Genomic DNA, 54,623 nt, shown 5'->3' on the forward strand with positions numbered 1-54,623 from the left:
GCAGGGTGCCGTGCCAGTCGACGACGCGGCACATGTTGAAGGCCAGGTCGTCACGCAAACGCTCTGCATCGAACACCGGGCGTGCTGACGAGCCGCTCAGATAGCGAATCCGCGGGGCACGCAGCTCGACGGCAGCAAAGGCTTCGGCAAGCTGCCGCGCCGGCGCCGCCAGAAGCGCGCAATGCGAGGGCACGCTCATCGCCAGGCGCCGCGCGCAGGAAGCACCAAGAGCCTTGGCGCGCACGGCCAACGCGGCCATGGCCGCATCGCTGCCGGCAATCACGAGCTGGTTGTCGGCATTGATATTGGCCAGGTACGCAGGTTCCTCGGCCTCCGCCAGCAGGCCTTCAACCGCAGTCAGCGACAGGCCAAGGATGGCCGTCATGCCGTAGCCTTGCGGGTAGGCCTGCTGCATCAGCTCACCGCGCAGGGCGACCAGCCGCACGGCGTCCCGATAGTCCAGCGAGCCGGCCACCACGGCCGCGGCGTAGGCGCCGATCGACAGGCCTGCAACGTAGTCGGGCGCCTGGCCGCCCCGCATCAATAATCGAGCACTGGCAACACCGGCGATCAGCAGGCACAGCTGCACGGAACGGGTCGAAGCCAGAGCCGTTTCGCTGTCCAGCGTCAGCGCATCTTCGCCAAGCACATCGCTGGCCTGCTGCAGACAGTCCAGTACCTCCGGCTCCTGCGGTAGGCGATGCAACATGCCAGGCTTCTGCGCACCCTGGCCGGGAAAGGCGAACAGGCTGCTCATGCGGCCAGCTCCTCAGGGGCCCACGGATTGCTGACAAGCCGCGCGCCGGTAGCGCATTTGACCAACACTCGGGGCGAGTGGCCGGCCCATTCGCGCAAGGCAATCGCACCGGCGGGAGTTTCCAGTTGCATATCGACGCGGCAAGGCGCCTGGTCTAACAAGCGCTGGAGTTCCCGCGCCCTGGGGCGTGAGAGTGCCAGGGGCGTGCGCAACAAGAGATCGAGATCGCTGTCGGCATGGGCCGTCGGCAGCCCGGTCGCCAGTTGGTAGCCGACCGATCCCGTGACACCCCAGCACAGACCGAGCGCATCGAGCGCTGGCTTCAGCTCAGCCAGCGCACTCAGCGCCGGGAGTTCGGTAACGGGCAGCCGCTCGACAAGCTGTTCCGGACGCACGCGTTTTAGCACCTCGCTCGCCACCATCACCGAGGCGTAGCGCTCTTCACGGCGACTGCCGCGCAGGCCCACCGCGATCTGACCGCTAGCCACCACTGCCCGGCGGACCACGACCGGCTGGCCGGCATCGACCACCTGACGTGCCCAATCGGGCGCATCTGCGGGCAACTGCGCTGGGGCCATGCCCCAGAGCAGGTCATGGGGGCGTGTCATGTCATGCATCTACAGCCTCCTCGTGATTGTTGTTGTCGAGTGCTGAGTTCGTTTGGCGAGTGGCGCCCGCTACGCTTTGCCTACCACTGCTCACGCAGCAGGTCGCGCACACGCGACGAGGCCTCACGGTTCGGCGCGCCGAGACGACCGCGCAGGTCAGTGCCGGTGCCGATGTCGGCGACGGCCTGCTGTAGGCAGTCACGCACCTGCTGCAGATCACCGGCTGACGGCTGCTCGATGCTGTCCACCGAGAGGGTTTCCCAGAGCAAACCGAGGGTCGCGTAGTTGTCGATGTCATAGGCCATCGGCGGCACCGATTCGGCCAGCGCTTCCAGCTCTTCGACGCTGCGCAGGGTGATGCGGGCGGCGGCGGCCTTGCCCATGGCATGCACCATCACGCCCGGATCGCGCAGGGCGATGATCCGCTGGGCCTGGTAACCGTGGGCCAGAAAGGCACCGGACATCGCCTTGCCCACCAGCAGCGAGACCACCGGATGCCCGGCCAGTCGTGCGCGGGCATAACCGTCCACCGCACCGGCCAGCGCCTGATGGATGCCCAGCGCCTCCTCGCGACGGCCATAGGCCTGGCTCGGCACGTCGACTATCGCGACCACCACGCGCTTGTCCGCCTTGTCGCGGTCCGCCTCGATCACCTCATCCAGCGCCTGGCCCAGCGCCCAGCCTTCCAACAGGCCGACCTCGCCGTTGCGCGCGCGCGGGAAGGGATTCTCGGCATCCGGCACCACGGCGATATAGCGGGCGGTACGATCACCGAGGGTGCCATCGACCACCTTTACCGAGGCCGGGTAGCCCGCCAGTGCCTGACCGCCGGCCAAGGCTTGCAACCAGTTCAGTCCACGGCTCATTGGGCATCTCCTTCGTAAAGGGCACGCACGGCGGCAGCATCGAGCTGCGTGCGGGTATCAACGTCGGCCAGGCGCTGCAGAAACCAGGCATGGCGACGGCTACGTGGTTGAACGGGTATGCCCAGGGCAAATAGCTCATGCAGCTGCTCGCGGATGGCGTCGGTATCGTCAGCGACGTAGGCATCCACCAGGCCGCTGGCATAGCGCTGCTCGCCGCCGGTCAGGCTCCAGATGAAGGGGCGGTCGCGCGAGTCGTACTCGTCGAGACCGGCTTCCTGCTCGATCACCTGCGGGCCGTTGAGGCCGACGCGGGCCTCACGGGTGACGACCAGATAACTGCACAGCCCGGCGGCGATGGACATGCCGCCGAAGCAGCCGACGGAGCCAGCAACCACACCGATCACCGGCTGGTATTGGCGCAGCTCGACGATCGCCGCCTGGATCTCGGCGATGGCGGCCAGGCCCAGGTTGGCTTCCTGCAGGCGCACGCCGCCGGTTTCCAGCAAGAGCACGGCACGGGTCGGGATGCCGTTGCGGTTGTCCTCGGCGGCCAGCTCCAGCGCGCCGGCGATCTTTGCGCCCCCGACTTCACCCATGCTGCCGCCCTGGAAGGCGCCTTCGATGGCGGCGATCACTGCCGGCTGGCCGTCAATGGTGCCCTTGGCGACCACCACGCCGTCGTCGGCCTGGGTGACGATGCCCTGCTTCGGCAGCCAGGGCGAGGTGACGCGATCGAACGGATCGAGCAGTTCGCGGAAGCTGCCTTCGTCCAGCAGTGCGCGGGCACGCTGGCGGGCGCCGAGCTCGACGAAGCTGCGCGACTCAAGTAAACGGGCCACGGTGTTAGCGGACACATCAGTCATGGCCGACCTCCTCCAGTCCCTGCTCCAGGCGCAGACGCACTACACCGGGCGTGGCCCCAAAATCGTGAATATCGATGTTCAGCGCCGGCAGGTTCTGCTCGCGGAACATCCGCTCGAACAGTTGCTGCCAACGTTGTTCGGCCCCATTGACCGAGGTAACCACCTGGATCGCCAGCTTGCCGGCCTGGCCGGGTTCGAGCAGCACTTCCAGATCGCCCGAGCCGACCACGCCGACCAGGGCCTTGCCGCGGGCGGGCTGCCCGGCGGGGAATTCGAAAGACAGGGTTTCCATGTTCAGTTGCTCCCAGTCGGCGCCGGCGCAAATGGCGCCAGGCGGTCGAGGAATAAGGTGGCGGCAAGCAGGTCGGCGGCGCCGCCTGGCGAAGCGCGCAGCGACAACATCTCGCCTTCCAGTGCGCGCAGCTGACGGCGCCCGGCGAGGCTGGCGCAACCGCCGGCAGCCAGCACGGCGCGAGCGCCCTGCTGCATGCGGGTCAGGCCATCGAGGCCCGCGCGGTGCAGCACGCAGGTGTCGCTCAGCTCGGTCATGATCGCCAGCAGTGCATCGAGCCGGGCGTTCTGCTCACCTGCCCCGCCGCGGCGGCTCACCAGCAGTTGTGGCAGGCCCTGTTCGATGACGGCGGGAAAGCCGTGCTGGGCCTGTTCCCGTGCACCGAGCACGCCATAGGTCCGGCAGACCCGCGCACCATGGCTGTGTGGGTTGTGCGGCGCAGCCGGGTCGCTCAAGCGGGCCAGCGCGGCGGCCGTTGCCGCAACGCCTCGGGCGTCGGGCGCGTCGGCTTCGAGAGCCGCCGCCGCGCTGAGCAGCCCCAGCGCCCAGATCGCCCCGCGATGGGTGTTCACGCCATGGGTGACGCGGAGCATGTCGGCTTCGCCGTCCCGGCCCAGCTGGCCGAGGGTTTCGCGCAAGAGCTGGCCGACTTCGCCAAGCTGCTGCGCCGCTTCGGCCATCGCCTTGAACGTAGGCCACAGCGCGTGAGCCGAGGCGTGCATCAAGCCCAGGTGCAGGTCGTCATGCGCGCCGTTGCCGCGTCGATCGACCAGCCCCGGCTTCGGCGACAGGTCGGCCTCGTCGATTAGCGCCTGCACCGCCAAGTCTGCCAGGCGCTCAGCCAGCGTCGGCTGCGCCTGTCTTGCAATGAGTGCGCTCATCACCAGCTCCTGAACTTGGCAGGCGGGTTGTAGAGGCCGCCGGACCAATCGACCAGATCGGCGATGCTCTTGGCCGCGAGCAATTCACGAGACGCGTCATTGCGGCGGATGCCAAGGTCTTCCGGCAGCGCGATCAGGCCTTCGCGGCGCATGCGCTCGGTGTCCTTCGGGTTGTGCCGCAAGCCGATGCTGGTGACGCCGGCCACCGCGGCGATCATCGCCTGACGCTCTTCCAGCGAGCGGGCCTTGTAGAGGTAGGCGATGCCTTCTTCGGTCAGCAGGTGGGTGACGTCGTCGCCGTAGATCATGATCGGCGCCAACGGCATGCCGCTCTTCTTCGCCACCTCGACCGCGTCGAGCTGCTCGACGAAAGTGGGTTTGCCGCCTTCCTGGAAGGTCTCGACCATCTGCACCACAAGCTTCTTGCCGCGCTCGAGCATGGTCACCGGGGCTTCGCCACCGGGCATGGCCATATCGAGCCAGGCCGGGGTCGGATGGCGGCGACCGCGCGGGTCGTGGCCCATGTTCGGCGCACCGCCGAAGCCCGCCAGGCGGCCGCGTGTCACCGTGGAGGAATGCCCATCGCCATCGACCTGCAGGGTTGCACCGATGAACAAGTCCACCGCGTACTGCCCGGCCAGCTGGCACATCATGCGGTTGGAGCGCATCGAGCCGTCACGGCCGGTGAAGAACACGTCCGGCCGATGGGCGTTGTAGTTCTCCATGCCCAATTCGGTGCCGAAGCAATGCACGCTCTCGACCCAGCCGGTCTCGATGGCCGGGATCAGCGTCGGGTGCGGGTTGAGCGTCCAGTTGCGGCAGATCTTGCCTTTCAGGCCGAGGGATTCGCCGTAGGTCGGCAGGATCAGCTCGATGGCGGCGGTGTTGAAGCCGATGCCATGGTTGAGCGACTGCACCTTGTGTTTTTCGTAGATGCCGCGGATCGCCATCATCGCCATCAACACGTGTACCGGCTTGATGTGGCGCGGGTCGCGGGTGAACAGCGGCTCGATGTAGAACGGCTTGTCGGCGACTACGACGAAATCCACCCAGCTCGCCGGGATATCCACACGCGGCAGCTCGTCGACAATCTCGTTGACCTGGAAGATGACGATGCCGTCGGAGAACGCGGTGGGCTCGACAAGCGCCGGGGTGTCTTCGGTGCTGGGACCTGTATAGATGTTGCCGTGGCGGTCGGCCTGGAAGCCGGCCACCAGCGCGACATTGGGGATCAGGTCCACCAACAGACGCGAATAGAGTTCGATGTAGGTGTGGATGGCGCCGACTTCCAGCAGCCCGTCTTCAAGGAGCTGGCTGATGCGCAGGCTCTGCGGCCCGGCAAAGGAGAAGTCTAGCTTGCGCGCGATCTGGCGTTCGAACAGGTCCAGGTGCTCGGCGCGGCTGACGCTCGGCATGATCATGTGCAGATCATGCAGCTTGCCGGGGTCGGCCTGGGCCAGCGAGCGGGAGAGAAAGTCCGCCTGCTTCTGGTTATTGCCCTCGAGCACCACCCGGTCACCGGGGGCGATCAGCAGTTCCAGGGCCTCGACGATCCGCTCGCTGGGCAGCACCACGCCATCGGCAAGGCTGCGCACCTGATCGAGACGCCGGGCTTTTTCAGCGCGACGACGCGACCACTGCGGCGGTGGGGAGATTGTTGTTGTCATGGCGACTCCACAGTTTTTCCGCTTGTGGAGCGCACAGTAGGGAGATGACCGGAGGGTCATCAATCAAGCGCAGAGGCGTTTCGTTACGCTGAGGTTAACGATGGCTCTGAATGGGCTCACAGCCAACCGAGCGTCACGCTGGCGAGCAGCAAATAGCGGCCGCCCTTGGCCAGGGTTACCAACAAAAGGAAGCTCCACAGCGGTTCACGCAGCGTGCCAGCCACTACTGTCAGCGGGTCGCCGATGATTGGTACCCAGCTCAGCAGCAGCGACCAGCGGCCGAAGCGGTGATAACGGCGCTGGGCCCGTTCCAGCTGCTGCGCGCTGACGGGGAACCAGCGTTTGTTGCGCAGGCGTTCAATCGATCGGCCCAACAGCCAGTTGACCAATGAGCCCAGTACATTGCCCAGCGTGGCGACCGCCAGCAGACCTGTCACCGAATAGCCGCCATGCAGCAACAGCCCGACCAGCACGGCCTCGGATTGAGCGGGTACCAGCGTAGCGGCGGCGAAGGCCGCGCCGAACAGGCCGAGGTAGGCAGTCAGGTCGAACATTATGGAATGGTGGGCTCAGGCATCGCCGATGCGACATAACGAGAAGGCATGATGAAAATCTGGCAGGCTGCGGCCTTGGCGTCACGCATGGCAAGGTAACAGAGGATTTTGATGAAAGGCAGGTTGATCTACCTCATCGGCCCTTCCGGTTCGGGCAAGGACAGCGTGCTCGATGCGGCACGCGAAGCCCTGGCCGAGCGCGGCGTACGTATCGCACGGCGAGTCATCACGCGCTCGGCCGAAGCCGTGGGGGAATCTGCCGAAGCGGTCAGTCATGACGAGTTCGATCGTTTGGAGCGCGACGGTGCCTTTGCCATGAGCTGGCGCGCCAACGATCTTGCATACGGGATACCCATCCAGATCGACCAGTGGCTGGCCGCCGGTGAGGATGTGCTGGTCAACGGTTCGCGTGGCTATCTTGAGCAGGCGCGCCAGCGCTACCCCGACCTGCTGGCGGTGTTGCTCAGCGTGCGCCCCGAGGTGCTGCGCCAACGGTTGCTCAAACGCAACCGCGAAACGCCGGAGCAGATCGAGGCGCGACTGGCACGTAACGCGCGTTTCGAGGATTCGCTGGACGAACTCTTCCTGCTGGACAACTCAGGCGATCTTCACGAGTCAGTGAGCAAGCTGCTGCGACTCATCGATCGTTAACGCATCAGCGCCCTGGCTGTGGGTGGAAGCCCGGCACCGCGCTGGGCCGGTCGATGCGGCCGGCCGGCATGGTGCACTTGAGGTCGCGAAAAGGTTGGCCATTGAGCAGCTCCCAGCCATGCCCTGGCGAGGTCTGACGACAGATCACAGTGCCGTCGGCCTTGCTTTGCCACTGGTAATACGGCGCCGGGGCGGCGTACGCCAACAGCGGCAAGAACAGGCTGAACGCAATGAGAACGGCGCGCATGGGTCGGACTTCGATGGAGGGCTGGCGCCACTTTAGCCGGATCGATCCATAGCGCAAGCACAGCTGGTCGCAGCGGCGGCTAGGACCAGACCTTTTGCGCCTCGCGCATGAAAATCTCCACCGTTTTCGGCCCGATCCCTTCGAACTCGCCCAGCCTTTTTTCCAGCTCCTTTCGGTCCTTGCTCCTTTCGCGAATGTTGCCGAGCTTGCCGCCGTATTCGTTATTGAGTTTGTCGCAGAGCTTGAGCAGGCGTTCGGCAGTCGATTCGTCATAGCGCACGTAGTGACCCTCCCCCAGCATGTCCACCAGCTCTTGCCAGCTGCAATTGCAGATCTTTCTCGGCGTGTCGCGTTGGTGCTTTTCGACGATGACACGATAGGCGTCGGCAGCGATGTCCTGCTGGATGCGCTTGCCGAACAGGAAGCTGGCGATGAACCATTTGAACAGCTCGCCTTCTCCCTGACTGATATCGATCCCGAGTTCTTTCGCACTGATTTCGCTGGCCATTGCTGTGTCTCGCTCGCGGAGGATTCCTTTGTTGCGACGCCAACGGCAGGACAGGGTTCGCATCGGCTTTTGCGCGGCGATAGGCAGAATTCCGCCTATCGCCGCTTCACCGATGAGCGAAATCTTGCCAACGGCGTCTATGAGGCAGCCCTGACCCGCCGAAACAGAGCCTTCAGCGTTATGGCACAGCTCGTGCTACGTCTTAACCGCCCGATGCGACGACCAACGACAAGAAAAGCCGCACAGCGCTCCTGCTTCACTCTGTGAAAGCACGTCCGACGCCGTCTCTCCTTTTCTTGTCGTTGCATGCAGCCCTGGCGCTGTAGCTGATCGTCTATCGTCAGTTCTGCAAAACCAATAACAACGAAACGGAGATACACCATGAGATTGACCAAACGCTTCAGCCTGCTCGCTGCCGCAGCGGCCTTCACCGCCAGCACCGCCGCAGTGGCTGCCCCGACCTTCATCAATATCCTCACGGGCGGCACCAGCGGTGTGTACTACCCAATCGGGGTGGGCATCTCCCAGCTGTACAGCAAAGGCATCGACGGCGCGAAAACCTCCGTGCAGGCAACCAAGGCTTCGGTCGAAAACCTCAATCTGCTGCAATCCGGTCGTGGCGAGCTGGGCTTTGCCCTCGGTGACTCTGTGGCTGACGGCTGGAATGGCGTCGAGGAAGCCGGCTTCAAGGCACCCCTGAAGAAACTGCGCGCCATCGGCGGCAGCTACCCGAACTACATCCAGATCGTCGCCAGCAAAGAGTCCGGCATCAAGACGTTGGCCGACCTCAAGGGCAAGTCGATCTCCGTCGGCGCGCCGAAATCCGGCACCGAACTCAACGCTCGCGCCATCCTCAAGGCGGCCGGCCTGAGCTACGAAGACATGGGTAAGGTGGAATACCTTCCGTTTGCCGAATCCGTCGAGCTGATCAAGAACCGCCAGCTGGATGCCACCCTGCAGTCGGCCGGCCTGGGTATGGCCGCCATTCGCGACCTGGCTTCGACCATGCCGCTGAACTACGTGGAAATCCCGCAAGACGTGGTCGACAAGATCGGCAACGACGCCTACCAGGCAGCGAAGATCCCGGCGGGTACCTATGACGGCCAGGAAGCCGACGTGCCGACCGTTGCCATCACCAACATCCTCGTGACCCATTCGGACGTGCCGGATGACATTGCCTACCAGATGACCAAGCTGTTGTTCGAGAACCTCGACCAGCTGGGCAACGCGCATTCTGCCGCCAAGGACATCAAGCTGGAAAACGCCACCAAGGCGCTGCCGATCCCGCTGCACCCGGGTGCCGAGCGTTACTACAAGGAAGCCGGCGTACTCTGATTACGCCCCTGGGCAGCCCGGTGCTGCCCAGCCTGAACCGCGGGCGTCAGTCCTGACGTCTGCGGCTCGTCCAATCTGAATCTGAAGAGGCGCTAGTAAAACCAGCGTGAAATCACGGCAGGTTTTGTTAGCGGCTCTACGCGACCACGTTTTATCAGCTCGAGGCAATTCATGAGCGAACTACAACAAGAGGAAGGCCTGGCAGGTAGCGCAGCCGATTGGCCAAAAGCTTTGTTTTATGTGGCCCTGCTGTTCTCCATCTACCAGATCGTCATGGCGGCGTTTCACCCGGTATCGAGCCAGGTACTACGAGCCGGGCATGTCGGCTTTCTGCTGATGGTCGTTTACCTGTACTTTCCAGCCGCGGGCAATGGCCGCCCCTGGCAGCCGCTGGCCTGGGTATTGGGCCTGGCGGGCATGGGCACGGCGTTCTACCAGTGGTATTTCGAAGCTGACCTGATCCAGCGCTCCGGCGACCTCACGACCCTCGATTTCGCCGTCGGCGTGCTGCTGATCGCCCTGGTATTCGAAGCCGCTCGCCGGGTCATGGGCATCGCCTTGCCGATCATCTGCGCCACATTCCTGGCCTACGGCCTGCTCGGCCAGTACCTGCCCGGCGATCTCGCGCACCGTGGCTACGGCATCGATCAGATGGTCAACCAGCTCGCCTTTGGTACCGAGGGTCTGTATGGCACGCCGACCTACGTGTCGGCGACCTACATCTTCCTGTTCATCCTCTTCGGTGCCTTCCTCGAACAGGCCGGCATGATCAAGCTGTTCACCGACTTCGCCATGGGCCTGTTCGGCCACAAGCTGGGTGGGCCGGCCAAGGTGTCGGTGGTGTCCTCCGCGCTGATGGGCACCATCACCGGTTCCGGTGTCGCCAACGTGGTGACCACCGGCCAGTTCACCATTCCGCTGATGAAACGCTTCGGCTATAAGTCGGCGTTTGCCGGCGGTGTCGAAGCAACCTCTTCCATGGGCAGCCAGATGATGCCGCCGGTGATGGGTGCCGTGGCGTTCATCATGGCCGAAACCATCAACGTGCCCTTCATTGAAGTCGCCAAGGCCGCGCTGATCCCAGCCCTGCTGTACTTCGGCTCGGTGTTCTGGATGGTTCACCTGGAAGCCAAGCGCGCCAACCTCAAAGGCTTGCCGAAAGAGGAATGCCCGAGCGCCATGGCCGCGGTCAAGCAGCGCTGGTATCTGCTGATTCCACTGGGTGTGCTGGTTTACCTGCTGTTTTCCGGGCGTACGCCACTGTTCTCGGGCATGGTCGGCCTGGCACTGACGGCGATCGTGATCCTCGGCTCGGCGATCATCCTCAAGGTCTCGTCATTCGGCTTGCGCGTCGCATTCTGGATCGCCCTGGGCGTGCTCTGTGCCGGGTTCTTCCAGCTCGGCATCGGGGTGATCTTCGGGGTTATCGCGGTACTGGTAGCGATCTGCTGGTTCATCAAGGGCGGGCGCGACACCCTGGTGGTGTGCCTGCATGCGCTGGTGGAAGGCGCGCGCCATGCGGTTCCGGTGGGTATCGCCTGTGCGCTGGTGGGCGTGATCATCGGTGTGGTGTCGTTGACCGGTGTGGCCTCGACCTTTGCGGGCTACATCCTCGCGGTGGGTGAGGACAACCTCTTCCTGTCGCTGCTGCTGACCATGGCCACCTGCCTAGTGCTGGGCATGGGCATTCCGACCATCCCCAACTACATCATCACCAGCTCCATCGCCGCACCGGCCCTGCTGGACCTTGGCGTTCCGCTGCTGGTCTCGCACATGTTCGTGTTCTATTTCGGCATCCTGGCTGACCTGACACCACCTGTCGCGCTGGCCTGCTTCGCGGCGGCGCCGATCGCCAAGGAAACCGGGCTGAAGATCAGCATGTGGGCGGTGCGCATCGCCATTGCCGGCTTCGTGGTGCCGTTCATGGCGGTCTACAACCCGTCGCTGATGATGCAGGGCGACAGCCTGTGGATGACTGCGTACATGGTGCTGAAGGCAAGCTTTGCCATTGGTCTCTGGGGCATCGCCACGATCGGCTACCTGCAGCGACCGTTGGCCTGGTGGGAGCGGGTGCTGGGCTTCGCCGCCGGTGCGACGCTGATCATGGCCATGCCGATCACCGATGAAATCGGCTTTGGTATCGGCTTCCTGCTGCTGGCTCAGCACATCGTGCGTGCCCGCCGGGCCGGGCCGGTACTGGCGTGATCGGACTCTGTCTGGGCTTGGCCGGGGTGGTATGGGCGCAGGTGCCCACGGCCGACTTCACCTTGGCCTGGACCCACACGATCGAGAAGATCCGTTGGGAAGAGGATTACCGCGTGACGCCGGACGGGCTGCTGCTCGGCGAAGCGCGGGTCAAGGGTTCAGGTGCCGGGATGGAAATCCCGGATGACGCCGAACTGCGTGACGGGGCCTGGCACTACCAGCGCCAGATGCCGCCGTTGCAACCCTTGCGAGTGGGGCGAACCCCCGAAGCAGGGGATTATCAACTGTGTTTTAACCAGCGTTGTCACGCATTGAGCGAATGGCTCGGTCCGCCAAAAGCGGACCAGCCCGCGCTGGAACTCTGGAGCTGCGCCGCGCAGGCGGTCGGTTCCACCTAATTTGGTTTAAAGGCGTTGCCGCGTTAGGGGCGCATAGATTGCTTGGCGGATCGGTGAAGCGTGATCCGCCCTACGTTCGCTCGGCGGTAGTGTCGCCGATCAGGCCGTTTGCAACGTCTCTCTGCGCTTGCTTGCCGCTAGCTGCCTGGCGCGCAGTTTGCGCCACCAGATCACCACCCCGGTCACCGACAGCACGGCAATCGCCACGCCCAACACTGCGATCAGGATGCGTCCCGGCATACCGAGAATCCGCCCACCATGGATCGCCGGTTGCAGCATGTGGAACTGCTCGCCCAAGGTGCCCTGCCCCGGTATCTCCTGCCCGAGCAATTGCGTTCCGTCGCTGCCATGAAAGAACAGCCAGGCGTTGCCCTGGTTGCTGTCGTGGTCACCGAAGCCCGCGCCATAGAAGTTGTATTCGAAGCTGTAGTACAGCTCACCAATCGGCTCGCTCAGGCCCAGGGCCGCGGCGTGCTGCATGGCGTAATCGTAGGCTCGATGGAAGTCGTACTGGGTCGTACCCAGCTCGTCCTTGGACAGCCGACCGCGCGCCTCGTACACGCTCGGCTCGACCGGTGAAAACAACGACACCACCGGTTTGAACACCTGTTCGGGCAGGTTCATGGCAATGCTGCTGATGGCGACCGGCGTGAGCAGCAACCACAGCCACAGGCCGCCCGCACGATGCACGTCGTGGTTGAGCCGCTGCCGCTTGATCTTCCAGGCCGTCCACCACTTGCCGAAGAACGGCCGCCCGCGAGGGAAGGTCAGCAGCAGGGAGACGAAACAGTCGAGGGTCCAGAAAATCGCGACGACACCCATCAGCCAGATGCCCCAATTGCCGGGCAAGGTCAGGTTGTAGTGAAACTCCAGCATGAAAGGCACGAAATTCTTGCGCGAAAAGCAGCACTCACCCCAGTGACGGGTGCCGACAAGCTCGCCGGTCACCGCATCGAGGTATTGCACCACGGGCTCTACGTCATAGGGCTTACCGGTTTGCGGATCGTTGCGCGGCACCAGGGCCATTAGCGCGGCATGTCCCGGCTCGTCGGGGAACTCCATGTACCAGACCTGCATGCGCGGGTTGGCCTGCTCGACCCGCTCGACCAGCGCTCCAGGCGCCAGCACCGGGCCTTCGCTGGCGGTGTGGTAGAACTCGGGGTTGAGCCACTCATCCAGTTCATGATGGAAGGCCAGCACGCTGCCGGTGATGCCTGCCAGAAACAGGAACAACGCCGTAGCCAGGCCGATGTAGCGGTGCAGCAGTACCAGGATCGAACGCATGGTCAGTGTCCGTCTTGCAGAAAGCACAAAGCCGCCGGCCGATGAAGGCCAGCGGCTTTCGCCGGTTCTTAGAAGTCGTAGGTCAGCGTAGCCATGACATTTCGCGCTTCGCCGTAATAGCACTGGCTGAGGCTGTTGCAGGCCGCGACGTATTTCTCGTCGGTCAGGTTGTTCAGATTCAGCTGCGCGGCAAGCCCATCCAGACCCACCCGCGACAGGTCATAGCCCAGCATGGCGTCATAGAGCGTGTAGGACGGGATGCGCAGTGTGTTCTCCGCGTCCGCCCAGCTCTTGCCGAAGTAGCGCACGCCGCCACCGATTTGTAGACCCGCGATGGCGCCCTGCTCGAAGGTGTAGTCAGTCCATAGCGACGCCATGTTGCGCGCCACCGCGTTGGGCGTATTGCCGCGGTTGTTGACCCCGGCAGCTCCGGTGAAGTCCTTGGAATACTCCACGTCCATGTAGGTATAGCTGGCGATCACATTGAGGTTGTCCTGCGGGCGCAGGCGCGCCTCCAACTCCACGCCCTTGGACGTGAGCTCACCGACTGCACGATAGAAATTCTCGTTGGAATCCTTGTTCGCCAGGTTCGACTGCTTCAGGTCGAAATAAGAGATGGTGTAGAGATCATCAGTGCCTAGCGGCTGGTATTTCAGGCCCAGCTCGTACTGTTCGCCCTCGGTCGGGTCGAGCAGCGTGATGTCGAAGCCACCGCTGCTATTCGCGTTGTAGGCCGCGGTAGCGTTGGGGTTGAAGGACTCGGAATAGCTGACATAGGGCGACAGACCGTTATCGAAGGCGTAGAGCACACCGACACGGCCGGTGAACTGCTCCAGCTTGGCGGCATCGGACTGATCGCCGTAGGAGGCGTCCTCGGTGTGGTCGAACGAGACATCCACCCAGTCCTGGCGCACGCCCAGCGAGAACCGCCAGTTGCCGAGGCTGATGAGATCCTGCACGTAGAGCCCGGTTTGCTCCAACTCACGCGTCTCGTCGTACTGGTGGTAGAACGTCGGGTTAGCCGCGCCAACGCTTCCGGTGTAAGGGTTGATCACCGAAAGGCCGTACCCTGCGTCATAGTCGACTTTCGCCTTGCGGCGCTGATAATCGAGACCGGTCACCAGCGTATGGCTGAGCGCTCCCGTATCGAAGAGAAACTGCAGCTGGTTGTCGAGGGTCCAGGCATGCAACGCCTCATCGGCGCCGGTGTAGTAGCGCACCAGCTCGTCCTGTGTGGCGTAGCCGTACTGGTAGACCTGGCCGGATTCGACCGTCGAATCGAGATACTGGAAGTTCTGCCGCGCCGACACCGTATCGTTGAAACGGTGTTCCAGCTGATAGCCAATCATCTGCTGATCGCGCTCAAACTGCTCGTAGTCCTCATCGCCTTCGAAGAAGCTGCGTGAGATGCGCTGGCCGTTGTGCGAGGTGACGGTGCCGTCGGCTGGGAGGCCCCCGTGATATCCGCTTTCGGGGTCATGCTGGAGCATGGCCTGGAGCGTCAGCCGGGTATCCTCGGTGAAGTCGATGCTCAGCGAAGGCATGACGGCGTAGCGCTTCTCTTCGATGCCATCGACCTGGTTGTCGGCATCCTTCGCGACACCGACCAGGCGGTAGGCAATGCGCTCGTCTTCCAGCGGCCCGGTGAAGTCGAATGCGACCTGCTTGTTGTCCTCACTGCCGTAGGACAGGCGTATCTGCCGGCTCGTCTGGTATTGCGGCTTTTTGCTGGTCATCGCCACCAGCCCGCCCGGTAGGCTGCGTCCGTAGAGCACTGAGGACGGTCCCTTGAGAATATCGATACGCTCGATGAAATACGGGTCGACCTGCAGGCTGCTGTAGGTGCCGCTATCACCCAGCAGCTTCTGGCCGTCGAGGTAAAGGTTATCCACAGAGCCGTCGGTGATTCCACGCATGGCAACGTAGTCGTATCGGGTCGTCGCCCCATAGGGAGTGCTCATCAGGCCTGGCGTATAGCGTACGGCTTGGGCAATGGAGCGTGAGCCCTGGTCTTCGATCTGCTGGCGCGTGACCACGGAAACGGTTTGCGAGGTCTCGGCCAACGGCATGCTGGTCTTGGTCGCCACGCTGCTGTGCGTCGCGTTGTAGCCTTCCATTTCCCCAAGCGCATTGCCCAGGGCAAAACCCTCCACCACCATCGGCTTCAGCTCGACGGCTTCGGCCTGTTCGCGAGACTGCGCTGGCACCAGCGAATAGGCGCCGCGCGCGTCACGTACGGTCTGCAGACCGCTGCCTTGCAACAACCTGTCGAAGCCCGCTTCAACGCTGTATCGGCCCTGTAAGCCCCCCGATTCGCGACCATCGAGCAGGCTGCCATCGACGGACAACATCACCGCTGCTTCGCCAGCGAAGCGGCTCAGGGCGCTGGATAGCGAGCCTGCAGGGATGTCGTAGCTCCGAACGGCTTGCTGAGTGGTCGATTGCGCCAGCGCCACGGGCGCAACGGCAACCGCGGTCAGCGGCAAACAGAACAGCGCGGCGCGGACGGCTTGAGACAGTGGGCTGGAACGGCGGAGCGGCGAGGCATTGGAACGCATGATTCATCCTTTCTGCGAAGGCAAATTCGGGATCGATGCGGTTATGCCCAGCGAGCGCGCAGAAAAGGGAACCTCGAAATAGAAATTTTTTTGCCCTGCTCTGACCGCAGGCGGTTATGCCGGCTCAAGGCTCACCCACCAGGGCAACCGACGATTCACGCGCAGCGAAAGCGTGCTGGCAACGACCTCCAGTACGCGGTCGGTATCGGCCAGGGGATAAGCGCCGACAACCCGCAGGCTGGCGATACGCGGATCACAGCCAAGGTAACCCTGACGATAGCGCCCCAACTCGTCGATGAACTCATCCAGTCGAAGGTCGTCTGCAAGCAGCACCCCGCTCGCCCAGGCTTGCCGGCCCGGTTGAACCGGACGTTCAGGCTCGATGCGAAGGTGGGTGAAGTCGAGCTGCTGCCCTTGATGCGCCAGGCGCGGTCGGCCGTTGGAGGGTCGGACCTCGACAGTGCCATCGTAAACGCTGAGCTGTGTACGTCCGTCGCGCTGCAGCACCGAAAAACGCGCGGCTTCCCCGGTCTGCACGCTGCCTTCGGCAGTGCGCAGCACCAAGGGGCGCCGCTCCGGGCTCGCCTGCACCAGTATTTCGCCGCGGTAGAGCGCCAGTTGCCGAAGCTGATCATCGAGCGCGATGTCCACTGCGCTGTCGGTGTTGAGCCACAGATGCAAACCCTCCGGCAACTGCCAGTCACGCACCTCGCCCACTGCCGTACGTTGATCGGCCGTCCAGCTGCGCCAGGGCATGGCACCACCCGCCACGGCGAGAAGACCGCCACCGAACACGACCGACAGGCTTTTCAGAGCCTGCCGCCGGGTGGGCTGGCGACGCTGCATCAAGCTGCTCGCCTTCGCCCCAAACGGATCGCGGGCGAGCGGCTCGAAACGGCCACTGATCTGCTCCACGCGCCGCCAGGCCCGCGCATGCTCGGGGTCGCTGAGCCAGCGCCGCCACGCCTCACGGTCAGCATCGCTGACACTGTCCGATTGCAGCACCGCGAACCACTGCGCGGCGGCCTGCAGCACCTGATAATCCAGCGTCACTCAGTCGTCCTCGATCAGGGTCAGGCAGTGCAGCATGGCCTGCGCCATGTATTTTTTGACCATCCGTTCGGACACGCCCAGCTCCAGGCCGATCGACGCGTAGGTCATGCCATGCAGTTGTGACAGGAGAAACGCACGGCGCACCTTTTCCGGCAGGCGAGCCAGCATGGCCTCGACCTGCATCAGCGTTTCGACCACCAGCGCCTGGGATTCTGGCGACGGTGCGACCGCCTCGGGTTGCAGCGCGATGGCCTCCAGGTACGCCTGCTCGATCTGCCGCCGACGCCAATGGTTGATCAACAGGCCACGGGCGATTGTGTGCAGGTAGGCGCGCGGTTCACGGATCGCATCCAGCCCCTGATCCTTGCTCAGCACCCGTACGAAGGTGTCTTGAGCCAGGTCGGCGGCCCGCTGGTTGCAGCCGAGCTGGCGCCGCAACCAACCGTTCAGCCAGCCCTGATGGTCGACATAGAGCCGATGCACCAGTTGTTGCCGGACCAACCCGTCAGCTGCCATGTTTCGCCGCCTTTCACCCCGAGGACGCTAATGCTAACGCTTCTCAACAACAAAAGACCACGGGGTTTTTCTTCTTTGCTGTTTCAATCGCGGGTTTGGGATGGCTGGACTAGGCTATCGGACATCTGATTGCAGGAGATCCTCCATGATCCGCTTTGCCTGGCTCACCCTAGCTGCACTATCCGCCGCCTCCCTGCCCGCTCAGGCTGAGCAGCTGCTGCCGGGTCTATGGGAGTTCACCAGTGAAAAGCTGGTCGTCGACGGCATGGAAATGCCGGGCATGGCCGAAATGCTGGCGCAGATGAAAGAGCTGCCGCCCGAACAGCGCAAGATGATGGAGAGCATGCTCGCCGAACAAGGCGTTGAGCTGGGTTCCGGTGGCATTCGGCTCTGTCTGAGCGAAGCTCAGGTCGAATCACGCAAGCTGCCCTTCCAGGACGAGCCCGGCTGCACGCAGGAAGTGCTCGAGCATACCGACAGCCTGTGGCGATTCCGTTTCGAGTGCCCGGATGCGAAGGGCCAGGGCGAGACGAAGATCATCAGCAATCGGGAAGTGGCCAACATGATCGAGACGACGTACGCCGTGGGTGAACAGCAGGGCACCAGCCGGATGCAGTCGCGCGGCCAGTGGCTCGGCGAGGACTGCGGTACGCTGAAGCCTCAGAGTTAGCTAACGCGGACGTTTCACGTGGAACGCAACGCCCAGAGCTAGGTGGTTATTCAGTCACCCATTCGCCAGCGCTGTTCTGCTCGCAGGCGGGCTTCAGAAAACGCGCATCGCTGGCCACGCCGTAATAATGAATGTCCTGACGATACGGCATGTTGGATACCTGAGCGTTGCGGCAGATACCGAAGGACCCAGCTGGGCATTGCTCGACGAAGGTCACTTCAACCTTCTTGTCTTTGAGAGCAGGCTGGCAAAAACCGGTGCGGAACAGCGTTTCAGGAATGCTTTGATTCTGCTGGCAGACCTTCACTTCAACCCGATCATCCTGGCTGCGAACAATGCAGCCTTCTGCAAACGCCTCGGCGCAAAGCCCCACCATCATTAGCAGCACGTACAGCGAACGCATCACCGGTTCCTCCCGATAGGACGTCGCGACTCTAGCATGCAGGTCTGAAAACCGCTTTCCTCTGTTCAGCAGAATGCGCACCATAGCGCGATGCTCTCCCATATCCCGACACATCTCATCAGCGGCTCACTTGGTGCTGGCAAGACCAGCCTGATACGCGCCCTGCTGGCGCAGCGGCCTTCCAACGAGCGCTGGGCGATCCTGATCAACGAGTTCGGACAGATCGGGCTCGATGCAGCGCTGCTGAGCACCGACGACGCAGGCGTGAGCCTGACGGAAGTCGCCGGTGGATGCCTGTGCTGCGTGAACGGCGTGCCCTTCCAGGTGGGTCTGGGTCGACTCCTGCGCAAAGCAAAGCCAGACCGATTGTTCATCGAACCCTCTGGCCTGGGCCATCCTGCCGAGCTGCTCGATCAACTGGCAGGCCCACCGTGGCAACACGTGCTCGCCCTGCAGCCGTGCGTGGCGGTTATCGATGGGCCAGCGCTGCTGCGCGGAATCTCCCTGCCGGCGAGCCAGGAGCAATCGCTGCACCGTTGTGGCCTGCTGGTGGTGAACAAGAGTGAAGACCTGGGCGAGACAGAACGCGGGGCGCTTGAATCGCTGCTGCCGCCAATCCCGATCCGTTGGACGCAACACGGGCAGCTGCCGATTGCAGCGTTGCCAGGCATCGATCAGCGCGCCGGTGACACCGAAATACAACCCTCATTGCCCACTGCTGCGGTCACCCTTGGCAGGGTCTGGCGGGACCCGCGGCAACCGCTCTGCCAGAGCCAGGGAAATGCCGAAGGCTGGAGCATCGGCTGGCGTTGGCATCCCAGCCAGCGCTTCGATTTGGAGCGGGTAATAGCATGGCTGGAATCGCTGGACTGGCGCCGTGCCAAGCTGGTTATACAGGGTGCACAGGGCTGGCAATCACTTAACGCACTGGGTGGCCAAAGCCTGGTCTTCAGGCCCAGCGAATGGCGCAAGGATTCTCGCCTCGAACTGATCTTCGCAGAGCCTCAGAATGAAAAACGTCTAAATGACGCGATGATCGCCTGTCGTCTATGAGCTGTACGCCTACTCGCCGCGACGGCGCCATTCGTCCATCTGAATGATCTGTTCTGAGTCCTGACGTGCCGGAAACGGATGCGCCTCCATTTCGATGGGGCCCGGGCGTGCACCAAACATCACGATGCTGCCCTGATGGCGCTGCTCGCCCGTCACTGTGAACTCGAAACCGTAGACCCGCGCGAAGCGGCGATGACCGCGCACATCACGAATCAGCCCCAGGCGGCGAAAGGCTACGTTCCCATCGAGCAGTTCTACATCCATCTTTTTACAATGCTGCCGCACCGCGATGAGCGCCCGTTCGCGAATGCCATGGGAGTGCCACAGCCAGGCGCCAGCGGAGAGCAGCAGGAGAAAGACGAACAGGTTACCGAGGGTCATCATGCGTGCGGCAGCCAGCGGCCAGCGCACGGCCGAGGCGTGATGGCCGAGACGTCCATCAACTCTCCAGCCAAACGTCGCGCACCCAGTGCCAGACCGACTCCCAGCTTTCGTCCGTCATTTCATGCTCGCTGCCATTGAACAGCATGACCTCGCCTTCAAGATCGACTACATAGAAGTCCGGCCCGTCCTGGCAGATAGGTAGCAGGTCTCGCTCCACGCCTGCGTCCCAGGCGCTCGCGGCCACTTCGGGCAAATAGGTGTGCGATTGCGGATCGACGGCAGTTACCGGTTCCAGACGCCCATAAACCACATCGCTGACGGTGAGCAGATACTCGCGCAGACCAAAGGGTAAGTTGATTAGCAACTCCTCCTCGACCTCGACCAACCGGTCATCGTCCGGCAGCTCGAGCGGTACCGGTACCGGCTCGTTTAGCTCACGCAGCTGCTCGATCACTTCCTCCATGACGGTCCCCCTTCGACGGTCTTAAGAATGCGCCGTTTATACAAGCCCGCGCATTGGCTAGCCAGTACCAGTCGCGCTAAAGTATTTGCCGTTTGGAAAAAATGTCGCACTGGCAGGTTTCGCAGCTAATCATTAATCCGTCTTGCAGTCTCAGACCATAAGGTAGCAACCGCAATTGGTGCCTGCTCGTCGCCATTGCCCGTACCGGGGCGGACAGGAGAAATTGTGGCATCCATCGAAGACCAAGACATGCTCGCCAAGGCCATTGCCCAATGCGGCGATGAGCCCATCCATATCCCCGGCAGCATTCAGCCCCACGGCTTTCTGCTGGTGCTCAGCGAGCCAAAACTGACGATTACCCAGGCCAGCGAAAACGTTCGTGAATGGCTAGGCGTCGATGCGCAAATGCTGCTGGGTCAGCCTCTGACGGAACTCATTGGTGACTGCGGCTTTGCCGAAGGGCTCGCCAGTCTGATTGACGATGACCACAATCCCTTTCATCTGCGAGACATCAATTTCAACCTGCCTGGCCGAAGCAACCATCCGCCGCTGGCTCTTATGGCGCACCGTTACCACGGCAAGCTGATCGTCGAATTCGAATCAGCCGGCAGCCCAGGCGCGGCATACGACAAGCTATACCCGTTGATGCGCACTTTCGTCGTGCAGCTGCAGGAGGCGCAAGACCTTCAATACATCTGCCAACTGGCCGTTGATGAGGTCAAGCGCATCACCGGGTTCGGTCGGGTCAAAGCCTATCGGTTCGACGCCCAGGGCAACGGCCATGTGTTGGCAGAACAGGCTGACGAAGGTTATCCGCATTATCTGGGCCTGTGCTTTCCCGCCTCGGATATCCCTCCGCAGGCACGCCAACTCTACTGCAACAACCTGATCCGCGTGATCCAGGACGCCAATTACAAACCCTCTCCGGTGGTACCCACGCTCACCCCCGACGGAGAGCCGCTGGACCTGAGTTTCGCCTCGTTGCGCAGCGTGTCGCCGGTTCACCTGCAATACATGCGCAACATGGGCACGCTGGCTTCGATGTCGATCTCCATCGTCATTCAGGGGCGCCTGTGGGGTCTGATCTCCTGCCACGATGCCGGACCTCGCCAGGTCAACTACCAAACCCGAACGGCCTGCGAACTCCTTGGACGCATCATGTCGCTGCAAATCGAAGCCAAGGAAGCAGCAACCCTGGCGCAGCGCAAGCTCGAACTGCGACGGCAGATCGTCGAGATGCTCTCGTCAATGGCCGACCGCGACAGCGTTATTGAAGGTTTCAAGTGCCTGCCGAAGGTCGTACTGGATTTCGCCGGTGCGGTCGGTAGCGCCATCGTCTCGGGCGAACACTCCGAACCGGTGGGCGAAACGCCGCCGGCAGCCTTACTGGTGCGACTCACTCATTGGCTGTCACAGCAGCGCGACCAGCTGGTGTTCAGCACCGACTGCGTCAGCCGAGATGTACCGGCTATTCCTGAACTGGCCGAGCATTGCGCCGGTTTGCTGGCCATCTCTATCTCCCGCCTGCATCCGCATTATCTGATCTGGTTCCGGCGCGAACAGATCAAGACGGTCAATTGGGCCGGCCAGCCAGAGAAGCACATCGACAGTCAGGGCAGCCTGTCTCCGCGCCACAGCTTTGAAAGCTGGCAAGAGACGGTACGCGGCTATGCGTCGCCCTGGCAGCAAGTCGAACTGGAGGGCGCGCTGGAGCTGCGTACCGCGGTGCTCGGTATCGTCCTGCGCAAGGCAGAAGAGATGGCCCAGCTGGCGGGCGAGCTGCGCGAAAGTAACAAGGAACTGGAGTCTTTTTCATACAGCGTTTCGCACGATCTGCGGGCGCCGTTGCGGCATATCGCCGGCTACGCCGAGCTACTCGGAGAGCTTGAAGGCAGCAAGCTCAGCGAACGCGGCCTGCGCTTTCTGGACAATATCGGCGATGCGGCCCGATTTGCAGGAACCCTCGTCGACAACTTGCTGAGCTTTTCCCAGATGGGCCGCGCCGCGCTGCGCTTGTCCGATGTGAATCTTTCCGCGCTGGTTGAATCCATTCGTCAGGAAATGGCACCGGACTGCGACGGCCGTGAAATAGAATGGCAGGTTCATTCCTTGCCTATCGTGGTCGCCGACGCTGCTTTCATCCACATGGCGTTGCGCAACCTGATCTCGAACGCGATCAAGTACAGCCGCAAACGCGAGCGCGCGATCATCGAAATCGGCGCCGAAGAACGCGCTGAAGAGATCATCGTCTACGTTCGGGACAACGGCGTGGGCTTCAACATGCAATACGCCAACAAACTGTTCGGCGTCTTTCAGCGCCTGCATCGCATGGAAGAATTCGAAGGCACCGGGATTGGTCTGGCCAGCGTGCGCCGCATCATCGAACGCCATGATGGTCAGGTCTGGGCCAACGGCGAGGTTAACCAAGGCGCAACCTTCTTCTTTTCGCTCCCCAGACTTACCTACGCGTCACCCATTTAGTACGGGACTCTAAATGCTCAAACCGATTCTGCTGGTCGAGGACAATCCACACGATCTCGAGCTGACCTTGGTAGCGCTCGAGCGCAGCCAGTTGGCCAATGACGTGATTGTCATGCGTGATGGTGCCGAGGCGCTGGATTACCTGCACCGCCGCGGCGACCACGTGAGCCGCGCCGATGGCAACCCAGCCGTGCTCCTGCTGGACCTGAAGCTGCCAAAGATCGATGGCCTGGAGGTGCTGAAGACCGTACGCGACACGCCAGAATTGCGCAGCATTCCTGTTGTGATGCTCACCTCGTCCCGTGAAGAGCCCGATCTGGTCAGGGCTTATGAACTCGGAGTGAACGCTTACGTGGTCAAGCCGGTCGAATTCCGAGATTTCGTCGCCGCCATCTCCGATTTGGGGATTTTCTGGGCCGTGCTAAACGAGCCGCCACCCGGATCGCTGCGGTTGCAGCGCCAACTTCGGGATCGCAAGAGCAGTGAGGAGCCGAGCTAGAACGCTCATGCTTAACGCTCCAAAGCAGAACTCCCCTTCAAGTAGTGCGGTATCCGCGACAGGATGGTTATGCCGGCGACAACACCTATCTGCGTCCTGTTTGTTGAAGACAGCCCGCACGACGCTGAACTAGCGCTCGTCACGCTCGAAAGGAGCGGCTACACCGTCGATAGCGAAGTGGTTTTCGACCACGCAGGTGTTGTCGAAGCCTTGCAACGTCGCGCCTTTGATCTGATTCTTTCCGACTTCATCCTCCCCGGTTATTCCGGCAGCCTGGTATTGCAGGAAGCCAGGCAGCTCGCACCCGACACTCCCTTTATCTTTCTGTCCGGCGTATTCGGTGAAGAGCATGCTGTAAACATGATGCGCTCAGGTGCAGTCGACTATGTGCTCAAGCAGAACCTTGGGTTTCTGCCGAAGGCTGTCGAGCGAGCCCTCAGCGAAGTGCAGGAACGGCGAGGGCGTCTGCGCGCAGAAGAAGCGTTGCGTGAGGTCGAGGTGCGGGCCCGATTGGCGATCGACGCTGCCGGGCTCGGCATGTGGGATTACGAACCACAAAACGGCACGATGATCCTGGACCGGCGCTGTCGGAGCATGTTCGGCTTACCGGGCGAAGCGCCGGTGGACATCCAGGTATTCGAGTCGCTGTGCCACCCCGACGACTTGCAGCGTATGCGCGAGCATATCTGGGACGCCATCAGCACCGACGATGGCGACAAGGAGTACACCACCGACTATCGGATCATGCTTGAGTGCGGCCAGGTCCGCTGGTTCGAGACCCGCGGTCAGGCGTTCTTCGAAGATGGCCTGTGCAAGCGCTTCATTGGGGTGGTGATGGATGTCACCGAGCAGCGGCTGGCGACCGAAGCGCTCAAGCGCATGAACGAGACCTTGGGTGAGCGTGTGCAAGAGCGCACCCGGGAACGTGACCGCACCTGGGAGCTGTCCAGAGACCTGCTGGCCGTCATGCGGTTCGACACCACCGTGGTGGCGCTCAACCCCGCCTGGGAAGAAGCGCTTGGCTGGCCGCGTGAACAGCTGCTCAATACGCCGTTGTGGTCGCTGGTTCATACCGATGACCTCACAGCGACTCACGCAGAAACCGAACGGATTCGCAGCGGCAACGTCACCGACCGCTTCGTCAACCGCATGCAACATTGCGATGGCAGCTACCGCTGGCTGTCCTGGACTGCGGTACCGGAGGCGGGAATGATGTATGCCGCCGCGCGCGACATCACCAGCGAAATCGCAGCGGTGGACAAGCTCGCGGCGGCCAACCGGGAATTGACCGAACAGATCAAAGAGCGCGAGCGCATCGAAGCCACCCTGCAGCAGATGCAACGGCTCGAGGCGGTTGGCCAGCTCACGGCAGGCGTCGCACACGACTTCAACAATCTGCTGACGGTGATCCTTACCAGCGCCAGCTTCCTCAAGAATGATCTGGAACGAGGCGCTCCACTGGCCAAGTCGCTCAGCCGCCTGCAGTACATTCAGGAATCCGGCGAACGCGGCGCAACCCTGACCAGCCAGCTACTTGCGTTCGCACGCAGACAGCAACTCGCCCCCAAAGCTGTGGACCTGAACGACACTCTGGTCGGTCTCTTGAGTCTGTTGCACAGCACCCTGGGCGGTTCCGTGACCATCGAAACCGACACCCGTGCAGGGCTCTGGCACGCGCTGGTCGACCCTACACAAATCGAGATGATCATCCTCAATCTCGCCATCAACGCACGCGACGCCATGGGCTCCGGCGGCTGCCTCACACTGCATACCGACAACGCGGTGATCACAGCACCAGCGGAGCGGGCCGAAGAACCTGGGCCAGGCGAGTACGTCGTCCTCTCGGTGAAGGACACCGGTTCAGGCATGAGCGATGAGGTGCTGCAAAAAGCTTTCGAGCCTTTCTTCACTACCAAGGAAGTGGGTAAAGGTTCAGGGCTCGGTTTGGCGCAAGTGTTCGGTTTCGCCAAGCAATCCGGTGGCGGAGCGCGCATCGAGACTGAGCTGGGCGTCGGTACCACAGTGATGGTCTATCTGCCTCGAGTGACCGCACCGGAACGCAGCCTCGGCGTCCCGGACCATGAGCTGGGCACGCCCGTCGACGACGCCTCGCATAGAGTACTGCTGGTCGACGACGATCACGCCGTGCGCGAAGTAACCGCACAGATGCTAAGCAATCTGGGCTACGCAGTGGTTCAGGCCGACGGTGGTCGTATGGCCTTGGAGATGCTCGAACAGGGCGCGGCGGTGGATCTGCTGCTCGCAGATTTCGCCATGCCAGGCATGAACGGGGGTGAACTCGCCCGTGCAGTCTCGTCTCGCTATCCCAAGCTGCCCGTGGTGTTCATCACCGGGTACGCCGAGCTCGGCGAACTGGGTATGGGCAGCTCGACCATCATCCAGAAGCCCTTTCGTGAAGAACAATTGGTGCGAAAGCTGAGCATGGTTCTGAAAGAAAGCAGCTCGGCCTGATGGACAGCGTGCGAAATCGCCTACGCGCAGCCACCGCGCTTCAGCATGAACGCGTCGACGCTGCCTTTTCGGCCTATCAGCTGGATCAGACCGATGGCTACCGAGCCTTTCTACAGGCCCATGCGCTAGCGCTCATCCCGTTAGAGCTCACGCTGGAGCAGGCGGGCATCGAAACGATGCTCAATGACTGGTCCCAGCGCAGCAGGCGTCAGGCATTGCTTGCAGATCTGCAGGCGTTGGGTTGTACGGAACCCACATCAGCGCAGCCTGACACAGCACCCTCATCCGGTTGGTGCTGGGGCGCAGCGTACGTCGTTGAAGGGTCACGCCTGGGTGGACGTGTACTGGCGCGACGCGTAGCAGAAGCCAACCCCTCTGCCCCGCTACGCTATCTAAGTCACGGCAACGCAACGCCGTTTTGGCCGAGCTTTCTGCATGAGCTGGAACAGCAGGCAGCGGCCTGCGGTTGGTCAGAGGTGCTGGCCGGTGCGCATGCAACCTTCGAACGCTTCCTGAGCGCCGCCCGGTCGAACAGGTCTTAAAGCAGAAAAGCCCTTTCGGGCTTTTCTGCTTACAGATGTTGAGGACCTCAACCGCTATTCCACGGTTACCGATTTAGCCAGGTTGCGCGGCTGATCGACGTCAGTGCCCCGCAGGACTGCGACGTAGTAGGAAAGCAGCTGCAAGGGGATGGTATAGAGGATTGGCGCCAGCACGTCGTGGATATGCGGCATGCTGACGATAAAGGTGCCCTCGCCGTTTTCGATGCCCGCTTCGCGGTCCGCGAAAACAATCAGCTCTCCGCCGCGCGCGCGCACTTCCTGGAGGTTGGATTTAAGCTTTTCCAGCAACTCATTGTTCGGTGCCACCGTAACCACCGGCATATCGGCGTCGACCAGCGCCAAGGGGCCATGCTTGAGCTCACCGGCCGGATAGGCCTCGGCGTGAATGTAGGAAATCTCCTTGAGCTTCAGCGCGCCTTCCATGGCCACCGGATACTGCGCACCTCGGCCGAGGAACAAGGTGTGGTGCTTCTCGGCGAAGTGCTCGGAGATCTTTTCCACCGTGGTATCCATGGCCAGCGCCTCACCGAGACGCGTCGGCAGGCGGCGCAATTCGTCGATCAGCTCCGCCTCCAGAGCCGGCGCCAAGGTGCCGCGCACCTGACCGAGCGACAGGGTCAGCAGCAACAGGCCAACCAGCTGAGTGGTGAACGCCTTGGTCGAGGCCACGCCGATCTCCGGACCGGCCTGGGTCAACAGGGTCAGGTCGGACTCGCGGACCAGCGAGCTGATACCAACATTGCAGATGGCCAGACTGGCGAGGTAACGCCCTTCCCCTTCGGTACGTGATTTGGCGTTGCGCAACGCGGCGAGCGAATCAGCGGTTTCGCCGGACTGGGAAATGGTGACGAACAGGGTGTCGGGCTGCACCACAACCTTGCGGTAGCGAAATTCGCTGGCGACCTCGACCTGACACGGAATACCAGCCAGCTCTTCCAGCCAATAGCGAGCGACCATGCCGGCGTGATAGCTAGTACCACAGGCGACGATCTGCACGTTACGCACCTTGGCAAACAACTCCGCTGCCTGCGGGCCGAACGCCTGCACCAGCACCTGGTGATCACCGAGGCGGCCTTCGAGGGTGCGTTGCACCACCTTCGGTTGCTCATGGATCTCCTTGAGCATGAAGTGGCGGTATTCGCCCTTGTCTGCGGCTTCAGCGCCTTCGTGGTATTGCACGCTTTCGCGCTCGACCGGCTGACCGGCCAGGTCCCAGATCTTCACACTGTCGCGGCGGATCTCGGCAATGTCACCTTCTTCCAGGTACATGAAGCGGTCGGTTACCTGACGCAGCGCCAGCTGATCGGAGGCAAGGAAATTCTCACCCAACCCCAAGCCAATCACCAGCGGGCTGCCGCTGCGTGCGGCAACCAAGCGGTCCGGCTGCTTCGCGCTGACAACCGCCAGGCCATAAGCGCCATGCAACTCCTTGACCGCCGCCTTGAGCGCGACGGTCAGGTCGCCAACCTCGCCGAGCTTGAGGTGCAGCAGATGGACGATAACTTCGGTATCGGTATCAGAGACGAAGACATAACCCAGCCCTTTCAACTGCTGGCGCAGCGCCTCGTGGTTCTCGATGATGCCGTTATGCACAACGGCGAGATCATCACCGGAAAAATGCGGGTGGGCGTTGCGCTCGCAAGGGGCACCGTGAGTCGCCCAGCGGGTGTGCGCGATGCCTAGGCGACCGGTGAGCTGCTCTTCCTGTTGAGCCTGTTCCAACTCAGCGACCTTGCCCGAACGGCGCAGGCGATGCAGCTGGCTGCCGTCGTCCAGCACGGCAACGCCTGCACTGTCGTAGCCGCGGTATTCCAGGCGCTTGAGGCCTTCGAGCAGAATCGGGGTGATGTTGCGTTCAGCGACGGCGCCAACAATGCCACACATGGTCAGGTCTCCTGAGGGGGTTCGATGGCCGCGCAGATCAGCTTGATGCCGCGGGCCTGAATACTTGAACGCGCCTCGGTGCTGAGGCGTTCGTCCGTGATAAGGGTATGGATGTCACCCCAGGGCAACTCCAGATTGGGTATACGTCGGCCGATCTTGTCGGACTCGGCGAGCACGATGACTTCGCGCGCGACTTCGGCCATGACCCGTGACAGGCCGAGCAGCTCATTGAACGTGGTGGTGCCACGCTGCAGATCGATACCGTCTGCCCCGATGAACAACTGGTCAAAGTCGTAAGAGCGCAGCACCTGTTCTGCCACCTGCCCCTGGAACGACTCGGAATGCGGATCCCAGGTACCACCAGTCATCAGCAGTGTCGGCTCATGCTCCAGCTCACGCAACGCGTTGGCGACACTCAGGGAATTGGTCATGACTAACAGACCGTGCTTGTGGCCCAGCTGCGGGATCATCGCCGCGGTAGTGGTGCCACTGTCGATGATGATTCGCGCATGTTCGCGAATGCACCCGACAGCCGCTCGGGCGATGGCTTGCTTCCAGAGCGAGACTGGCTGCGCACTGTCGCCGATCAGTTCCTGCGGCAAGGGCACCGCACCGCCGTAGCGGCGCAGCAGCAAGCCGTTCTTCTCCAGCGCGGCGAGGTCTTTGCGAATGGTCACTTCGGAGGTTTCGAAACGCCTGGACAACTCATCGACGCTGACCTCGCCCTGCTCGTTGAGCAAGGCGAGTATGGCGTGACGTCGTTGCGGTGTGTTGCGTTTCGACATGGTTAAGTTTCGGTTCGAAAGATAATTTGGCGAATCAAAACCTAATCCAGCAGCTCAGTCAACTCCTAACGCCGAAGGCCGAAGGCCGACAAGTTGGTCGAGGTCGAGTCAGATTCCCTCGCCGCTGGCGAGGTCGTTTAGCGTCGCCGCAATAGCTTCGACCGGCGGGGTCACGCTGCGGGCTGGCGTCCACATAAGGCCAACCAACCAGCGCCGTACAGATCCCGATTAGCTTCGGCTTGGCCTGAAGCGGGTTTTCGCGCAGTTCGACGCATTGGACATGCGCTCGATGGCTTGCTCACGCTACGGCAGCAGGTGTCCGACGAAGCCCTGGACGTACCGATAGGCCTCGTTGACCGACGCTCCGTAGGCAGGGCCTAAGCCAGGCGGCAGTTCAGTAGCTTATTGCGCGGGATTGCTCAAGGACTGCGCTGCTCGAGGCGCTCACCTGTACGGCTGGACTGACGCGATTGGTTCAGCACCCCTATGATCGCAACAGCAATGGCCGGCCCGGGGAACGATCCCGTGAACAAGCTCCGCACGCTCCCGCCAGCGCATGCTCCAGTGATAGGCATCGAGCACTATTTCTGCTTTTTCTGCGGCCGTCGCCAGCCCGTGATCAATGCTTGCCGCGCTCGCCCGAGGGCCAGAGTTCCGGCCGGGACGTCGGCTGTAATCACCGAGCCTGCGCCGGTGGTTGCGCCATCGCCTAGGGTGACCGGGGCAACCAACGAGCTGTTGGAGCCAATGAATACATCCTTGCCCATCACCGTGCGAAACTTGTTCGCGCCGTCGTAATTGCAGGTAATGGTGCCAGCACCGATGTTGGTCCGCGCACCGATTTCCGCATCACCTAGATAAGCCAGGTGACCGGCCTTGGCGCCATCACCCAGGCTTGAGTTCTTCACCTCAACGAAGTTGCCAACGTGCGCTTTGGCGCCCAACACCGCGCCGGGACGCAAACGGGCAAACGGTCCGCAATCGGCGGCTTCGCCAAGCTCAGCGCCGTCCAGATGACTGTTGGCTTTGACCACCGAACCGCGGCGCAGCGTACTGTTGCGGATCACGCAGTTAGGGCCGATCTCTACGCCGTCCTCGATCACGACCTTGCCTTCGAGAATCACGTTCACATCAATCAGCACGTCACGTCCAACCGTGACCTCACCACGCAAGTCGAAGCGGGCCGGATCTCGTAGGGTGACACCCTGCGCCATCAAACGGCGCGCGGCGCGCTGCTGATAGTGCCGCTCAAGCTCAGCCAGCTGAATGCGATCGTTAGCGCCCTGGACTTCCATCGCATGCAACGGCTGTTCGGTAGCCACCACTAGGCCGTCTGCCACGGCCATGGCGATCACATCAGTCAGGTAGTACTCACCCTGGGCGTTGCTGTTTGAAAGTCTACCCAGCCAATCACCGAGCCGCTCACCCGGGACCGCGAGAATGCCAGTATTGCCTTCTGAGATGAGTTTCTGCTCAGCCGAGGCATCCTTGTGCTCGACGATTGCCTGAACCACACCTTGTGCGTCACGCACGATCCGTCCGTAGCCACTCGGGTCGGCTAGATCCACCGTGAGCAAAGCGAGCTGCTGCGGATTCACTTGCTGCAGGAGTCGTTCGAGCGTCGCCGCTTCGATCAGCGGTACATCACCATAAAGAATCAGCACACGCTCGGCCGACAATGCCGGAAGCGCCTGAGCCACGGCGTGTCCTGTACCCAATTGCTCGGCCTGCACAACGAAATTCAGATCATCTGCTACCAGCTGTTCACGAACCCGCTCGGCACCGTGGCCGATCACAACATGGATGGCCTTCGGCTTGAGTGCGCGAGCGGTGTCGATGACATGCCCGAGCATGGATTGACCGGCAACCGGGTGCAGAACTTTCGGCAGGGCAGAGCGCATGCGCGTGCCCTGACCAGCAGCGAGAATGACGATATCGAGAGACATGGCAGATCCTGAACAAACCTAGCCGCAGAGCGACGCGGGAGATTATTTCCAAACGGTAGAAAAAGAAAAAGGGTAGCCAAGGCTACCCTTTTACTCGTTCGCGATGAAGCCGTTACCGAATCAACCGCGACCGTACTTCTTGCGCATCGCCTCGATCGTCCGCAGCTGAGCTGCAGCCTCGGCGAGACGCGCAGCAGCGGAGCCGTAGTCAAACTCGGCACCCTTCTCGTGCAACGCTTTTTCAGCGGCTGTAACAGCAGCTTTCGCTGCCGCCTCGTCCAGATCCTTGGCGCGAGTCGCAGTATCGGCAAGCACCTTCACCATATTTGGCTGGACTTCAATGAAGCCGCCAGAAATGTAGAAGATATCTTCTTCGCCGCCCTGCTTGATCACACGCACCGGACCGGGCTTGAGATCAGTCAGCAAAGGAGCGTGGCCCGGCAGAATGCCCAAGTCACCCAGGTGACCATGGGCGATGACCATCTCTACCAGCCCCGAGAACAGCTCTTCTTCCGCGCTGACGATGTCACAGTGGACTGTCATAGCCATACTTATGCCTCGGTAATGAGCTCTGCTGGAAATCTTCGCCACCAGCAGAGCTTATTGGCGCCCGCAAACGGGCGCGCCAGTTACAGTTTCTTGGCTTTCTCGATGGCTTCGTCGATACCGCCAACCATGTAGAACGCCTGCTCCGGCAGGTGATCATAGTCACCGTTGAGGATGCCGGCGAAGCCACGGATGGTTTCTTTCAGCGAAACGTACTTGCCTGGCGAACCGGTGAAGACTTCAGCAACGAAGAACGGCTGGGACAGGAAGCGCTGGATCTTACGAGCCCGGGATACCAGCTGCTTGTCGGCTTCGGACAGTTCGTCCATACCCAGAATCGCGATGATGTCCTTAAGCTCCTTGTAGCGCTGCAGCACATACTGGACGCCGCGAGCGGTGTCGTAGTGCTCCTGGCCAATCACGTTGGCGTCCAGCTGGCGCGAGGTGGAGTCGAGAGGATCGACCGCCGGGTAGATACCCAGGGAAGCGATGTCACGCGACAGAACCACGGTAGCGTCCAAGTGGGCGAAGGTGGTCGCCGGGGACGGGTCAGTCAGGTCGTCCGCAGGTACGTAGACGGCTTGAACGGAGGTGATCGAACCGCTCTTGGTGGAGGTGATGCGCTCCTGCAGAACGCCCATTTCCTCGGCCAGCGTCGGCTGATAACCCACCGCAGACGGCATACGACCCAGCAGCGCGGACACTTCGGTACCGGCCAGGGTGTAACGGTAGATGTTGTCGACGAACAGCAGAACGTCCTTGCCTTCGTCGCGGAACTTCTCGGCCATGGTCAGGCCTGTCAGTGCCACGCGCAGACGGTTTCCTGGTGGCTCGTTCATCTGGCCGTAGACCAGTGCAACCTTGTCCAGAACGTTGGAGTCCTTCATCTCGTGATAGAAGTCGTTACCTTCACGAGTACGCTCACCCACACCGGCGAATACGGAATAACCGCTGTGCTCCATGGCGATGTTACGGATCAGTTCCATCATGTTTACGGTCTTGCCGACACCGGCACCACCGAACAGACCGACCTTACCGCCTTTAGCGAATGGGCAAACCAGATCGATAACCTTGATGCCGGTTTCCAGCAGCTCATTGCCGCCAGCCTGTTCGGCATAGCTCGGCGCCGCGCGATGGATGCCCCAGCGCTCTTCTTCGCCGATGGGACCGGCTTCGTCGATCGGGTTGCCGAGCACGTCCATGATCCGGCCCAGCGTGGCAGTGCCCACTGGTACAGAGATAGCAGCGCCAGTGTTGGTGACGTCCAGACCGCGCTTGAGGCCTTCGGTCGAACCCATGGCGATGGTACGGACAATGCCGTCGCCCAGCTGCTGCTGAACTTCCAGGGTGGTGTTGGCGCCAGTGACTTTCAGCGCGTCATATATGCTCGGTACCACATCGCGCGGAAATTCCACGTCGATAACGGCGCCGATGATTTGAACGATACGTCCGCTACTCATGTTTGGTTCCTCTGAATATTTGAACCGTTCTTAAACCGCGGCAGCGCCGCCGACGATTTCCGAAATTTCCTGGGTGATCGCAGCCTGACGGGCCTTGTTATAGACCAGTTGCAGGTCGCCGATCAGCTCACCGGCGTTGTCGGTTGCGTTCTTCATGGCGATCATCCGGGCAGCTTGTTCAGCGGCACCGTTTTCAACCACGGCCTGGTAGACCTGGGATTCGACGTAACGAACCAGCAGCGCATCCAGCAACAAGCGAGCGTCGGGTTCGTACAGATAGTCCCACTTACCTTTCGGCGCGATCTGATCGTCGCTCGCGGCCAACGGCAGCAGCTGGGCTACGGTCGGTTTCTGCGTCATGGTGTTGATGAACTTGTTCGACACCAGGTAGAGACGGTCCAGACGGCCTTGATCGAAAGCATCCAACATGACCTTGACGCTGCCGATCAGATCATTGATCGACGGCTCTTCACCAAGACCGTTAACTGCTGCGACCACGTTGCCGCCAAAGCTGCGGAAGAAGCTCGCACCTTTGTTACCGATCACGCATAGGTCGGCTTCAACCTTCTGGTCGTGCCATTCCTTCATACTCTTGATCAGCGCCTTGAACAGGTTGGTGTTCAAGCCGCCGCAAAGCCCACGATCAGACGACACGACGATGTAGCCGACACGCTTGACCGGGCGCTCAACCATGAACGGATGACGGTATTCAGGGTTGGTATTGGCCAGATGGCCAATAACCTGCTGAATCCGCTCCGCATAGGGACGGCTGGCAGCCATGCGCATCTGTGCCTTGCGCATCTTGCTGACGGCCACCTTTTCCATGGCGCTGGTGATCTTTTGCGTGCTTTTGATGCTCGCAATCTTGCTGCGAATCTCTTTTGCGCCTGCCATTTGACACCTATCGGGTTAGCAAGCGGGAGCCTCGCGGCTCCCGCCGCGGCTTACCAGGATTGGGTGGCCTTGAACGACTCGATGCCGGCTTTGATGCCTGCGTCGATTTCGTCGTTGAAGTCGCCCTTCACGTTGATCTTGTCCAGCAGAGCAGCATGCTCATGATGGAAATAGGCAATCAACGCCTGCTCGAAGGCACCAACCTTGGCAACTTCGATGTCCTGCAGGAAGCCACGCTCGGCTGCGTACAGGGACACCGCCATGTCGGCAATGGACATCGGCGCGTACTGCTTCTGCTTCATCAGCTCGGTGACACGCTGACCATGCTCAAGCTGCTTGCGGGTCGCTTCGTCCAGGTCAGAGGCGAACTGGGCAAACGCCGCCAGCTCACGGTACTGAGCCAGTGCGGTACGAATGCCACCGGAGAGCTTCTTGATGATCTTGGTCTGCGCGGCGCCACCGACGCGGGATACCGAGATACCGGCGTTAACGGCCGGACGGATACCCGCGTTGAACATGGACGACTCGAGGAAGATCTGACCGTCGGTGATCGAAATCACGTTGGTCGGAACGAACGCGGATACGTCACCGGCCTGGGTTTCAATGATAGGCAAAGCGGTCAGGGAACCGGTCTTGCCAGTCACGGCGCCATTGGTGAACTTCTCAACATACTCTTCGGAAACGCGCGAAGCACGCTCCAGCAGGCGGCTGTGGAGATAGAAGACGTCGCCTGGGTAGGCTTCGCGTCCCGGCGGACGACGCAGCAGCAGGGAAATCTGGCGATAGGCTACGGCCTGCTTGGACAGATCGTCATACACGATCAGCGCGTCTTCGCCGCGATCACGGAAGTATTCGCCCATGGTGCAGCCGGCGTACGGTGCCAGGAACTGCAGCGCAGCCGACTCGGAAGCCGAAGCGGCAACGATGATAGTGTTGGCCAGAGCACCGTGCTGTTCCAGCTTGCGCACTACGTTGGCGATGGTTGACTGCTTCTGACCGATCGCAACGTAGACGCACTTGATGCCACTGTTGCGCTGGTTGATGATCGCGTCGATGGCCAGAGCGGTCTTACCGATCTGACGGTCACCGATGATCAGCTCGCGCTGACCACGGCCAACCGGGATCATCGCGTCGACCGACTTGTAGCCAGTCTGGACTGGCTGGTCGACCGACTTACGCCAGATCACGCCCGGTGCGACTTTTTCGACTGCGTCAGTTGCCTGCGCATCGACCGGGCCCTTGCCGTCCACCGGGTTACCCAGTGCGTCAACGACGCGACCCAGCAGCTCCGGACCTACCGGAACTTCCAGTACACGACCGGTGCACTTGGCGCTCATGCCTTCGGTCAGGCTCTGGTAAGCGCCCAGTACCACGGCGCCTACAGAGTCCTGCTCCAGGTTCAGGGCCATGCCAAAAACGCCACCAGGGAATTCGATCATCTCCCCGTACATGACATCGGCCAGGCCGTAAATGCGCACGATACCGTCGGAAACACTGACGACGGTGCCTTCGTTACGCGCTTGAGCAGACACATCGGAACTACCGATACGCTGCTTTATGATTTCACTAATCTCGGAAGGATTCAGTTGCTGCATGCCACGACCCTCAAATCAGGATTTCAACGATTCGGCCAACTGGCTCAGTTTGCCGCGGACCGAACCATCGACAACCACATCGCCGGCGCGGATAACAACGCCGCCGATCAGCGCAGGGTTCACGACCTGCTGGGGGTTGACGGTACGATCTAGCCGCTTCGACAAGGCGGCAGCCAAAGTTTGGAGTTGTGCAGGGGTCAGCTCGAAGGCTGTCTGCACTTCAACGTCGAGTGTCTTTTCGGCTTCAGCCTTGAGTTCCTCGAAAAGCTCCCGAATGGTCGGCAACACATCCAGACGATCGTTATCGCCCAGGGTGGAGACGAAGTTTCGGAACGCTTCATCGATGTCGCTACCGAACAGCTGAACCAGCGTCTGGACCTTGTTTTCACTGGTCAGACGCGGATTTTTCAGCAGTTCGGCAACTTGGGGAACGTCAACAGCGACCGCAGCCAGGCTCAACATGCCCGACCATGCATCAATCCGGCCAGCCGCGCTGGCGAACTCGAAAGCGGCCTTTGCGTATGGCCGAGCAAGCGTCTGGGTATTGATCATCGCTTGCCTCGCTTAGAGTTGGGAGGCCAGTTTTTCGACCAGATCGTTGTGTGCCTTGGCGTCCACCTGGGACTCCAGAATCTTCTCCGCACCCATGACAGCCAACACGGCTACCTGATTGCGCAGTTGCTCCTTGGCACGATTCACTTCCTGCTCGATCTCGGCGCGGGCGCCGGCGACCAGTCGCTCGCCTTCGACGCGCGCTTGTTGCTTGGCATCCTCAACGATGGCGTTGGCCTGCTTGTTGGCTTGCTCAAGAATCTGGGCAGCTTGCCCCTTGGTCTCACGGAGGGTATTGGAAACCTTTTCCTGAGCCAATTTTAGGTCTTGCTGCGCACGGCCTGCGGCGTCCAGTCCTTCAGCGATTTTCTTCTGGCGTTCTTGCATGGCCTTGGTGATTGGCGGCCATACGTACTTCATGCAAAACCAGACGAAAATAGCGAAAGCGAACGTTTGACCGAACAGCGTCAAGTTAATGTTCACAGCGATATACCTCGTGCTATCTCGTTCGACGCGGTTGTCAATTCCACGGCAACGGGGCTCGCTAGGCGAACCCCATCAGGAACCGGAAAAGTCTTAGGCAGCGACAACGAAGATGAGGTACATCGCGATACCAACACCGATCATCGGTACGGCGTCGAGCAGACCAGCCATCAGGAAGGTCTTGGTTTGCAGCTGCGGAGCCAGCTCGGGTTGACGAGCAGTGGATTCCAGCAGCTTGCCGCCCAGCAGGGCGAAGCCGATGCCAGTGCCCAGGGCACCCAGACCGATCATGATAGAGGCGGCGATGTAGACGAGTTCCATGTAAAGCTCCTGAAGCTAAGGGTTAAGGTTTTCTTGGGTAAAACGAAACGTGTTGAACCGGTTCAACTGTTACGGCGTGAGTTCGGCATGACTGTGGTCTTCATGCGCAGAGCTCAGGTACACCACGGTCAGAACCATGAAGATGAACGCCTGCAGCGGGATCACCAGGATGTGGAAAATCGCCCAGGGTACATTCAGGGTCCACTGCACGTAGAACGGCAGCAGCGCGATAAGGATGAACACCACCTCACCGGCATACATGTTGCCGAACAGACGCAGAGCCAGGCTCAACGGCTTGGTCAGCAGACCGAGGATCTCAAGGAACAGGTTGAACGGGACCAGCGACCAATGATTGAACGGCGTGAACGCCAGTTCCTTGGTAAAACCGCCGAAGCCCTTGACCTTGAAGCTGTAGAACAGAATCAGGATGAACACACCAAGCGACAGACCGAAGGTGCCGTTCGGATCAGCAGTCGGAACGATCTTGAAGTACGGCAGGCCAATCATGCTCGCCAGGCCCGGAATGTAGTCGACCGGAATCCACTTCAGGCTGTTCATCAGGAACACCCAGACGAAAATGGTCAGGGCCAATGGAGCGATGAGGGCGTTGCGACCATGGAAGGTATCCTTCACTACCCCTTCGACAAACTCCACGCACATCTCGACGAAGTTTTGCAGGCGGCCCGGAGTGCCCGCAGTAGCGCCCTTGGCTGCCATGCGAAACACCAGGATGAAGATCAGGCCCATGAAGAGTGACCATCCGAGCGTGTCGAGATGAACGGCCATGAAACCCATGTCACGCGCTTCCACGCCCGAATGGGCAATGGTCCAAGTCGCTTGGTCAACGACTGAGCCGTCTGCGCGCACGTAACCTTCCGGCAGTTTTCCGTAGGTCAGATTCTGCAAGTGGTGCTGGATGTATTCCGCCGGGGTACTCGCCATAAACGCCTCAGTGCTCAATGCTTCGGATTATTTTTCATCAGCAGGAGGGCGCTCGCTCCGGCGCCCAAAACCAACAGGTAACCGACGAATAAAGCTGCCGGTTGCAGCGGTTTCACTCCTACAAACACCAGCGCAAATAGCGCTGCTGCCAGAATCTGCTTGCCCATTTCGCCAGCCCAAAGGGACTGAACGATGGCTTTGGCCGATCGCGCGCCAAAATAGCGAAATGCCTTGAACGCGAAGTACAGGTTAGCCAGTAACGCAATCAGGCCACCAAGCAATCCCGAATAGCCGGCAACCATACCAAAAATCACAGCGCATACTACGCCTGTGCCAAACGCAACGATCGCCTGTACGACTAAAACACGTACTACAGGTAACCGATGGAGAGGTGTCTTGTTGCGTATATTCACCGTGCGTCCATCGCCAAAATACGTGCGCCGTCCAGATTGATCGCAGTCAAAAAAGCGCCGCGAGTATAGGAGCAGCCCATTCTGCGTTCAACCTTCAGGTAGCACTTTCTGACCGCCACTACATAAACTTTGTATCAGCGAATGTGCGCAAGCACACCCTGCAGCTCATCCAGCGAACTATAACGGATCACCAGCTGCCCCTTGCCCTTCTCGCCATGCTTGATTTGCACCGGCGAGCCCAGCCGCTCAGCGAGACGCTGCTCCAGACGGACAATGTCAGGGTCGCTTTTCGGCTCAGCCTTGCCACTTTCCGGTTTGTTCAACCATTGCCTTACCAGCGCTTCGGTCTGCCGTACGGTCAGTCCCCGTGCGACAACATGCCGCGCGCCCTCTACCTGTTGATCAGCGGGAAGTCCAAGCAAAGCCCGGGCGTGACCCATTTCCAGATCGCCATGCGAGAGGAGCGTCTTGATTTCTTCTGGCAAGGCGATCAGACGCAACAGATTGCTGATGGTCACCCGGGATTTGCCCACGGCGTCCGCGACCTGTTGCTGAGTCAACTGAAACTCCTGCTGCAACCGTTGAAGCGCAACGGCTTCCTCGATAGGGCTGAGATCTTCGCGCTGGATGTTTTCGATCAACGCCATCGCGATGGCTGCCTCATCGGAAACATCCCGGACCATGGCCGGGATCCGGTCCAGACCTGCCTGCTGACTGGCACGCCAGCGCCGCTCGCCGGCAATGATTTCATAGCGGCCAGAGCCGATCGAGCGAACCACGATCGGCTGCATCACACCCTGAGTACGGATCGAATTGGCCAGTTCTTCGAGGGTCACCGGATCAATGTCGCGGCGCGGCTGGTACTTGCCGCGCTGAATCACGTCGAGCGGCAACTGTTGCAGCTCACGCACATCGGCCTGGGCGGCTTCCTCTTGTATCGCCGCCACGTTGGCACCGCCGAGGAGGGCATCCAGACCTCGTCCTAGGCCTCGTTTTTTGGTCGCCATCAAGTTTCCTTATGCGGTTACGCTGCGGGCGGCCCGGCGCTGGCGGCGCGACAATTCGCCTGCCAGTGCCAGATAGGCCAAGGCGCCCTTGGATTGCTTGTCATAGACCAACGCCGGCATGCCATGGCTGGGGGCTTCGGCCAGGCGCACATTGCGTGGAATCACAGTGTCGTAGAGCTTCTCACCGAAGTGCGCTTTCAACTGCTCGGTAACATCGTTGGTCAGGCTGCTGCGAGGGTCATACATGGTACGGAGCAAACCCTCAATTTTCAGCGAAGGGTTCAATGCCTGACCGATACGCTGGATCGAATTGACCAGATCGGTCAGCCCTTCGAGCGCGTAATACTCGCACTGCATCGGAATGATCACGCCATCGGCGGCGGTCAGGGCATTGATCGTCAGCATTGACAGGGAGGGTGGGCAATCGATGAGGATGTAATCGTAATTTTCCCGAACTGGTGCCAGCGCTTCGCGCAAGCGGTTCTCTTTCGCCGGTAGATTAAGCAAGGCGACTTCGGCGGCGGTCAGGTCACGGTTAGCTGGCAGTAGTTGATAACCGCCGTGCTCGGAGAACTGCATGGCATCGACCAGGCTGCATTCGCCGATCAAGACATCGTATATCGAGTACTCCAACGCCAACTTATCCACACCGCTGCCAGTGGTGGCGTTTCCCTGTGGATCAAGATCGATCAGCAACACACGGCGACGCGTCGCCACGAGCGAAGCCGCTAGGTTGATGCAGGTGGTCGTCTTGGCGACACCGCCTTTCTGGTTGGCGATGGCAAATACTTTAGCCATGGTCAGTGTCTGTCCGGTTCATGAAGTGCGCCGCAGTATCAACAGGTGGCGTTGCCCTTGGCAACCTGGAACCTTGAGAACCACGCAGCGTTCCAGCTGGAAGTCCGCCGGAAGCGCTTGCACCTCATCGTCCGGTTGTATCCCTTTCATTGCGAGCCAGCGCGTGGCTGAGTCGCTGAGATGGCGCGTCCAATTGGCAAAATCCTCAAGCGAACTGAACGCACGCGAGGTGATATCAGTGAATGGCTGCGAGGGGGTGAATTGCTCGACGCGGCTGTGGACAACTTCCACATTGGCGAGCTTCAGCTCCAGCTTTACCTGGGTTAGAAAGCGGGTTTTCTTGCCATTGGAATCGAGCAGGGTGAAGTTGCGCTCGGGAAACATGATCGCCAGCGGGATACCCGGCATGCCACCGCCACTGCCAACGTCGAGCCAGCGTGCGCCACCTAGCTCTGCTTGTGACACAGCGCTAAGGCTGTCGAGCAAGTGCCGAGAAACCATTTCCGCCGGATCGCGCACTGCGGTTAGGTTGTAGGCCTTGTTCCACTTGTTGAGCAACGTGAGATAGTCCAGCAGCTGCTGTTGCTGAATGCTACTGAGGTCGATCCCCAGCAGGGAAGCGCCCTGCTTGAGTTCATCGGCATGACTGACCAATCCCATCGCCATCACGTGCTCTGCTCCAGCTTCCGCCCGGCGCTACGTTTTTTCAGATGAATCATCAGCAGCGACACCGCCGCTGGCGTTACCCCCGGAATCCGTGACGCCTGACCAAGCGTTTCTGGCCGCGCCAGGGAAAGCTTGTGCTGAATTTCCTTCGACAAACCGGAAATGCTCGAATAATCCAGCTCAGCCGGCAACCCGATGGATTCGCTGGCGCGCAAGCGGAGGATTTCCTCCTGTTGCCGATCGATATAGCCAGCGTACTTGGTCTTGATTTCGACCTGCTCAGCAACCTGCTGATCTGTCGTTCCGCCACCGGTGAGCTGCACGAGACTGAGGTAATCGATCTCCGGCCGCGCCAACAGGTTCAGCAAATTGTATTCATGGGTCAGCGGCGTGCCGAAACGTTCAGCGATGGCATCGCCCTGCTCAGTACCTGGACGAACCCAGGTGCTTCGCAAGCGCTGCTCTTCCTGGATGATGCTTTCGCGCTTGCGCTCAAAGGCGGCCCAGCGAACATCATCGACCAACCCCAGCTCGCGGCCTTTTTCAGTCAGCCGAAGATCGGCGTTGTCCTCACGCAGAATCAGCCGGTACTCGGCGCGCGAGGTAAACATGCGATACGGCTCCTGAGTGCCGAGGGTGATCAGGTCGTCGACCAGCACGCCGAGATACGCCTCGTCCCGGCGTGGGCACCAACTTTCCACCCCTTTGGCGCGTAGCGCGGCATTGGTGCCGGCCAGCAACCCTTGGGCGCCGGCCTCTTCGTAACCGGTGGTGCCGTTGATCTGTCCTGCGAAGAACAGGCCTCCAATCACCTTGGTTTCCAGACTGTATTTCAAATCACGCGGGTCGAAATAGTCGTACTCGATGGCGTACCCGGGCCGCACGATGTGCGCCTGCTCCATTCCGCGAATGCTTTGCACGATCTGCAGCTGCACGTCGAACGGCAATGAGGTGGAAATACCGTTCGGATAGAGCTCGTGGGTGGTCAGGCCCTCAGGTTCGATGAAGACCTGATGGCTGTCCTTGTCGGCAAAACGATGAATCTTGTCCTCGATCGACGGGCAGTAACGCGGCCCGACACCCTCGATGACACCTGAATACATCGGTGACCGATCGAGGTTAGCGGCGATGATCTCGTGAGTGCGCACGTTGGTATGAGTGATCCAGCAGCTCACTTGCCGTGGATGCTGCGCCGCGTGGCCGAGAAACGACATGGGCGGTATCGGCGTGTCACCCGGCTGCTCGGTCATCACCGAAAAGTCGACGCAGCGTCCGTCGATTCGCGGAGGCGTTCCGGTCTTCAGCCGGCCAACCCGCAATGGGAGTTCGCGTAAGCGTTTAGCCAATGCAATCGATGGGGGATCGCCAGCCCGACCACCGGAATAGTTCTGCAGACCGATGTGGATAAGTCCGCCAAGAAAGGTGCCGGTTGTAAGGACAACCGATTCGGCAAGGAAACGCAGGCCCATCTGGGTCACTACGCCCTTGACCTGATCGGCTTCAACGATCAAGTCGTCAGCAGCTTGCTGAAATATCCACAGATTGGGCTGGTTTTCCAACACTTCGCGCACAGCGGCCTTATACAAAACCCGGTCAGCTTGTGCGCGAGTCGCCCGTACGGCTGGGCCTTTGCGGCTGTTGAGTACGCGGAACTGAATGCCGCTCTTGTCCGTGGCAGTCGCCATAACGCCGCCAAGTGCGTCGATTTCCTTGACCAAATGGCTTTTGCCAATGCCGCCGATGGCCGGGTTGCAGCTCATCTGTCCCAACGTTTCGACATTATGAGAGAGCAGCAGTGTCTTCACGCCTATTCGAGCAGCTGCCAGAGCCGCTTCGGTACCGGCATGGCCGCCACCGATAACGATGACGTCAAAACGGGAAGGGAAATCCACCACGCACCTCGTGCCTGTTTGGTTGAGTCTCAGGAAGCTCGCCAGTATAGGCACTAGGTGTCCGCGAAAGAAGGCCTCTGAACAAAAAATGACCAGTAGCAGTCTTTTGTAGTTCGATACAGGTAATAAGAAATAAATAAGAGAATGATTTAAAGCTTATTGTTATGTTTATAAATAGGCAGCCGATATCTGTGGATAGATCTCTGTAGGCCATACGTTGAGCGTCCTGTAAGAGAAAGAAAGGGTGTGTCTAGCTGCGGTACGGACGGTGGAAGCACGGTTGATACCCTGTGCATGGAATGCATGGTTATCCACAGTGGGTTACGGAGAGACGGTTGCACACCGGTTATTGACCGAGCTTAGGCATGGTTTTCCACAGTGTTTATTCCACGCTCGCTAGACAAAAATGACAGCGGTTAGGCTGGAAGAAGCAACTGGATGATTGTTGTACGTCCGAGCATTGCACGTCGCAAATCCAGCCGCTGGGTCTGCAGAGGTCGAAGTCGACATTCTTCAGGCATACGGTGGAAAAGAAGAGAGCGAGCGGGCCCGCTCAGCGCTGGACAGCCCTGAGGTACCAGCTAAGACGCTTGTATCGACCGGCTATTTGCCGATGCAAAAGCTCGAGAAAATGCGGCCCAGCAGATCGTCGGAGCTGAACGTGCCGGTGATCTCACCGAGTGCCTGCTGCGCTTGGCGCAGATCTTCAGCCAGCAGTTCGCCTGCGCCTGCCAGCGTCAACTGAGCATGGCCATGGTCGAGGTACTCGGCTGCCTTGCGGAGTGCGTCTAGATGCCTGCGCCTGGCACTGAAGGCGCTTTCCGCAGTTTGGTCATAGCCCATGCAGCGCTTGAGATGCTCACGAAGCATCTCTAGCCCATCGCCCGAGCGCGCCGAGAGGCTAAGCGTGGTGACCCCGTCTGCATCGACGGATAGAGCGACGGAGTCGCCAGTGAGATCGGCCTTGTTTCGAATGATCGTGGTCTTAGCTGGGTCTGGTCTGGTAATAAGCAAGTCCGGCCAACTGGATTCATCGTCTGAAGCAGAAGCCGCACTGCCGTCCACTACCAGCAATACCCGGTCGGCGTCCTCGATCGCTTTGATCGCCCGTTCCACCCCGATCCGCTCCACCTCGTCCAGGGTATTACGCAACCCGGCAGTATCGACAATGTGCAACGGCATACCATCAATCTGGATATGTTCCTTCAGCAGATCGCGCGTGGTGCCAGCTATGTCGGTCACGATCGCCGCCTCACGCCCCGCCAATGCGTTTAGCAGGCTAGATTTTCCGGCGTTGGGGCGACCGGCAATGACCACGTTCATTCCTTCGCGCAGCAGCGCGCCCTGTCCTGCCTCTCGCAGAACTGTGGATAACTCACCACGGACCTGCTCGAGCAGCGCCAGCACCCGACCGTCGGCGAGGAAATCGATTTCTTCTTCTGGAAAATCGATTGCCGCTTCGACGTAAATGCGCAGGTTCACCAGGCTTTCGGTGAGGTGATGCACGCGACGAGAGAAATCGCCCTGTAGCGAGCGAACTGCATTTCGAGCTGCTTGCGCCGAACTCGCCTCGATAAGGTCTGCGATTGCCTCAGCCTGAGCCAGGTCCAGCTTGTCGTTGAGGAACGCTCGCTCACTGAACTCACCGGGCCTAGCAGGCCTAATTCCGAGTTCGACGCAACGGCGCAACAACATGTCCATGACGACCGGACCGCCGTGGCCCTGGAGTTCCAGTACATCCTCGCCGGTAAATGAATGGGGTCCGGGGAAGAACAGCATCAGCCCTTCATCAATGACTTCACCGTCATCGGCATGGAACGGACCGTAGTGGGCATGCCGGGGTACTGGTTCTCGGCCGCTGAGCGTGATCGCGACGGCTTTGGCTCGGGGGCCCGAAACGCGCACTACGCCAATCCCACCACGACCGGGTGCTGTGGCGACGGCGGCGATGGTTTCGCGATCTTGGCTCATCAAACCCTCCAGGTGGCGATAATGCAAAACGCCCCAATAAAGGGGCGTTCTGTTCACTTCGAACGGTCAGGTTGCGCTAGCAGTCTGCCCGGTTATCTTGCGAGTAATGTACCACTGCTGTGCAATTGACAAGCAGTTGTTGACGACCCAGTACAGCACCAGACCTGCTGGGAACCAGAGGAAGAAAAAGGTGAAGATAATTGGCAGCAACTTCATCACCTTGGCTTGCATCGGATCCGGTGGTGTTGGGTTCAACTGCTGCTGAATGAACATGGTGACACCCATGATGATCGGCAGGATGAAGAAAGGATCCTTGATCGACAGGTCGGTGATCCAGAACATCCAGGGCGCCTGGCGCATTTCGACGCTTTCCAGCAGTACCCAGTACAGGGCCAGAAACACCGGCATCTGCACGAGGATAGGCAAGCATCCACCCAGCGGATTGATCTTCTCTTTTTTGTACAGCTCCATCATCGCCTGGGACATCTTCTGGCGATCGTCGCCAAACTGTTCTTTCAGGGCTTGCATCTTCGGCGACACCGCTCGCATGCGCGCCATCGATCGATAACTGGCAGCCGACAGCGGGAAGAAAGCCAGCTTGATAACGATGGTCAGTACGATGATCGACCAGCCCCAGTTACCCAACAGTGCGTGGATATTCTGTAGCAGCCAGAAGATCGGCTGAGCGATGAACCAGAGAATGCCGTAATCGACGGTCAGACGTAGACCAGGCGACAGCTCTTCCAGTTGATCCTGGCTCTTCGGACCGGCATACAAGGTGGCGTGTGTTTCACCCTGACTACCGGGTGCAACCGAAACAGCAGGTCCGGTAAAGCCGATGATGTAATTGCCCTGGCTGTCCTTGCGAGTCTGCACCAGGTTGGTCTGATCGGGCGCAGGAATCCAGGCAGTTACAAAGTAATGCTGCAACCATGCGATCCAACCGCCTTCGACCGTCTTTTTCAGACTCTTGTCGTCCATGTCACCCATGGAAACTTTGGTGTAAGGCTCGTCCTTGGTCCAGAGCGCTGCGCCCAAATAGGTCGCAGTGCCGGTTGCGGTGCTGGAGGACGGATCGCTGCTGTCGTCGCGCTTCAGCTGACCGAACATGTGGCCGGTCCAGGTTTGATCACTTTGATTGTCGATCAGATAGCGCACGCCGAGATCGTAATCACCACGCTCGAAGGTGAAGCGTTTGGTGTAGTTGACTCCGTCTTCGCTGTAGTTCAGATCAACGACCAGCTGGTCCTGATTTTCGCCAAGCTGATACTGCTGTTGGTCGCTGGTGTACAGCGGCCGGCCACTGGCCTTGTCCGGGCCATCCCCGATCAAGCCGCTCTGGGCTTCATAGGTTCGTTCGCCGCTACGCTCGAACAACTGGAACGGAACGTCTGGGCGATCCTGACGACGTGGGAACTCCGGCAACCGCAGGTCCACGATGTCTCCGCCGCGCGGATCGATTGCGACATCCAGAACATCGGTGCGTACGTGGATCAGCTGAGAGCTGGCCTGAGTGTCGGTAACTGAATTGGCCGACGGCTCGCTGCTTACAGCCGGAATATCACCTTGCGCATTCTCAGCGGTGCTGGTCAGCGGAGTGTTTGGAATCTGCGCGACGGACGTTTGTGACTGGCGCGTCTCGTCAGGGATGGCGGTCTGGCCGTAGTCCTGGTTCCACTGCAAAACCATCAGGTAAGCAACGACTGCCAGGGCGACAAGCAGGATCGAGCGTTTGATATCCATGGTTACTCGGTCATCGAAGATGAATTGGAGGGGGTATTGGAAGGCACGGGATCATAGCCGCCCGGATTCCATGGATGGCAACGGCCGAGCCTGCACAGGCTCAGCCAGCCACCGCGCAGCAGGCCATGTGTTTCGATGGCCTCTTGTGCGTAGCAGGAGCAACTTGGGTAGAAACGGCAGTGACTGGCCATCATTGGACTGATGGCGTACCGGTAGAGTCGAATTGGGACCAGCGCTAGCTTACGCATCAGCGGCGCTGCTCTGGGCCTGTTGTGGCTGGACCGGTGCAGGCGTTCGAGACAGACGTCTCCATAGCTTGGCAAATTGCTTTGCGAGTTCTGCGTTGTCCAGTTCAGCTAGACCTTTACGCGAGATGACCACGATGTCCCACCCCGTCAGTTCCATCTGGTGGAGACGAAAGGTTTCACGCAGTTGCCGCTTGATGCGGTTGCGCTCTACCGAGAGCTTGACGCTCTTCTTGCCAATGACCAACCCGATTCTCGGGTGTGGCAATTGATTTTCGCGCACCAGTAGCAGGACGTTCCTGCCCGGTAACTTGCCGGAAGGGGAGTCGAAGACAGCCTTGAACTGGCTCGGGGTCAGCAGACGCTTTTCCCGACCGAAGTCTCGACTCACTACCTGTTCCGGCGTCTTCAGACTGCCAGACGCTTACGACCTTTGGCGCGACGACGCGACAGGACGGCACGACCATTTTTGGTAGCCATACGAGCACGGAAACCGTGGGTGCGAGCGCGCTTGAGGGTGCTGGGTTGGAAAGTGCGTTTCATGATGCGTTACCTGGTGATCCATTGCGGGCCGGAATGGCCCCCTTTTAAGAGACCGGCGATTGTAGAGAAGCCGCGCGGCGAGGTCAATTTCCCACCAGCACTGTCCAGGCAGAAAGTAATAGATAAAGAAAGAAAATAAAGATCTTCTTAATGCAATGCTTATAAATGGTGATGTGCTTTTCTGTGGATAAAAGGCTAGACGCGTTCCCCGGTAGGGGTTACAGCTTTCGGTAACGTTCTGCGTAAGCAGTGCGCTGACGGTGGATTTACGTTGTGTTTCCTGTGGATTAAATGGCTAGTTATCCACAGTCTTGTTTGATCTCATCCTGTACACAGGCTTTTCCCATGGGCTCTGGCTCGGTTATCAACAGAGCTTAGGGTTGGATATGTTGGTTGCTCCGGCTCGGATCGCCCATCGCTTTACCTATATAAGCAGCCTTCTTACTGTGGATAACTGAGGCGTCTCAGGGCTACAATGAGCTCCGTTTTAAAGCTCGACAGCTTCTAGGAGACCTTGTGTCGGTGGAACTTTGGCAGCAGTGCGTTGACCTCTTGAGAGATGAGCTGCCGGCCCAGCAATTCAACACCTGGATTCGTCCGCTTCAGGTCGAATCAGATGGCGATGAATTACGGATCTACGCGCCGAATCGCTTCGTTCTCGACTGGGTTAACGAGAAGTATCTTTCGCGCCTGCTGGAATTATTGTCAGAACGCGCGTCAGGGCCGGCACCCTCTTTGTCGTTGCTGATAGGCAGCAGGCGAGTCGCTTCTACGCGGCCGGCTGCCGGTTCCGCACCTCGTTCTCAGCCGCAAGTTGGCGCTCCTGCGGCCGCTGCACCGCCTCCCGCTTCGTTCACCGAACCAGTAACCGCGGCTGTCGCTGCGCCTAGCGCGCCTTCGCGACCGGCCGAACGTAACGTACAGGTTGAGGGTGGGCTCAAGCACACCAGCTATCTCAATCGGACCTTTACCTTCGAGAATTTTGTCGAGGGCAAATCCAACCAACTGGCGCGAGCTGCTGCCTGGCAAGTTGCAGACAATCCCAAGCATGGCTACAACCCGTTGTTCCTCTACGGAGGTGTAGGGCTTGGCAAGACTCACCTGATGCACGCGGTCGGCAACCATTTGCTGAAGAAGAACCCTAACGCCAAGGTGGTCTATCTTCATTCTGAGCGGTTCGTCGCGGACATGGTCAAGGCGTTGCAGCTGAACGCGATCAACGAGTTCAAACGCTTCTATCGATCGGTGGACGCTTTGCTGATCGACGACATCCAGTTCTTCGCAAAAAAGGAACGGTCCCAGGAAGAGTTCTTTCACACGTTCAACGCGTTGCTAGAAGGGGGGCAGCAGGTGATTCTCACCAGTGACCGCTACCCCAAGGAAATTGACGGGCTTGAAGAGCGGTTAAAGTCTCGCTTTGGGTGGGGGCTGACAGTTGCGGTCGAACCGCCAGAACTCGAGACCCGTGTGGCGATCTTGATGAAAAAGGCTGACCAGGCCAACGTTGAGCTTCCCCATGATGCTGCGTTCTTCATTGCGCAGCGGATCCGATCGAACGTTCGCGAGTTGGAAGGTGCGCTGAAACGCGTAATCGCCCACGCCCATTTCATGGGGCGAGACATTACGATCGAGCTGATTCGTGAGTCGCTGAAGGACCTGCTTGCACTGCAAGACAAGTTGGTGAGTGTTGATAATATTCAACGCACCGTCGCGGAATACTACAAAATCAAAATATCCGACCTTCTGTCAAAACGACGCTCGCGTTCGGTCGCAAGACCCCGTCAGGTCGCGATGGCTTTGTCCAAAGAACTTACCAATCATAGCTTGCCGGAAATTGGCGACGCCTTTGGTGGGCGCGATCACACGACGGTGCTGCACGCCTGTCGTAAGATTGCCGAACTTCGCGAATTGGATGCTGATATTCGCGAGGATTACAAAAATTTGCTGCGCACTTTGACAACCTGAACAGACTGCGGCCATTTAATAGGCAAGGGACCAGACCATGCATTTCACTATTCAGCGCGAATCCTTGTTGAAACCTCTGCAGCTGGTGGCCGGCGTCGTCGAGCGTCGCCAGACTTTACCGGTATTGTCGAACGTACTGCTGGTGGTTCAAGACCATCAGCTGTCGCTGACAGGCACTGATCTAGAGGTAGAGTTGGTTGGCCGTGTCGCCTTGGAGGATGCATCCGAACCCGGTGAAATCACGGTGCCGGCGCGCAAATTGATGGATATCTGCAAAAGCCTGCAGCCTGACGCGCTCATTGATATCCGGCTGGATGATCAGAAGATCGTAATCAAGTCCGGGCGCAGCCGCTTTTCTCTTTCGACCTTGCCGGCCAATGATTTCCCCACCGTAGAGGAAGGCCCTGGCTCGCTGAATTTCAGCGTTAACCAAGGCAAGATGCGTCGTCTCATTGAGCGCAGCAGCTTCGCCATGGCCCAGCAGGATGTGCGTTACTATCTGAACGGTATGCTGATTGAGGTCTCTAGCGGGATGCTGCGCGCAGTGGCAACGGACGGACATCGTTTGGCGATGTGTTCCATGCAAGCCGGCATTGAACAGCCCGACCGACATCAGGTGATCGTCCCACGCAAGGGCATCCTTGAGCTGGCAAGGCTACTGACGGACCAGGACGGCGAAGTCAGCATCGTCCTTGGCCAACACCACATTCGAGCCACGACAGGGGAGTTCACCTTTACCTCCAAACTCGTTGACGGAAAATTTCCTGACTACGAACGCGTTTTGCCCCGTGGCGGCGACAAACTGGTGGTTGGTGAACGTCAGACACTGCGCGAGGCATTCAGCCGTACGGCCATTCTTTCCAATGAAAAATATCGCGGCATCCGGCTGCAATTGGAAAATGGCCTGTTGAAAATCCAGGCGAATAACCCTGAGCAGGAAGAAGCGGAAGAAGAAGTCGCGGTGGACTATACCGGTGGGGCTTTGGAGATTGGGTTCAACGTCAGCTATTTGCTTGATGTGCTGAGCGTCATGACCACCGATCAGGTCCGGCTAATTCTGTCCGATGCGAATAGCAGTGCTTTGGTTCAGGAATACGATAACGACGACTCGGCGTACGTCGTCATGCCGATGCGCCTGTAATCCGCATTGAATGTCCCTTAGCCGCATCTCCGTCACCGGCATACGCAACCTGCAGCCGGTGACGTTAAACCCCTCCCCCCGGATCAACATCCTCTACGGCGATAACGGTAGCGGAAAGACCAGTTTTCTCGAGGCGATTCATCTCCTCGGAATGGCTCGCTCGTTCCGCAGCACGCGTTTGACGCCGGTCATAAGCCACGAGCACTCCAGTTGCACGGTCTTCGGCCAGGTCGAATTGGCTGATGAGCAGACAACCGCCCTTGGCATCTCTCGAGATCGCAGCGGCGAAGTGCGCATCAGAATCAATGGACAGAGCGTTCGAAGCGCAGCGGAACTCGCTGAGACGTTACCGTTGCAGCTGATCAATCCGGACAGTTTTCGCTTGCTCGAAGGTGCACCCAAGCTTCGCCGGCAGTTTCTGGATTGGGGGGTGTTCCACGTGGAACCCCGGTTCCTGCACGCTTGGCAGCGCCTGCAGCAGGCCTTGAGGCAACGAAACTCGTGGCTGCGTCATGGTACACTTGACTCCGCTTCTCAGGCGGCTTGGAGCCGCGAGCTTAGCGACGCGAGTGAGGAAATAGACGGGTACAGGCGGGCTTACATTCAAGCGCTGAAGCCAATATTCGAGTCCACCTTGGCCGCGCTTTTGGATCTTCACGGTTTCCAGTTGAGTTATTACCGTGGCTGGGACAAAGGGCGCTCCCTGGCTGAGGTGTTGTCGGTGTCCATTGAACGCGACCGGCTCATGGGGCACACCCAAGCGGGTCCTCAGCGGGCTGACCTCCGACTGCGGATAGCCAACCATAACGCTGCGGAAACCTTATCTCGTGGCCAGCAGAAACTGGTTGTGTGCGCGTTACGTATTGCGCAGGGCCATCTGGTCAGTGAAGCCAAACGAGGCCAGTGTATTTATCTGGTTGATGACCTACCGTCCGAGTTGGACGATCAGCACCGGCTGGCACTGTGCCGGTTGCTGGAACAGCTGAATTGCCAGGTGTTTATCACCTGCGTTGATTCGAAAGTATTGCGAGAAGGTTGGCGTCAAGATACGCCAGTCTCAATGTTTCACGTGGAACATGGTGCGATAGCCCAGGACCACGGCCCCTCGGGAGTGAAGGCATGAGCGAAAACCACACGTACGATTCGTCCAGTATCAAGGTGCTCAAGGGCCTTGATGCAGTACGTAAGCGCCCCGGCATGTATATCGGCGACACGGACGACGGCACTGGTCTGCACCATATGGTCTTCGAAGTCGTGGATAACTCGATCGACGAAGCGCTGGCGGGTCACTGCAACGATATATCAATCACCATACATATTGATGAATCCATCAGCGTTCGCGACAACGGCCGTGGCATTCCAGTAGATATTCACGAAGAGGGCGTATCTGCAGCAGAGGTCATCATGACCGTCCTGCACGCTGGCGGTAAGTTCGACGACAATTCCTATAAGGTTTCCGGCGGTCTGCATGGCGTGGGTGTTTCGGTGGTGAACGCCTTGTCTGAGGAACTGATCCTGACCATTCGCCGCGAAGGAAAGGTATGGGAGCAGATCTATCGTCACGGTGTACCGCAAGCGCCGCTCGCTGCAGTCGGTGAAACCGAGGATTCGGGCACCGAAATCCATTTCAAACCCTCAGCCGAGACCTTTGCGAATATCCACTTCAGCTGGGATATTCTGGCTAAGCGGCTGCGTGAGCTGTCGTTTCTGAACTCGGGTGTCGGCATTGTGCTGCGCGATGAGCGCAACGCCAAGGAAGAACTGTTCAAATACGAAGGCGGGCTCAGTGCCTTCGTGGCTTATCTCAACACCAACAAGACGCCAGTCAATGAGGTGTTCCACTTCAATATCCAGCGTGATGATGGCGTTGGTGTCGAAGTGGCGCTTCAGTGGAACGACAGTTTCAACGAAAATCTACTCTGCTTCACCAATAACATCCCTCAGCGCGACGGTGGAACCCACTTGGCGGGCTTTCGTTCGGCGCTAACCCGAAACCTAAATAACTACATCGAGCAGGAAGGGCTGGCCAAGAAGCATAAGGTCGCTACGACGGGCGATGACGCGCGTGAAGGTCTCACGGCGATCATCTCGGTCAAGGTCCCAGACCCGAAGTTCAGTTCGCAGACTAAGGACAAGCTCGTCTCGTCCGAAGTTAAGACCGCCGTCGAGCAGGAGATGGGCAAGTATTTCGCCGATTTCCTGCTCGAGCACCCCAACGAGGCGAAGGCGGTGGTCGGCAAGATGATCGATGCCGCGCGAGCTCGTGAAGCCGCACGCAAGGCGCGCGAGATGACCCGACGCAAGGGTGCTCTAGATATTGCCGGCCTTCCCGGCAAGCTGGCCGACTGCCAGGAGAAGGACCCCGCCCTCTCCGAACTCTACATAGTGGAGGGTGACTCCGCGGGCGGTTCTGCCAAGCAGGGCCGCAACCGCAGGACCCAGGCTATCCTGCCGCTCAAGGGCAAGATCCTGAACGTCGAGAAGGCTCGTTTCGACAAGATGATCTCCTCGCAGGAGGTTGGCACGCTGATCACCGCGCTTGGTTGTGGCATCGGTCGTGATGAGTACAACATCGATAAGTTGCGCTATCACAACATCATCATCATGACGGATGCGGACGTCGACGGCTCTCATATCCGGACGCTGCTGCTGACATTCTTCTTCCGCCAGCTGCCGGAGTTGATCGAGCGCGGCTATATCTACATTGCTCAGCCGCCTTTGTACAAGGTTAAGCGTGGCAAGCAGGAGCAATACATCAAAGACGACGAGGCGATGGACGAGTATTTGACTCAGTCAGCTCTCGAAGACGCCAGCCTGCACGTCAATGAGCATGCGCCTGGACTGTCAGGGGAAGCATTGGAGCGTCTGGTTAACGATTACCGCACTGTGATGAAGACACTGCAGCGCCTGTCGCGACTCTATCCACAGGAGCTGACCGAGCACTTCATCTACCTGCCACGCGTGTCGGTTGAACAGCTCGGTGATCATGCGGCTATGCAGGCGTGGTTAGAGCCTTATGCGGCGTTGCTCAAAGGCGTCGAGCGCTCCGGGCTTGCGTACAAGGTAAGCCTGCGTGAGGACAAGGAACGCAATGTGTGGCTCCCTGAAGTCGAGATCGTTTCACACGGCCTGGCCAGTTACATCACATTCAACCGCGATTTCTTCGGTAGTAATGACTACAAGACCGTAACGGTGCTCGGGGACAAGCTGAACAGCTTGCTCGAGGAAGGAGCCTACGTTCAGCGCGGCGAGCGTAAGAAGCCGGTGACGACCTTCAAGCAGGCGTTGGATTGGCTGATGACTGAGGGAACTCGTCGTCATAGCGTTCAGCGATATAAAGGTCTCGGTGAGATGAACCCTGACCAGCTCTGGGAGACGACGATGGACCCGGCTGTTCGACGCATGCTTAAGGTTACGATTGAGGATGCGATTGGAGCCGATCAGATATTCAATACGTTGATGGGGGATGCGGTCGAGCCTCGCCGCGACTTTATCGAATCCAATGCGTTGGCTGTTTCCAATTTGGATTTCTAAAATTCGATTCATGGTTATCAAACCCGGCGCAAGCCGGGTTTTTTGTTCCACGTGAAACATTGGTCCTTGATAGCTTGGCTACATGGCAGCGCAATGTTTATTCAATTTTAACAATCCAACTCCTCCCCGTAAGCTCAACGCCATCAAGAGTTCAGTTTCCCGTCCCTATGCAGGGACCACTTATTACGGGGTCTCCAATGCTCGACAGCAATTTGAAAGCGCAACTGAAAACCTATCTGGAAAAGGTTACCCAGCCGTTCGAGATCGTTGCATCCCTCGATGACGGCGCCAAATCCCAGGAAATGCTCGCCATGCTGGAAGACATTATCAGCCTGAGCGACAAGATCACCCTGCGCACCGACGGCAATGACGTCCGCAAACCTTCGTTTGCGCTCAACCGTATCGGTGGCGACATCAGCCTGCGTTTCGCCGGCATTCCGATGGGCCACGAGTTCACCTCGCTGGTGCTGGCCCTGCTGCAGGTCGGTGGTCATCCGTCCAAGACCGCGCCGGAAGTCATAGAGCAGATCAAGAATCTCGACGGCGAATACAACTTCGAAACCTATTTTTCGCTGTCCTGCCAGAACTGCCCGGACGTGGTCCAGGCGCTTAACCTGATGGCCGTGCTCAACCCGAACATCCGCCACGTCGCCATCGACGGTGCGCTGTTTCAGGAAGAAGTCACCATTCGCCAGGTCATGTCCGTGCCGAGCATCTACCTCAACGGCGAGCTGTTCGGTCAGGGCCGCATGGGTGAAGAGGAAATTCTGGCCAAGCTCGACACCGGCGCGTCAGCGCGCGATGCCGAGAAGCTCAGCGCCAGGGATGCTTACGACGTGCTCGTTGTCGGTGGTGGTCCAGCCGGCGCTGCAGCGGCCATCTATGCGGCGCGCAAGGGCATCCGTACAGGTGTCGCAGCCGAGCGTTTCGGTGGTCAGGTGCTCGACACCATGGCCATCGAGAACTTCATTTCGGTCAACGAGACCGAAGGCCCAAAACTGGCCCGTGCGCTGGAAAACCATGTGCGCGAATACGACGTCGACATCATGAACCTGCAGCGCGCCGC

The 54,623-nt window shown here is 60.0% G+C and carries 53 protein-coding genes (1 of these 53 only partly in view); 15 read left to right on the top strand and 38 right to left on the bottom strand.

Annotation, left to right across the window (positions count from 1 at the left end):
• The 8 genes from mdcH to ACQKEK_RS20010 all read right to left on the bottom strand — a co-directional run.
• Positions 1-757: the 5' portion of a malonate decarboxylase subunit epsilon gene (mdcH, locus tag ACQKEK_RS19975; RefSeq protein ID WP_499144172.1), read on the bottom strand. The gene continues 170 nt to the left of window position 1, outside the view; the window shows 757 of its 927 coding nt (coding positions 1-757); it begins with the start codon at positions 755-757; its stop codon lies off the left edge, out of view.
• On the bottom strand, positions 754-1,374 hold the full coding sequence (locus tag ACQKEK_RS19980) for a malonate decarboxylase holo-ACP synthase (RefSeq protein WP_499144173.1): 621 nt from the start codon (positions 1,372-1,374) through the stop codon (positions 754-756). Before ACQKEK_RS19980 ends, mdcH begins: the two co-directional genes overlap by 4 nt.
• A 71-nt stretch (positions 1,375-1,445) precedes the next feature.
• Complete coding sequence (mdcE, locus tag ACQKEK_RS19985) at positions 1,446-2,231, bottom strand: biotin-independent malonate decarboxylase subunit gamma (RefSeq protein WP_463309576.1); 786 nt, start codon at positions 2,229-2,231, stop codon at positions 1,446-1,448.
• Complete coding sequence (locus ACQKEK_RS19990; protein ID WP_499144174.1) at positions 2,228-3,094, bottom strand: biotin-independent malonate decarboxylase subunit beta; 867 nt, start codon at positions 3,092-3,094, stop codon at positions 2,228-2,230. The genes mdcE and ACQKEK_RS19990 overlap by 4 nt, the downstream gene beginning before the upstream one ends.
• The gene (locus ACQKEK_RS19995) at positions 3,087-3,386 is read right to left on the bottom strand and encodes a malonate decarboxylase subunit delta (protein ID WP_045423103.1); all 300 of its coding nucleotides are present in this window, start codon (positions 3,384-3,386) and stop codon (positions 3,087-3,089) included. Before ACQKEK_RS19995 ends, ACQKEK_RS19990 begins: the two co-directional genes overlap by 8 nt.
• Positions 3,387-3,388: 2 nt before the next feature.
• Positions 3,389-4,267: a triphosphoribosyl-dephospho-CoA synthase gene (locus tag ACQKEK_RS20000; RefSeq protein ID WP_499144175.1), complete on the bottom strand. Its 879-nt coding sequence runs from the start codon at positions 4,265-4,267 to the stop codon at positions 3,389-3,391.
• The gene (gene mdcA / locus ACQKEK_RS20005) at positions 4,267-5,934 is read right to left on the bottom strand and encodes a malonate decarboxylase subunit alpha (RefSeq protein ID WP_499144176.1); all 1,668 of its coding nucleotides are present in this window, start codon (positions 5,932-5,934) and stop codon (positions 4,267-4,269) included. Before mdcA ends, ACQKEK_RS20000 begins: the two co-directional genes overlap by 1 nt.
• A gap of 116 nt (positions 5,935-6,050) precedes the next feature.
• Positions 6,051-6,488 (bottom strand): YqaA family protein, encoded by a 438-nt coding sequence (locus tag ACQKEK_RS20010; RefSeq protein WP_499144177.1) that lies wholly within the window; start codon positions 6,486-6,488, stop codon positions 6,051-6,053.
• A gap of 111 nt (positions 6,489-6,599) precedes the next feature.
• On the opposite strand from ACQKEK_RS20010, the gene phnN reads away from it, so the two are divergent.
• Entirely contained in the window at positions 6,600-7,139 is a 540-nt protein-coding gene (gene phnN, locus ACQKEK_RS20015; protein WP_499144178.1) for a phosphonate metabolism protein/1,5-bisphosphokinase (PRPP-forming) PhnN, read from the top strand.
• A 4-nt stretch (positions 7,140-7,143) separates the two neighbouring features.
• Here the strand turns inward: phnN and ACQKEK_RS20020 are convergent, their stop codons facing one another.
• Both ACQKEK_RS20020 and ACQKEK_RS20025 read right to left on the bottom strand, forming a co-directional pair.
• On the bottom strand, positions 7,144-7,386 hold the full coding sequence (locus ACQKEK_RS20020) for a hypothetical protein (RefSeq protein WP_127840533.1): 243 nt from the start codon (positions 7,384-7,386) through the stop codon (positions 7,144-7,146).
• A 79-nt stretch (positions 7,387-7,465) separates the two neighbouring features.
• Positions 7,466-7,894 (bottom strand): HhH-GDP family DNA glycosylase, encoded by a 429-nt coding sequence (locus ACQKEK_RS20025; protein ID WP_128119948.1) that lies wholly within the window; start codon positions 7,892-7,894, stop codon positions 7,466-7,468.
• A gap of 381 nt (positions 7,895-8,275) precedes the next feature.
• On the opposite strand from ACQKEK_RS20025, the gene ACQKEK_RS20030 reads away from it, so the two are divergent.
• The 3 genes from ACQKEK_RS20030 to ACQKEK_RS20040 all read left to right on the top strand — a co-directional run bounded on the left by ACQKEK_RS20030 (position 8,276) and on the right by ACQKEK_RS20040 (position 11,832).
• The gene (locus ACQKEK_RS20030; RefSeq protein ID WP_045423094.1) at positions 8,276-9,229 is read left to right on the top strand and encodes a TAXI family TRAP transporter solute-binding subunit; all 954 of its coding nucleotides are present in this window, start codon (positions 8,276-8,278) and stop codon (positions 9,227-9,229) included.
• A 171-nt stretch (positions 9,230-9,400) separates the two neighbouring features.
• Positions 9,401-11,434, top strand: a complete 2,034-nt coding sequence (locus ACQKEK_RS20035; RefSeq protein ID WP_128119949.1) for a TRAP transporter permease — start codon at positions 9,401-9,403, stop codon at positions 11,432-11,434.
• Complete coding sequence (locus ACQKEK_RS20040; protein ID WP_463287503.1) at positions 11,431-11,832, top strand: DUF1850 domain-containing protein; 402 nt, start codon at positions 11,431-11,433, stop codon at positions 11,830-11,832. Before ACQKEK_RS20035 ends, ACQKEK_RS20040 begins: the two co-directional genes overlap by 4 nt.
• A 99-nt stretch (positions 11,833-11,931) precedes the next feature.
• Here the strand turns inward: ACQKEK_RS20040 and ACQKEK_RS20045 are convergent, their stop codons facing one another.
• The 4 genes from ACQKEK_RS20045 to ACQKEK_RS20060 all read right to left on the bottom strand — a co-directional run bounded on the left by ACQKEK_RS20045 (position 11,932) and on the right by ACQKEK_RS20060 (position 17,243).
• Positions 11,932-13,116 carry a PepSY-associated TM helix domain-containing protein gene (locus ACQKEK_RS20045; protein WP_499144179.1) on the bottom strand — a complete coding sequence of 395 codons (1,185 nt, stop codon included), beginning with the start codon at positions 13,114-13,116 and terminating at the stop codon, positions 11,932-11,934.
• 68 nt (positions 13,117-13,184) lie between these two features.
• Positions 13,185-15,674: a TonB-dependent siderophore receptor gene (locus ACQKEK_RS20050; protein ID WP_499144180.1), complete on the bottom strand. Its 2,490-nt coding sequence runs from the start codon at positions 15,672-15,674 to the stop codon at positions 13,185-13,187.
• A gap of 114 nt (positions 15,675-15,788) precedes the next feature.
• Positions 15,789-16,727: a FecR domain-containing protein gene (locus tag ACQKEK_RS20055; RefSeq protein ID WP_499144181.1), complete on the bottom strand. Its 939-nt coding sequence runs from the start codon at positions 16,725-16,727 to the stop codon at positions 15,789-15,791.
• Entirely contained in the window at positions 16,728-17,243 is a 516-nt protein-coding gene (locus tag ACQKEK_RS20060) for a sigma-70 family RNA polymerase sigma factor (protein ID WP_499144182.1), read from the bottom strand.
• 145 nt (positions 17,244-17,388) lie between these two features.
• Here ACQKEK_RS20060 and ACQKEK_RS20065 point away from each other — a divergent pair, with 145 nt between their 5' ends.
• On the top strand, positions 17,389-17,913 hold the full coding sequence (locus tag ACQKEK_RS20065; RefSeq protein ID WP_499144183.1) for a DUF3617 domain-containing protein: 525 nt from the start codon (positions 17,389-17,391) through the stop codon (positions 17,911-17,913).
• Between the two features lie 46 nt (positions 17,914-17,959).
• Here ACQKEK_RS20065 and ACQKEK_RS20070 read toward each other — a convergent pair whose 3' ends face one another.
• Positions 17,960-18,316: a hypothetical protein gene (locus ACQKEK_RS20070; protein ID WP_046163291.1), complete on the bottom strand. Its 357-nt coding sequence runs from the start codon at positions 18,314-18,316 to the stop codon at positions 17,960-17,962.
• Positions 18,317-18,406: 90 nt separating this feature from the next.
• On the opposite strand from ACQKEK_RS20070, the gene ACQKEK_RS20075 reads away from it, so the two are divergent.
• A complete protein-coding gene (locus tag ACQKEK_RS20075; protein ID WP_499144184.1) occupies positions 18,407-19,369 on the top strand; it encodes a CobW family GTP-binding protein in 963 nt (320 codons plus the stop codon).
• 9 nt (positions 19,370-19,378) lie between these two features.
• Here ACQKEK_RS20075 and ACQKEK_RS20080 read toward each other — a convergent pair whose 3' ends face one another.
• Positions 19,379-19,753, bottom strand: coding sequence for a DUF3301 domain-containing protein (locus tag ACQKEK_RS20080; protein WP_128119957.1), 375 nt, complete (start codon positions 19,751-19,753; stop codon positions 19,379-19,381).
• A gap of 55 nt (positions 19,754-19,808) precedes the next feature.
• Entirely contained in the window at positions 19,809-20,216 is a 408-nt protein-coding gene (locus tag ACQKEK_RS20085; protein ID WP_499144185.1) for an SMI1/KNR4 family protein, read from the bottom strand.
• Between the two features lie 225 nt (positions 20,217-20,441).
• Between ACQKEK_RS20085 and ACQKEK_RS20090 the strand changes: the two genes are divergently transcribed.
• The 4 genes from ACQKEK_RS20090 (at position 20,442) to ACQKEK_RS20105 (ending at position 26,210) form a co-directional block, all read left to right on the top strand.
• Entirely contained in the window at positions 20,442-22,697 is a 2,256-nt protein-coding gene (locus ACQKEK_RS20090) for an ATP-binding protein (RefSeq protein WP_499144186.1), read from the top strand.
• Between the two features lie 13 nt (positions 22,698-22,710).
• Positions 22,711-23,196 carry a response regulator gene (locus ACQKEK_RS20095; protein ID WP_499144187.1) on the top strand — a complete coding sequence of 162 codons (486 nt, stop codon included), beginning with the start codon at positions 22,711-22,713 and terminating at the stop codon, positions 23,194-23,196.
• 69 nt (positions 23,197-23,265) lie between these two features.
• A complete protein-coding gene (locus tag ACQKEK_RS20100) occupies positions 23,266-25,668 on the top strand; it encodes a response regulator (RefSeq protein WP_499144188.1) in 2,403 nt (800 codons plus the stop codon).
• Positions 25,668-26,210 (top strand): biliverdin-producing heme oxygenase, encoded by a 543-nt coding sequence (locus ACQKEK_RS20105; RefSeq protein ID WP_499144189.1) that lies wholly within the window; start codon positions 25,668-25,670, stop codon positions 26,208-26,210. Before ACQKEK_RS20100 ends, ACQKEK_RS20105 begins: the two co-directional genes overlap by 1 nt.
• Before the next feature lie 54 nt (positions 26,211-26,264).
• Here the strand turns inward: ACQKEK_RS20105 and glmS are convergent, their stop codons facing one another.
• The 21 genes from glmS to rpmH form a co-directional block, all read right to left on the bottom strand.
• Positions 26,265-28,115, bottom strand: a complete 1,851-nt coding sequence (glmS, locus tag ACQKEK_RS20110) for a glutamine--fructose-6-phosphate transaminase (isomerizing) (protein ID WP_499144190.1) — start codon at positions 28,113-28,115, stop codon at positions 26,265-26,267.
• 2 nt (positions 28,116-28,117) lie between these two features.
• Positions 28,118-28,900, bottom strand: coding sequence for a DeoR/GlpR family DNA-binding transcription regulator (locus tag ACQKEK_RS20115; RefSeq protein WP_499144191.1), 783 nt, complete (start codon positions 28,898-28,900; stop codon positions 28,118-28,120).
• Between the two features lie 581 nt (positions 28,901-29,481).
• On the bottom strand, positions 29,482-30,846 hold the full coding sequence (glmU, locus tag ACQKEK_RS20120) for a bifunctional UDP-N-acetylglucosamine diphosphorylase/glucosamine-1-phosphate N-acetyltransferase GlmU (protein WP_499144192.1): 1,365 nt from the start codon (positions 30,844-30,846) through the stop codon (positions 29,482-29,484).
• Positions 30,847-30,966: 120 nt separating this feature from the next.
• Complete coding sequence (locus ACQKEK_RS20125) at positions 30,967-31,395, bottom strand: F0F1 ATP synthase subunit epsilon (protein WP_046163281.1); 429 nt, start codon at positions 31,393-31,395, stop codon at positions 30,967-30,969.
• A gap of 80 nt (positions 31,396-31,475) precedes the next feature.
• Positions 31,476-32,852, bottom strand: coding sequence for a F0F1 ATP synthase subunit beta (atpD, locus tag ACQKEK_RS20130; protein ID WP_046163280.1), 1,377 nt, complete (start codon positions 32,850-32,852; stop codon positions 31,476-31,478).
• A 30-nt stretch (positions 32,853-32,882) separates the two neighbouring features.
• Positions 32,883-33,746 carry a F0F1 ATP synthase subunit gamma gene (atpG, locus tag ACQKEK_RS20135; RefSeq protein WP_499144193.1) on the bottom strand — a complete coding sequence of 288 codons (864 nt, stop codon included), beginning with the start codon at positions 33,744-33,746 and terminating at the stop codon, positions 32,883-32,885.
• Positions 33,747-33,796: 50 nt separating this feature from the next.
• Positions 33,797-35,341, bottom strand: coding sequence for a F0F1 ATP synthase subunit alpha (gene atpA / locus ACQKEK_RS20140; protein WP_499144194.1), 1,545 nt, complete (start codon positions 35,339-35,341; stop codon positions 33,797-33,799).
• Positions 35,342-35,356: 15 nt separating this feature from the next.
• Positions 35,357-35,893: a F0F1 ATP synthase subunit delta gene (locus ACQKEK_RS20145; RefSeq protein ID WP_045422986.1), complete on the bottom strand. Its 537-nt coding sequence runs from the start codon at positions 35,891-35,893 to the stop codon at positions 35,357-35,359.
• A 12-nt stretch (positions 35,894-35,905) separates the two neighbouring features.
• Complete coding sequence (locus tag ACQKEK_RS20150; protein WP_019340922.1) at positions 35,906-36,376, bottom strand: F0F1 ATP synthase subunit B; 471 nt, start codon at positions 36,374-36,376, stop codon at positions 35,906-35,908.
• A 93-nt stretch (positions 36,377-36,469) separates the two neighbouring features.
• Positions 36,470-36,697 (bottom strand): F0F1 ATP synthase subunit C, encoded by a 228-nt coding sequence (gene atpE, locus ACQKEK_RS20155; protein ID WP_019340921.1) that lies wholly within the window; start codon positions 36,695-36,697, stop codon positions 36,470-36,472.
• 69 nt (positions 36,698-36,766) lie between these two features.
• The gene (gene atpB / locus ACQKEK_RS20160) at positions 36,767-37,639 is read right to left on the bottom strand and encodes a F0F1 ATP synthase subunit A (protein WP_045422983.1); all 873 of its coding nucleotides are present in this window, start codon (positions 37,637-37,639) and stop codon (positions 36,767-36,769) included.
• A 14-nt stretch (positions 37,640-37,653) separates the two neighbouring features.
• A complete protein-coding gene (locus tag ACQKEK_RS20165) occupies positions 37,654-38,052 on the bottom strand; it encodes a F0F1 ATP synthase subunit I (RefSeq protein WP_082082164.1) in 399 nt (132 codons plus the stop codon).
• A 134-nt stretch (positions 38,053-38,186) separates the two neighbouring features.
• Positions 38,187-39,059, bottom strand: a complete 873-nt coding sequence (locus ACQKEK_RS20170) for a ParB/RepB/Spo0J family partition protein (RefSeq protein WP_128121715.1) — start codon at positions 39,057-39,059, stop codon at positions 38,187-38,189.
• A gap of 9 nt (positions 39,060-39,068) precedes the next feature.
• Positions 39,069-39,857, bottom strand: coding sequence for a ParA family protein (locus ACQKEK_RS20175; RefSeq protein ID WP_045422977.1), 789 nt, complete (start codon positions 39,855-39,857; stop codon positions 39,069-39,071).
• 18 nt (positions 39,858-39,875) lie between these two features.
• Positions 39,876-40,517, bottom strand: coding sequence for a 16S rRNA (guanine(527)-N(7))-methyltransferase RsmG (gene rsmG / locus ACQKEK_RS20180; protein ID WP_499144204.1), 642 nt, complete (start codon positions 40,515-40,517; stop codon positions 39,876-39,878).
• A gap of 5 nt (positions 40,518-40,522) precedes the next feature.
• The gene (mnmG, locus tag ACQKEK_RS20185; RefSeq protein ID WP_499144195.1) at positions 40,523-42,415 is read right to left on the bottom strand and encodes a tRNA uridine-5-carboxymethylaminomethyl(34) synthesis enzyme MnmG; all 1,893 of its coding nucleotides are present in this window, start codon (positions 42,413-42,415) and stop codon (positions 40,523-40,525) included.
• A gap of 603 nt (positions 42,416-43,018) precedes the next feature.
• Positions 43,019-44,386, bottom strand: a complete 1,368-nt coding sequence (gene mnmE, locus ACQKEK_RS20190; protein ID WP_499144196.1) for a tRNA uridine-5-carboxymethylaminomethyl(34) synthesis GTPase MnmE — start codon at positions 44,384-44,386, stop codon at positions 43,019-43,021.
• Between the two features lie 66 nt (positions 44,387-44,452).
• Entirely contained in the window at positions 44,453-46,129 is a 1,677-nt protein-coding gene (gene yidC, locus ACQKEK_RS20195) for a membrane protein insertase YidC (protein ID WP_499144197.1), read from the bottom strand.
• Between the two features lie 2 nt (positions 46,130-46,131).
• Entirely contained in the window at positions 46,132-46,377 is a 246-nt protein-coding gene (gene yidD, locus ACQKEK_RS20200) for a membrane protein insertion efficiency factor YidD (protein ID WP_081262855.1), read from the bottom strand.
• A complete protein-coding gene (rnpA, locus tag ACQKEK_RS20205; protein ID WP_101152685.1) occupies positions 46,370-46,765 on the bottom strand; it encodes a ribonuclease P protein component in 396 nt (131 codons plus the stop codon). Before rnpA ends, yidD begins: the two co-directional genes overlap by 8 nt.
• A gap of 17 nt (positions 46,766-46,782) precedes the next feature.
• Positions 46,783-46,917, bottom strand: coding sequence for a 50S ribosomal protein L34 (gene rpmH, locus ACQKEK_RS20210; protein ID WP_019340723.1), 135 nt, complete (start codon positions 46,915-46,917; stop codon positions 46,783-46,785).
• A gap of 516 nt (positions 46,918-47,433) precedes the next feature.
• Between rpmH and dnaA the strand changes: the two genes are divergently transcribed.
• From dnaA to ACQKEK_RS20235, 5 genes are all read left to right on the top strand, one after another.
• Positions 47,434-48,882 (top strand): chromosomal replication initiator protein DnaA, encoded by a 1,449-nt coding sequence (dnaA, locus tag ACQKEK_RS20215; protein ID WP_499144198.1) that lies wholly within the window; start codon positions 47,434-47,436, stop codon positions 48,880-48,882.
• 37 nt (positions 48,883-48,919) lie between these two features.
• Positions 48,920-50,023, top strand: coding sequence for a DNA polymerase III subunit beta (gene dnaN, locus ACQKEK_RS20220; RefSeq protein WP_128121719.1), 1,104 nt, complete (start codon positions 48,920-48,922; stop codon positions 50,021-50,023).
• Positions 50,024-50,033: 10 nt separating this feature from the next.
• Positions 50,034-51,146: a DNA replication/repair protein RecF gene (gene recF, locus ACQKEK_RS20225; RefSeq protein ID WP_499144199.1), complete on the top strand. Its 1,113-nt coding sequence runs from the start codon at positions 50,034-50,036 to the stop codon at positions 51,144-51,146.
• Positions 51,143-53,557 carry a DNA topoisomerase (ATP-hydrolyzing) subunit B gene (gene gyrB, locus ACQKEK_RS20230; protein ID WP_499144200.1) on the top strand — a complete coding sequence of 805 codons (2,415 nt, stop codon included), beginning with the start codon at positions 51,143-51,145 and terminating at the stop codon, positions 53,555-53,557. The genes recF and gyrB overlap by 4 nt, the downstream gene beginning before the upstream one ends.
• A gap of 197 nt (positions 53,558-53,754) precedes the next feature.
• The coding region (locus ACQKEK_RS20235; RefSeq protein WP_499167680.1) for a thioredoxin family protein at positions 53,755-54,623 on the top strand (869 nt) is incomplete at its 3' end.

The organism is Pseudomonas sp. NPDC077408 (assembly GCF_050269105.1).
Taxonomy (GTDB): domain Bacteria; phylum Pseudomonadota; class Gammaproteobacteria; order Pseudomonadales; family Pseudomonadaceae; genus Stutzerimonas.

Coding starts and splice junctions, on each gene's coding strand:
- ACQKEK_RS20125 (WP_046163281.1), bottom strand. CDS start 31,395: ATGGCTATGACAGTCCACTGTGACATCGTCAGCGCGGAAGAAGAGCTG.
- ACQKEK_RS20115 (WP_499144191.1), bottom strand. CDS start 28,900: ATGTCGAAACGCAACACACCGCAACGACGTCACGCCATACTCGCCTTG.
- mnmE (WP_499144196.1), bottom strand. CDS start 44,386: ATGAGCCAAGATCGCGAAACCATCGCCGCCGTCGCCACAGCACCCGGT.
- ACQKEK_RS19990 (WP_499144174.1), bottom strand. CDS start 3,094: ATGACTGATGTGTCCGCTAACACCGTGGCCCGTTTACTTGAGTCGCGC.
- rsmG (WP_499144204.1), bottom strand. CDS start 40,517: ATGGGATTGGTCAGTCATGCCGATGAACTCAAGCAGGGCGCTTCCCTG.
- atpB (WP_045422983.1), bottom strand. CDS start 37,639: ATGGCGAGTACCCCGGCGGAATACATCCAGCACCACTTGCAGAATCTG.
- glmU (WP_499144192.1), bottom strand. CDS start 30,846: ATGTCTCTCGATATCGTCATTCTCGCTGCTGGTCAGGGCACGCGCATG.
- ACQKEK_RS20045 (WP_499144179.1), bottom strand. CDS start 13,116: ATGCGTTCGATCCTGGTACTGCTGCACCGCTACATCGGCCTGGCTACG.
- atpD (WP_046163280.1), bottom strand. CDS start 32,852: ATGAGTAGCGGACGTATCGTTCAAATCATCGGCGCCGTTATCGACGTG.
- dnaN (WP_128121719.1), top strand. CDS start 48,920: ATGCATTTCACTATTCAGCGCGAATCCTTGTTGAAACCTCTGCAGCTG.
- ACQKEK_RS20025 (WP_128119948.1), bottom strand. CDS start 7,894: ATGGCCAGCGAAATCAGTGCGAAAGAACTCGGGATCGATATCAGTCAG.
- glmS (WP_499144190.1), bottom strand. CDS start 28,115: ATGTGTGGCATTGTTGGCGCCGTCGCTGAACGCAACATCACCCCGATT.
- yidD (WP_081262855.1), bottom strand. CDS start 46,377: ATGCGTAAGCTAGCGCTGGTCCCAATTCGACTCTACCGGTACGCCATC.
- ACQKEK_RS20075 (WP_499144184.1), top strand. CDS start 18,407: ATGCTCTCCCATATCCCGACACATCTCATCAGCGGCTCACTTGGTGCT.
- ACQKEK_RS20065 (WP_499144183.1), top strand. CDS start 17,389: ATGATCCGCTTTGCCTGGCTCACCCTAGCTGCACTATCCGCCGCCTCC.
- ACQKEK_RS19995 (WP_045423103.1), bottom strand. CDS start 3,386: ATGGAAACCCTGTCTTTCGAATTCCCCGCCGGGCAGCCCGCCCGCGGC.
- ACQKEK_RS20100 (WP_499144188.1), top strand. CDS start 23,266: ATGCCGGCGACAACACCTATCTGCGTCCTGTTTGTTGAAGACAGCCCG.
- atpA (WP_499144194.1), bottom strand. CDS start 35,341: ATGCAGCAACTGAATCCTTCCGAGATTAGTGAAATCATAAAGCAGCGT.
- ACQKEK_RS20060 (WP_499144182.1), bottom strand. CDS start 17,243: ATGGCAGCTGACGGGTTGGTCCGGCAACAACTGGTGCATCGGCTCTAT.
- mdcA (WP_499144176.1), bottom strand. CDS start 5,934: ATGACAACAACAATCTCCCCACCGCCGCAGTGGTCGCGTCGTCGCGCT.
- ACQKEK_RS20030 (WP_045423094.1), top strand. CDS start 8,276: ATGAGATTGACCAAACGCTTCAGCCTGCTCGCTGCCGCAGCGGCCTTC.
- ACQKEK_RS20000 (WP_499144175.1), bottom strand. CDS start 4,267: ATGAGCGCACTCATTGCAAGACAGGCGCAGCCGACGCTGGCTGAGCGC.
- recF (WP_499144199.1), top strand. CDS start 50,034: ATGTCCCTTAGCCGCATCTCCGTCACCGGCATACGCAACCTGCAGCCG.
- ACQKEK_RS20010 (WP_499144177.1), bottom strand. CDS start 6,488: ATGTTCGACCTGACTGCCTACCTCGGCCTGTTCGGCGCGGCCTTCGCC.
- gyrB (WP_499144200.1), top strand. CDS start 51,143: ATGAGCGAAAACCACACGTACGATTCGTCCAGTATCAAGGTGCTCAAG.
- ACQKEK_RS19980 (WP_499144173.1), bottom strand. CDS start 1,374: ATGCATGACATGACACGCCCCCATGACCTGCTCTGGGGCATGGCCCCA.
- rpmH (WP_019340723.1), bottom strand. CDS start 46,917: ATGAAACGCACTTTCCAACCCAGCACCCTCAAGCGCGCTCGCACCCAC.
- ACQKEK_RS20070 (WP_046163291.1), bottom strand. CDS start 18,316: ATGCGTTCGCTGTACGTGCTGCTAATGATGGTGGGGCTTTGCGCCGAG.
- ACQKEK_RS20020 (WP_127840533.1), bottom strand. CDS start 7,386: ATGCGCGCCGTTCTCATTGCGTTCAGCCTGTTCTTGCCGCTGTTGGCG.
- ACQKEK_RS20095 (WP_499144187.1), top strand. CDS start 22,711: ATGCTCAAACCGATTCTGCTGGTCGAGGACAATCCACACGATCTCGAG.
- phnN (WP_499144178.1), top strand. CDS start 6,600: ATGAAAGGCAGGTTGATCTACCTCATCGGCCCTTCCGGTTCGGGCAAG.
- atpG (WP_499144193.1), bottom strand. CDS start 33,746: ATGGCAGGCGCAAAAGAGATTCGCAGCAAGATTGCGAGCATCAAAAGC.
- ACQKEK_RS20105 (WP_499144189.1), top strand. CDS start 25,668: ATGGACAGCGTGCGAAATCGCCTACGCGCAGCCACCGCGCTTCAGCAT.
- ACQKEK_RS20050 (WP_499144180.1), bottom strand. CDS start 15,674: ATGCGTTCCAATGCCTCGCCGCTCCGCCGTTCCAGCCCACTGTCTCAA.
- ACQKEK_RS20145 (WP_045422986.1), bottom strand. CDS start 35,893: ATGATCAATACCCAGACGCTTGCTCGGCCATACGCAAAGGCCGCTTTC.
- atpE (WP_019340921.1), bottom strand. CDS start 36,697: ATGGAACTCGTCTACATCGCCGCCTCTATCATGATCGGTCTGGGTGCC.
- ACQKEK_RS20175 (WP_045422977.1), bottom strand. CDS start 39,857: ATGGCTAAAGTATTTGCCATCGCCAACCAGAAAGGCGGTGTCGCCAAG.
- ACQKEK_RS20085 (WP_499144185.1), bottom strand. CDS start 20,216: ATGGAGGAAGTGATCGAGCAGCTGCGTGAGCTAAACGAGCCGGTACCG.
- yidC (WP_499144197.1), bottom strand. CDS start 46,129: ATGGATATCAAACGCTCGATCCTGCTTGTCGCCCTGGCAGTCGTTGCT.
- ACQKEK_RS20170 (WP_128121715.1), bottom strand. CDS start 39,059: ATGGCGACCAAAAAACGAGGCCTAGGACGAGGTCTGGATGCCCTCCTC.
- mdcE (WP_463309576.1), bottom strand. CDS start 2,231: ATGAGCCGTGGACTGAACTGGTTGCAAGCCTTGGCCGGCGGTCAGGCA.
- ACQKEK_RS20035 (WP_128119949.1), top strand. CDS start 9,401: ATGAGCGAACTACAACAAGAGGAAGGCCTGGCAGGTAGCGCAGCCGAT.
- ACQKEK_RS20080 (WP_128119957.1), bottom strand. CDS start 19,753: ATGATGACCCTCGGTAACCTGTTCGTCTTTCTCCTGCTGCTCTCCGCT.